The organism is Amycolatopsis mongoliensis, assembly GCF_030285665.1.
Classification (GTDB): Bacteria; Actinomycetota; Actinomycetes; order Mycobacteriales; family Pseudonocardiaceae; genus Amycolatopsis; species Amycolatopsis mongoliensis.
In genome coordinates, this window is sequence record NZ_CP127295.1 from 2,916,640 (window position 1) to 2,972,833 (window position 56,194).

At 70.9% G+C, this 56,194-nt stretch carries 56 protein-coding genes (1 of these 56 cut by a window edge); 30 read left to right on the top strand and 26 right to left on the bottom strand.

Annotated features, from left to right (window positions below; genetic code table 11):
- A protein-coding gene (locus tag QRX60_RS14235; RefSeq protein WP_286001254.1) for a serine/threonine-protein kinase crosses the window boundary here: on the top strand, positions 1-181 show its 3' portion. 1,511 nt of this gene lie to the left of the window's left edge; 181 of the gene's 1,692 nt are visible here — the last part of the coding sequence; the start codon falls outside the window, past its left edge; its stop codon occupies positions 179-181.
- Positions 182-311: 130 nt separating this feature from the next.
- Here QRX60_RS14235 and QRX60_RS14240 read toward each other — a convergent pair whose 3' ends face one another.
- Positions 312-2,486, bottom strand: a complete 2,175-nt coding sequence (locus tag QRX60_RS14240) for a transglycosylase domain-containing protein (RefSeq protein WP_286001255.1) — start codon at positions 2,484-2,486, stop codon at positions 312-314.
- 342 nt (positions 2,487-2,828) lie between these two features.
- On the opposite strand from QRX60_RS14240, the gene QRX60_RS14245 reads away from it, so the two are divergent.
- Positions 2,829-3,125 carry a WhiB family transcriptional regulator gene (locus QRX60_RS14245; protein WP_286001256.1) on the top strand — a complete coding sequence of 99 codons (297 nt, stop codon included), beginning with the start codon at positions 2,829-2,831 and terminating at the stop codon, positions 3,123-3,125.
- Positions 3,126-3,201: 76 nt separating this feature from the next.
- On the opposite strand, the gene QRX60_RS14250 is transcribed toward QRX60_RS14245, so the two are convergent.
- From QRX60_RS14250 to QRX60_RS14260, 3 genes are read right to left on the bottom strand one after another with little or no spacing between them, the layout of a single operon-like run.
- Positions 3,202-4,323, bottom strand: coding sequence for an ArsA family ATPase (locus tag QRX60_RS14250; protein ID WP_286001257.1), 1,122 nt, complete (start codon positions 4,321-4,323; stop codon positions 3,202-3,204).
- Positions 4,320-5,327 carry an ArsA-related P-loop ATPase gene (locus tag QRX60_RS14255; protein WP_286001258.1) on the bottom strand — a complete coding sequence of 336 codons (1,008 nt, stop codon included), beginning with the start codon at positions 5,325-5,327 and terminating at the stop codon, positions 4,320-4,322. The genes QRX60_RS14250 and QRX60_RS14255 overlap by 4 nt, the downstream gene beginning before the upstream one ends.
- A 21-nt stretch (positions 5,328-5,348) precedes the next feature.
- Positions 5,349-5,597 (bottom strand): hypothetical protein, encoded by a 249-nt coding sequence (locus QRX60_RS14260; protein ID WP_286001259.1) that lies wholly within the window; start codon positions 5,595-5,597, stop codon positions 5,349-5,351.
- A gap of 262 nt (positions 5,598-5,859) precedes the next feature.
- Between QRX60_RS14260 and QRX60_RS14265 the strand changes: the two genes are divergently transcribed.
- From QRX60_RS14265 to QRX60_RS14295, 7 genes are all read left to right on the top strand, one after another.
- On the top strand, positions 5,860-6,021 hold the full coding sequence (locus QRX60_RS14265) for a DUF4177 domain-containing protein (RefSeq protein ID WP_086679227.1): 162 nt from the start codon (positions 5,860-5,862) through the stop codon (positions 6,019-6,021).
- A gap of 4 nt (positions 6,022-6,025) precedes the next feature.
- The gene (locus QRX60_RS14270; protein WP_284745151.1) at positions 6,026-6,481 is read left to right on the top strand and encodes a RidA family protein; all 456 of its coding nucleotides are present in this window, start codon (positions 6,026-6,028) and stop codon (positions 6,479-6,481) included.
- Positions 6,481-7,107, top strand: a complete 627-nt coding sequence (locus QRX60_RS14275; RefSeq protein WP_286001260.1) for a hypothetical protein — start codon at positions 6,481-6,483, stop codon at positions 7,105-7,107. Before QRX60_RS14270 ends, QRX60_RS14275 begins: the two co-directional genes overlap by 1 nt.
- A 36-nt stretch (positions 7,108-7,143) precedes the next feature.
- Entirely contained in the window at positions 7,144-8,292 is a 1,149-nt protein-coding gene (locus QRX60_RS14280; RefSeq protein ID WP_286001261.1) for a hypothetical protein, read from the top strand.
- 109 nt (positions 8,293-8,401) lie between these two features.
- On the top strand, positions 8,402-9,220 hold the full coding sequence (locus tag QRX60_RS14285; RefSeq protein ID WP_286001262.1) for an NUDIX hydrolase: 819 nt from the start codon (positions 8,402-8,404) through the stop codon (positions 9,218-9,220).
- Positions 9,217-9,987: an MBL fold metallo-hydrolase gene (locus tag QRX60_RS14290; RefSeq protein ID WP_286001263.1), complete on the top strand. Its 771-nt coding sequence runs from the start codon at positions 9,217-9,219 to the stop codon at positions 9,985-9,987. The genes QRX60_RS14285 and QRX60_RS14290 overlap by 4 nt, the downstream gene beginning before the upstream one ends.
- On the top strand, positions 9,984-10,235 hold the full coding sequence (locus QRX60_RS14295; protein ID WP_286001264.1) for a glutaredoxin family protein: 252 nt from the start codon (positions 9,984-9,986) through the stop codon (positions 10,233-10,235). The genes QRX60_RS14290 and QRX60_RS14295 overlap by 4 nt, the downstream gene beginning before the upstream one ends.
- Here QRX60_RS14295 and QRX60_RS14300 read toward each other — a convergent pair.
- The 5 genes from QRX60_RS14300 to QRX60_RS14320 form a co-directional block, all read right to left on the bottom strand.
- Positions 10,216-11,406 (bottom strand): carboxylesterase family protein, encoded by a 1,191-nt coding sequence (locus QRX60_RS14300; protein WP_286001265.1) that lies wholly within the window; start codon positions 11,404-11,406, stop codon positions 10,216-10,218. The genes QRX60_RS14295 and QRX60_RS14300 overlap by 20 nt on opposite strands.
- Positions 11,407-11,436: 30 nt before the next feature.
- A complete protein-coding gene (gene dnaN, locus QRX60_RS14305; protein ID WP_286001266.1) occupies positions 11,437-12,498 on the bottom strand; it encodes a DNA polymerase III subunit beta in 1,062 nt (353 codons plus the stop codon).
- 118 nt (positions 12,499-12,616) lie between these two features.
- Entirely contained in the window at positions 12,617-13,867 is a 1,251-nt protein-coding gene (locus QRX60_RS14310) for an MFS transporter (RefSeq protein ID WP_286001267.1), read from the bottom strand.
- Between the two features lie 425 nt (positions 13,868-14,292).
- The gene (locus QRX60_RS14315; RefSeq protein ID WP_003081747.1) at positions 14,293-14,967 is read right to left on the bottom strand and encodes a Crp/Fnr family transcriptional regulator; all 675 of its coding nucleotides are present in this window, start codon (positions 14,965-14,967) and stop codon (positions 14,293-14,295) included.
- A gap of 149 nt (positions 14,968-15,116) precedes the next feature.
- A complete protein-coding gene (locus QRX60_RS14320) occupies positions 15,117-15,368 on the bottom strand; it encodes a hypothetical protein (protein WP_013230551.1) in 252 nt (83 codons plus the stop codon).
- 227 nt (positions 15,369-15,595) lie between these two features.
- Here QRX60_RS14320 and nth point away from each other — a divergent pair, with 227 nt between their 5' ends.
- From nth to QRX60_RS14340, 4 genes are read left to right on the top strand one after another with little or no spacing between them, the layout of a single operon-like run.
- A complete protein-coding gene (gene nth, locus QRX60_RS14325) occupies positions 15,596-16,279 on the top strand; it encodes an endonuclease III (protein ID WP_286003589.1) in 684 nt (227 codons plus the stop codon).
- Positions 16,276-16,884 carry a TlpA family protein disulfide reductase gene (locus QRX60_RS14330; protein WP_286001268.1) on the top strand — a complete coding sequence of 203 codons (609 nt, stop codon included), beginning with the start codon at positions 16,276-16,278 and terminating at the stop codon, positions 16,882-16,884. The genes nth and QRX60_RS14330 overlap by 4 nt, the downstream gene beginning before the upstream one ends.
- Complete coding sequence (locus QRX60_RS14335) at positions 16,881-17,579, top strand: NUDIX hydrolase (RefSeq protein WP_286001269.1); 699 nt, start codon at positions 16,881-16,883, stop codon at positions 17,577-17,579. The genes QRX60_RS14330 and QRX60_RS14335 overlap by 4 nt, the downstream gene beginning before the upstream one ends.
- Positions 17,580-17,581: 2 nt before the next feature.
- Positions 17,582-18,766: a MarP family serine protease gene (locus QRX60_RS14340; protein WP_286001270.1), complete on the top strand. Its 1,185-nt coding sequence runs from the start codon at positions 17,582-17,584 to the stop codon at positions 18,764-18,766.
- On the opposite strand, the gene QRX60_RS14345 is transcribed toward QRX60_RS14340, so the two are convergent.
- Positions 18,763-19,647, bottom strand: a complete 885-nt coding sequence (locus QRX60_RS14345) for a GntR family transcriptional regulator (RefSeq protein WP_286001271.1) — start codon at positions 19,645-19,647, stop codon at positions 18,763-18,765. The genes QRX60_RS14340 and QRX60_RS14345 overlap by 4 nt on opposite strands.
- 107 nt (positions 19,648-19,754) lie before the next feature.
- On the opposite strand from QRX60_RS14345, the gene QRX60_RS14350 reads away from it, so the two are divergent.
- Positions 19,755-20,843, top strand: a complete 1,089-nt coding sequence (locus QRX60_RS14350; protein ID WP_286001272.1) for an FAD-dependent monooxygenase — start codon at positions 19,755-19,757, stop codon at positions 20,841-20,843.
- On the opposite strand, the gene QRX60_RS14355 is transcribed toward QRX60_RS14350, so the two are convergent.
- The 3 genes from QRX60_RS14355 to nhaA are packed head-to-tail and all read right to left on the bottom strand — an operon-like array spanning position 20,836 to position 23,499.
- Complete coding sequence (locus tag QRX60_RS14355; RefSeq protein WP_286001273.1) at positions 20,836-21,756, bottom strand: alpha/beta fold hydrolase; 921 nt, start codon at positions 21,754-21,756, stop codon at positions 20,836-20,838. The two genes, QRX60_RS14350 and QRX60_RS14355, sit on opposite strands and share 8 nt — an antisense overlap.
- Positions 21,757-21,760: 4 nt before the next feature.
- Positions 21,761-22,261: a phage holin family protein gene (locus tag QRX60_RS14360; RefSeq protein ID WP_286001274.1), complete on the bottom strand. Its 501-nt coding sequence runs from the start codon at positions 22,259-22,261 to the stop codon at positions 21,761-21,763.
- A gap of 59 nt (positions 22,262-22,320) precedes the next feature.
- A complete protein-coding gene (nhaA, locus tag QRX60_RS14365; RefSeq protein WP_286001275.1) occupies positions 22,321-23,499 on the bottom strand; it encodes a Na+/H+ antiporter NhaA in 1,179 nt (392 codons plus the stop codon).
- Between the two features lie 187 nt (positions 23,500-23,686).
- Here nhaA and QRX60_RS14370 point away from each other — a divergent pair, with 187 nt between their 5' ends.
- Entirely contained in the window at positions 23,687-25,144 is a 1,458-nt protein-coding gene (locus QRX60_RS14370; RefSeq protein ID WP_286001276.1) for a peptide MFS transporter, read from the top strand.
- Positions 25,145-25,274: 130 nt separating this feature from the next.
- Here the strand turns inward: QRX60_RS14370 and QRX60_RS14375 are convergent, their stop codons facing one another.
- Positions 25,275-25,994 carry a VIT1/CCC1 transporter family protein gene (locus tag QRX60_RS14375; RefSeq protein ID WP_286003590.1) on the bottom strand — a complete coding sequence of 240 codons (720 nt, stop codon included), beginning with the start codon at positions 25,992-25,994 and terminating at the stop codon, positions 25,275-25,277.
- A gap of 137 nt (positions 25,995-26,131) precedes the next feature.
- On the opposite strand from QRX60_RS14375, the gene QRX60_RS14380 reads away from it, so the two are divergent.
- The gene (locus QRX60_RS14380; RefSeq protein ID WP_286001277.1) at positions 26,132-26,473 is read left to right on the top strand and encodes a cupin domain-containing protein; all 342 of its coding nucleotides are present in this window, start codon (positions 26,132-26,134) and stop codon (positions 26,471-26,473) included.
- A gap of 73 nt (positions 26,474-26,546) precedes the next feature.
- Here the strand turns inward: QRX60_RS14380 and QRX60_RS14385 are convergent, their stop codons facing one another.
- The 3 genes from QRX60_RS14385 to QRX60_RS14395 form a co-directional block, all read right to left on the bottom strand.
- Positions 26,547-27,035: a DUF6319 family protein gene (locus tag QRX60_RS14385; RefSeq protein WP_286001278.1), complete on the bottom strand. Its 489-nt coding sequence runs from the start codon at positions 27,033-27,035 to the stop codon at positions 26,547-26,549.
- A 146-nt stretch (positions 27,036-27,181) separates the two neighbouring features.
- On the bottom strand, positions 27,182-29,164 hold the full coding sequence (gene acs, locus QRX60_RS14390; RefSeq protein WP_286001279.1) for an acetate--CoA ligase: 1,983 nt from the start codon (positions 29,162-29,164) through the stop codon (positions 27,182-27,184).
- A gap of 100 nt (positions 29,165-29,264) precedes the next feature.
- Positions 29,265-29,867: a GNAT family N-acetyltransferase gene (locus tag QRX60_RS14395; protein ID WP_286001280.1), complete on the bottom strand. Its 603-nt coding sequence runs from the start codon at positions 29,865-29,867 to the stop codon at positions 29,265-29,267.
- A 112-nt stretch (positions 29,868-29,979) separates the two neighbouring features.
- Here QRX60_RS14395 and QRX60_RS14400 point away from each other — a divergent pair, with 112 nt between their 5' ends.
- Positions 29,980-30,477: a phosphoribosyltransferase gene (locus QRX60_RS14400; RefSeq protein ID WP_285477178.1), complete on the top strand. Its 498-nt coding sequence runs from the start codon at positions 29,980-29,982 to the stop codon at positions 30,475-30,477.
- The gene (locus QRX60_RS14405; protein ID WP_286001281.1) at positions 30,470-31,192 is read left to right on the top strand and encodes a Fic family protein; all 723 of its coding nucleotides are present in this window, start codon (positions 30,470-30,472) and stop codon (positions 31,190-31,192) included. Before QRX60_RS14400 ends, QRX60_RS14405 begins: the two co-directional genes overlap by 8 nt.
- Before the next feature lie 11 nt (positions 31,193-31,203).
- Here the strand turns inward: QRX60_RS14405 and nicT are convergent, their stop codons facing one another.
- The 7 genes from nicT to QRX60_RS14440 form a co-directional block, all read right to left on the bottom strand.
- Positions 31,204-32,295, bottom strand: a complete 1,092-nt coding sequence (gene nicT / locus QRX60_RS14410) for a Nickel transporter NicT (RefSeq protein ID WP_286001282.1) — start codon at positions 32,293-32,295, stop codon at positions 31,204-31,206.
- A 61-nt stretch (positions 32,296-32,356) separates the two neighbouring features.
- A complete protein-coding gene (locus QRX60_RS14415) occupies positions 32,357-33,286 on the bottom strand; it encodes an N-acetylmuramic acid 6-phosphate etherase (RefSeq protein ID WP_286001283.1) in 930 nt (309 codons plus the stop codon).
- Positions 33,287-33,306: 20 nt separating this feature from the next.
- A complete protein-coding gene (locus QRX60_RS14420) occupies positions 33,307-34,281 on the bottom strand; it encodes a MurR/RpiR family transcriptional regulator (RefSeq protein ID WP_456298886.1) in 975 nt (324 codons plus the stop codon).
- 238 nt (positions 34,282-34,519) lie between these two features.
- Complete coding sequence (locus QRX60_RS14425) at positions 34,520-36,241, bottom strand: serine hydrolase (RefSeq protein WP_286003592.1); 1,722 nt, start codon at positions 36,239-36,241, stop codon at positions 34,520-34,522.
- A 46-nt stretch (positions 36,242-36,287) separates the two neighbouring features.
- On the bottom strand, positions 36,288-37,559 hold the full coding sequence (locus QRX60_RS14430; protein ID WP_286001284.1) for an exo-beta-N-acetylmuramidase NamZ family protein: 1,272 nt from the start codon (positions 37,557-37,559) through the stop codon (positions 36,288-36,290).
- Positions 37,556-39,313 (bottom strand): glycoside hydrolase family 3 protein, encoded by a 1,758-nt coding sequence (locus tag QRX60_RS14435; protein WP_286003593.1) that lies wholly within the window; start codon positions 39,311-39,313, stop codon positions 37,556-37,558. The genes QRX60_RS14430 and QRX60_RS14435 overlap by 4 nt, the downstream gene beginning before the upstream one ends.
- A gap of 702 nt (positions 39,314-40,015) precedes the next feature.
- Complete coding sequence (locus tag QRX60_RS14440; RefSeq protein WP_286001285.1) at positions 40,016-40,846, bottom strand: HAD family hydrolase; 831 nt, start codon at positions 40,844-40,846, stop codon at positions 40,016-40,018.
- Positions 40,847-41,456: 610 nt separating this feature from the next.
- On the opposite strand from QRX60_RS14440, the gene ssd reads away from it, so the two are divergent.
- The 9 genes from ssd (at position 41,457) to QRX60_RS14485 (ending at position 48,237) form a co-directional block, all read left to right on the top strand.
- Positions 41,457-42,530, top strand: a complete 1,074-nt coding sequence (ssd, locus tag QRX60_RS14445; RefSeq protein ID WP_286001286.1) for a septum site-determining protein Ssd — start codon at positions 41,457-41,459, stop codon at positions 42,528-42,530.
- 35 nt (positions 42,531-42,565) lie between these two features.
- Positions 42,566-42,712, top strand: a complete 147-nt coding sequence (locus tag QRX60_RS14450) for a hypothetical protein (RefSeq protein WP_286001287.1) — start codon at positions 42,566-42,568, stop codon at positions 42,710-42,712.
- Positions 42,709-43,860, top strand: coding sequence for a TadA family conjugal transfer-associated ATPase (locus QRX60_RS14455; RefSeq protein WP_286001288.1), 1,152 nt, complete (start codon positions 42,709-42,711; stop codon positions 43,858-43,860). The genes QRX60_RS14450 and QRX60_RS14455 overlap by 4 nt, the downstream gene beginning before the upstream one ends.
- A gap of 64 nt (positions 43,861-43,924) precedes the next feature.
- Positions 43,925-44,683: a type II secretion system F family protein gene (locus tag QRX60_RS14460; RefSeq protein WP_286001289.1), complete on the top strand. Its 759-nt coding sequence runs from the start codon at positions 43,925-43,927 to the stop codon at positions 44,681-44,683.
- A 100-nt stretch (positions 44,684-44,783) separates the two neighbouring features.
- Positions 44,784-45,506, top strand: a complete 723-nt coding sequence (locus QRX60_RS14465) for a type II secretion system F family protein (protein WP_286001290.1) — start codon at positions 44,784-44,786, stop codon at positions 45,504-45,506.
- A 28-nt stretch (positions 45,507-45,534) separates the two neighbouring features.
- Entirely contained in the window at positions 45,535-45,711 is a 177-nt protein-coding gene (locus QRX60_RS14470; protein WP_286001291.1) for a DUF4244 domain-containing protein, read from the top strand.
- 20 nt (positions 45,712-45,731) lie between these two features.
- Entirely contained in the window at positions 45,732-46,067 is a 336-nt protein-coding gene (locus QRX60_RS14475) for a TadE family type IV pilus minor pilin (protein ID WP_286003594.1), read from the top strand.
- A 34-nt stretch (positions 46,068-46,101) separates the two neighbouring features.
- Positions 46,102-46,434, top strand: a complete 333-nt coding sequence (locus QRX60_RS14480) for an Rv3654c family TadE-like protein (protein WP_286003595.1) — start codon at positions 46,102-46,104, stop codon at positions 46,432-46,434.
- Positions 46,435-47,619: 1,185 nt separating this feature from the next.
- On the top strand, positions 47,620-48,237 hold the full coding sequence (locus QRX60_RS14485; RefSeq protein ID WP_286001292.1) for a bifunctional DNA primase/polymerase: 618 nt from the start codon (positions 47,620-47,622) through the stop codon (positions 48,235-48,237).
- Positions 48,238-48,322: 85 nt separating this feature from the next.
- Here QRX60_RS14485 and QRX60_RS14490 read toward each other — a convergent pair whose 3' ends face one another.
- Positions 48,323-50,893, bottom strand: a complete 2,571-nt coding sequence (locus tag QRX60_RS14490; protein ID WP_286003596.1) for a DEAD/DEAH box helicase — start codon at positions 50,891-50,893, stop codon at positions 48,323-48,325.
- A 349-nt stretch (positions 50,894-51,242) separates the two neighbouring features.
- Here QRX60_RS14490 and QRX60_RS14495 point away from each other — a divergent pair, with 349 nt between their 5' ends.
- From QRX60_RS14495 to QRX60_RS14505, 3 genes are all read left to right on the top strand, one after another.
- Positions 51,243-53,537 (top strand): sodium-translocating pyrophosphatase, encoded by a 2,295-nt coding sequence (locus tag QRX60_RS14495; protein ID WP_286001293.1) that lies wholly within the window; start codon positions 51,243-51,245, stop codon positions 53,535-53,537.
- A gap of 148 nt (positions 53,538-53,685) precedes the next feature.
- Positions 53,686-54,273: a hypothetical protein gene (locus QRX60_RS14500; RefSeq protein ID WP_286001294.1), complete on the top strand. Its 588-nt coding sequence runs from the start codon at positions 53,686-53,688 to the stop codon at positions 54,271-54,273.
- 141 nt (positions 54,274-54,414) lie between these two features.
- A complete protein-coding gene (locus tag QRX60_RS14505) occupies positions 54,415-55,065 on the top strand; it encodes a hypothetical protein (protein ID WP_286001295.1) in 651 nt (216 codons plus the stop codon).
- A gap of 18 nt (positions 55,066-55,083) precedes the next feature.
- On the opposite strand, the gene QRX60_RS14510 is transcribed toward QRX60_RS14505, so the two are convergent.
- Entirely contained in the window at positions 55,084-55,890 is an 807-nt protein-coding gene (locus QRX60_RS14510; RefSeq protein WP_286001296.1) for a S1 family peptidase, read from the bottom strand.
- Positions 55,891-56,194 lie beyond the last annotated feature (304 nt).

The following is a 56,194-nucleotide window of genomic DNA, read 5'->3' on the forward strand; positions in this document are numbered from 1 at the left end:
GCCGGTCGGCGGGGAGTACCTGACGTGCTTCCTCGGCGACCCCGCCCAGCTCGTGTGGACGGACACGAAGAAACTCATGGGCGGGATCCTGCTGTCCACGAAGGTCACGAACAACGACCAGCTGGACCAGCTGTACTACTGGTGGAACATGGAGATCCTGTCCGACATGCCCGGCGGCTGACCGGCTGGGCTTTCCCGCGGACAAGGGTGGTCGGTCCGGCTACCATGGCGGCCAGCAGATCATCACCGGTTGACTGAGCCGGGAAAGCCGAAGGGGCCGGCGGTACCGGCCCCTTCGGCTTTCGTGACGGCTACCGGGCGCCGCCGCCCATGTACTGCGGATCCGGTTGCGGTAGCTCCATTCTCGGCTGGCCGGCGTCCATGATGTTCTTCATCGCGCCGAACCACGTGCGGGCCGGAGCCTTGCCGCCGAAGATGTTCCCGCCGCCGCACACCCGGACGTTGCCCGGGCCCGCGTCGCAGATGCCGCCCTGGCCGCCGCCGAACTTGAACGTCATCGCCGCGCCCGCCAGCTGCGGGGTGCCGCCGACGAACGTCGCCGAGACGTTGCCCTGCGTCGTGCCCGTCTTGCCGATGATCGGGCGGTCCCAGCCGACGGCGCTCGCCGCTGCGGCCGACGTGCCGCCCGGCTGGTCGTCCTTGCTCATGCCGACGGCGAGCGTGTTCGCGAGGGCTTCCGGCACGGCCTGCTCGCACGGGGCTTCCTTGACCGGCACCGGCGCGCCGTTGCGGTCGGTCACCGCGGCGATCGGCGTCGGCGGGCACCAGACGCCGCCCGACAGGAGCGTCGCCGCGACGTTGCCCAGCTCCAGGCCGCTCAGCGGGCTGAAGCCCAGGGTGAACGCGCCGAAGCCCGGGCTGCGGCCGTTCGGGCCGTAGGCCTCCGCCTGGCTCTTGTTCCTACCCGGGTCGTCGGACTTCGGGTCGACCGTGCCACCACCGATGTTGCTCGCCATCGTGTCGCGCATGCCCAGCCGCTTGGCCATGTCGATGCCCGGCGCGGTGCTGCCGAGCCGGTCCTCGAGCTCCACGAACGCGGTGTTCGGCGACGTCGCGAGCGCGGTCTGCAGGGTCGCGCCCTGGGCGATCCGGCTGTAGTCACCGGCGTTGCCCACGCAGTACCACCTGGAGTTCAACGGCGGACCGGTCTTCGGGCAGCTGTTGCCACCACCGGTGAACACGTGCGAGGTGTAGGAGTCCGGCACATCGACCGGCGAATAGATGCCCGCCACGCCCTTGTCGAGCGCCGCGGCCGACGTGAAGATCTTGTACGTCGACCCCGCGCCGCCGGTGTTGTAGACGCCGGTGGGCAGTGCGTACGTCGTCTGGCCTTCGTCCTGGTTCTGGCCGTAGTCGCGGTTCGCGGCCAGCGCGACCACCTCGTGCCGGTCCTTGCCCGGTCTGACCAGGGACAGCGTGTTCGCGACGTAGGGCTGGGTCTTCTTCACCTGCGCCTCGGCCGACACCTTCGCCTCGTGGTTGGCGCGCTCGTCCAGCGTGCTCTTGATCGTGTAGCCGCCGGTGTAGAGCTGGTCCTTGGTCAGACCGGACTTGAGGAGGTAGTCCTCGACGTACTGGCAGAAGAACCCGGACTCCGGGCCCGCGCCGATGCAGTTGGCCGCCGGCTTGGCCGGGAAGTCCGCCACGACGCCCAGCGGCTCGCCCTTGAAGCGGTCGGCGTCGGCCTTGGCCAGCTTCTTGTTCTCCACCATCCGGTCGAGGACCAGGTTGCGGCGCGCGGTGGCCTTGTCGGCGTGCTTCCACGGGTCGTTGTTGATCGGGTTGTTCACCAGGCCGGCCAGCAGTGCGGCCTGCGGGACGGTCAGCTTCTCCGGCGTGGTGTCGAAGTACGCGTGCGCGGCGGCGCCGATCCCGTAGATCTGCCGGGAGAACTCGACGATGTTCAGGTACCCGGCGAGGATCTGCTGCTTGCTCAGCTTCGTCTCGAGCTGGATCGCGATCCGCGCTTCCTTCAGCTTGCGGGCGACCGACTGCTCCTGGGCCTTCTTCTGGCCGACCGGGTCGTTCCGGTAGACGACGTTGATCAGGTAGTTCTTGACGTACTGCTGCGTCAGCGTGGAGGCACCCTGCGTGTCGGCGCCCGTGGAGTTGCTGACGGCCGCACGCAGCGTGCCTTGCCAGTCGACGCCGTGGTGTTCGTAGAACCGCTTGTCCTCGACCGAGACCAGCGCCCACTTCATGGCCTCGTTGATCTGGTTCTCGTTCACCGGCAGCCGGTACTGGTCGTACAGGGTCGCGATCGGCTTCCCGGTGTTGTCGGTGACCGTCGTGACCAGCGGCGGAGGGATGTCCGCGAGGTCGGAGGACGTCTTCTCCACCGTCTCGCTGGCCTGGTTGGACATGACACCGGCGGCCCCCACGACCGGGAAGAGCATGCCGGCGACGAGCACCCCCGCGAGCAGACAGAGGCCGATGAGCTTGAACAAACCATCCGCTTTTCGCACGAGGGCCAGCCTACGCGGAGTGAGTCAGGCGCCGGTGACGCCGTGTCTCCGGAGGTGTGAATTCAGTGACAAAACCGACCCCCTTCAGTGACATCTGGTAACGGAAGGCATTCTAGGTCTCGACGGGGGGAACCGAGGGCCCCTACAGTCCGTCAACGTCTCACGAAGAAAAGCCGACGGATGGATCAACGCGAGTGGGAGCTCGCTTGGTCCGAACGGCGGCACCGGCACCGGGGAGGTGCCCGGAACCGACGTGAGCAGAGGGAGACACGCTCGCGGGGGCAAGGAGCGCAGTGCCTTTCCCCGCTGGTGCGTCGATCACCAGGGTAGGGAGCTGGGGGTATGGAAACCAACCAGTCGAGCTGGCGAATGAACGCGTCCTGCCGGGACGCCGACCCGGACGGCCTGTTCGTCCGGGGCGCGGAGCAGAACCGGGCCAAGGCGGTCTGCATGGGCTGCCCGGTCCGGACGGAATGCCTCGCCGAAGCACTCGACGGCCGGATCAACTTCGGCGTGTGGGGAGGCATGACCGAACGGGAGCGGCGGGCGTTGCTGCGCCGCCGTCCCGACGTGGTGAGCTGGGCGGACCTGCTCGACGCGGCCAAGAGGGACGCGGAAGAGCGGGTCGAGGTCGGCTGAGCGGTCTGCCGCAGCTGGTCGTGAGTGGTCAGGGCGGTTCTAACCGCCCTGACCACTCACGACCAGCCAGGCCACCTCAGCCGGCGAGCTTCACGCCGATGGCGCGCAGGCCTTCCAGGTCGTGCACGTCACCGGCCAGCGCGGGAACCCGGGCCAACGCCACCTCGGGGTGCGCCCGGGTGAACCGCGCCAGCAGCCTTTCCTCGCGCGCCGCCAGGTCGACGCGGTCCGCGTGCAGCCGGAGCACCGCTTCGGCCAGCGGGGCGTTCGTGTCGCCCTCCTGCAGGGACTCGGCCGCCGCGCGTGCCTCGCCGCCCGACAGCTTGGCCAGCACCGGGTGCGTCCGGTTCGCGATCAGCCCGGCCAGCGGCATCGACTCCGACGAGAGCCGCTCCACGAAATAGGACGCCTCGCGCAGCGCGTCCGGCTCCGGCGCGGCCACGACCAGGAACGACGTCCCGGACGAACGCAGCAGCTCCGCCGTCTTGCGGGCGCGCTCGCGGAAGCCGCCGAACATGCTGTCGAACGCCTGCATGAACGCCGACGCGTCGGTCAGCAGCTGGCCGCCGATGATCGTCGACACCGCCTTGGCGAACATCGAGAAGCCCGCGTTGACGACCTTGCGCAGACCCCAGCCGCCGGCCTTCGCCGGGCCGGTCAGCAGCCGGATCATCCGGCCGTCCAAAGCGGACGACAGCCGGGTCGGCGCGTCCAGGAAGTCCAGCGCGGACCGGCTCGGCGGCGTGTCGACGATGATCAGGTCCCAGTCGCCGGAAGCCGCGAGCTGGCCCAGCTTCTCCATCGCCATGTACTCCTGCGTGCCGGAGAACGACGTGGAAATGGTCTGGTAGAAGGGGTTCTGCAGCAGCTGCTCGGCGCGCTCCGGGCCGGCGTGCACGCGCACCATGTCGTCGAACGTGCGGCGCATGTCGAGCATCATCGCCCACAGCTCGCCCTTGGGCTCGAAGCCTTCGACCTGCACCTGCTTCGGGTGGTTGCCCAGCTCGCGCAGGCCGAGCGCCTGCGCCAGGCGCCGCGCGGGGTCGATCGTCAGCACGACGGTCTGGCGGCCGCGCTCGGCCGCGCGCAGGGCCAGCGCCGCGGCCGTGGTGGTCTTGCCGACGCCGCCGGAGCCGCAGCAGACGATCACGCGGCTCTCCGGGTCGTCGAGCAGCGCGTCGATGTCGATGGTGGTCACAACCGCACCCCCTGGTCGGTCAGGGCCTCGGCCAGGTCGTAGAGGGCCGCGACGTCGACACCGTCGGTCATGTCCGGCAGTTCCAGGGTCGGCAGGTCGGCCTCGGCGAGCTGTTCGCGCGCCCGCTGTTCGGCCGCGACCCGCACGGCGTGCTCGACAGTCTCCTCTACGAGTGCGTCCAAAGTGTCGTCCGGCAGCTTCAGACCGGCCGACGCGAGCCCGGTGCGGACGCGCGAGGCGTCGACGCGGCCGTCCGCGGCGGCGGTCACCGACCGGGCGGGCAGCCGCGGCGGCCGGACCCGGTTGACCAGTACCGCGCCCGGGCGCAGGTCGGCGCCGTCCAGCTCGGCGACGGCCTCGACGGTCTCGCGGACCGGCATCTCCTCCAGCAGCGTGGCCAGGTGGATGACGGTCTCGCCGGAGTGCAGCAGCCGCACGACGCCCTCGGCCTGGCCGCGGATCGGGCCGGTCTTCGCGAGGTCGGTCAGGGCCTTGGTGACGTCGAGGAACTTGACGACCCGGCCGGTCGGCGGCGAGTCGACGACGACGGCGTCGTAGGTGTGCCGCCCGTCGGACTCGGTGCGGCCGACGCACTCCTTGATCTTCCCGGTGAGCAGGACGTCCCGCAGGCCCGGCGCGAGCGTGGTCGCGAACTCGATCGCGCCCATCCGCCGCAGCGTCCGGCCGGCGAAGCCGAGGTTGTAGAACATCTCGAAGTACTCGAGCAGCGCGGCTTCGACGTCGACGTGCAGCGCGCGCAGCTCGCCCCCGCCGGGCACGGCGGCGATGCGCTGCTCGGCGTAGGGCAGTGGCTCGGTGTCGAAGAGCTGGGCGATGCCCTGGCGGCCCTCCACCTCGATGAGCAGCACACGACGGCCTTCGCGGGCGAGCGCGAGCCCGAGCGCCGCCGCGAGCGTCGTCTTTCCGGTTCCGCCCTTGCCGGTGACGAAGTGCAGCCGGGCGCGGGCAAGCTCGTCGGTCCAGCCGGCATGGGAAGTGGTCACTTCTTCACCCTAAATCAGCGCTCAGCTGGCCAGCAGCATGACGCTGACCGCAGCCGCGACCGCCGCGACGAGCACCCAGGCCACGAGCCCGGGCAGCACGGTGAGCATGAGCACACCGAGGACGACCAGCAGCGTGAAGGTGATCACCCCGCCGACGGCGACCTGGCCGGAGCTCTGCGTCCGGTCGCGCACTTTCGCCATCACGACGAGCACCAGCGGCAGCCCGGCCGCCGCGAGCAGCGCCGTCGCGATCACGCGCCACGTTTCCACGGACCCACGCTAGCGGGCCGGAAGCGCCCCAATGTGGCGTTGGGTGCTCCTCCCATGCCCCCGCCGCCACCCTCAACGGAGACGCTTCGCGCCGCAGTGCTGATCCAACGCACCGAACGCCGCATTGGGTGCGCTGGACGCACCGAACGCCACATTGGGACGCTCGGGGCTGGCGTGAGATGGACCACACCACGGCGCGTCGTCCGCGGATTTCCGGCGGGGGCCCCCGGCGGTCTTGCCCGCTTGGCTACGCTCCCGAGCTATGAGCGCCACCAAGTGGGAGTACGCGACCGTCCCTCTGCTGATCCACGCCACGAAGCAGATCCTCGACCAGTGGGGCGAGGACGGCTGGGAGCTGGTGACCGTGCTGCCGAACCCGACGGGCGAGCAGCACGTCGCGTACCTCAAGCGTCCGAAGGGCTGATCTCGTGAGCTGGAGCGAACGGCTGAAGGAGCTCGGCATCGAGCTGCCCGGCGTGGCCGCCCCGCTGGCCGCCTACGTGCCCGCCGTGCAGAGCGGCAAGCACGTCTACACCTCCGGCCAGCTGCCCTTCGTCGACGGCGTCCTCGCCGCGACCGGCAAGGTCGGCGCGGAGATCAGTCCCGAAGAGGCGAAGGGGCACGCCCGCACGTCGGCGCTCAACGCGCTCGCGGCCGTGCACGCGCTGGTGGGCATTGACAACGTCGCGCGGATCGTCAAGGTTGTCGGCTTCGTGGCTTCCGCGGAGGGCTTCACCGGCCAGCCCGCGGTCGTCAACGGCGCGTCCGAGCTCCTCGGCGAGGTCTTCGGCGACGCGGGTGTCCACGCCCGCTCGGCCGTCGGCGTCGCGGAGCTGCCCATCGGCTCGCCGGTGGAGGTCGAACTGATCGTGGAGGTGCAGTGATGGATCCGGACATCGAGCAGTCCACCCACGAGCTGCTGCTCCGGCTGGCCGGGCGGCTGCCCGACCAGCTGCTGTGGCGCTTCCGGGACTGGCTCGGCGAGGGTGCGATGGGCACGCTCGCCCGGACCCTGCCGAGGTCTTTGCTTAAGCACAGGATTGACCTCGACCAGACGGAGTACCGCCTGCTCGTGGCCGGGCTCATCCCGCACGGCGCCGACTGGCACCAGGTCAGTTCGACGCTGGGGGTAGACGACGTCACCGAGAACCGGTACACATTCACGTCGAGTGCGCCCGAATGGGTTAACTCGGTCGACTCCGTGTCCGTTTTGATCCACGCAACGTTGCGGGGTCGACCGGATGTGGGGGAAGTGCGGCAGAGCTGGCGGCACGTCGGTGTGGTCGGGCAGGGCACGGCCAAGCGCGTGCTGCTGATCACCGCACTGAACGGTCTGCCGAGGTTGACCGGCGAACTGCAGCGGGTGCTGCGCGTTCTGGGCGACGAAGAGCCCAGCGTCGAGGTCATCCCGTCGCGCTTCGACCTGCCGGGATACCACCGGGCCGCGCTGGCCGACTCAGAGCTGGTCTGCGTGGGCGCGGTGACGGGGAACCGGCTAGTAGCCGCATAACGCTCGCCCGCCAGCGAGCTGGGAGGGAGCAAGGCAATGGTGGAGGTCCACGACGGCCCGCCCATGGACGGGTTCTCGGTGCCCCTGCGCCTGCACAACCTGTTACTGGCCCTGGCGGGCCGGATCGACGACAGCGCGCTCACCGAGGCGCGTGAGCTGATCGCCCGGGCGCACATCGACGAGGCGGTCGAGCTGACCACCGGCACGCTCATCGCGGGCCGGATCCCGGTCAGCTCCGCCGAGCAGCGCGAACTGGCGCTCGTGCTCGAGATGAGCCGGTCGGACGCGACGCTGGCGAACGACCTGCTGGTCGACGAGGCCGAGCCGGTCAACACGCACCGGTTCAGCGGCGAGAACTCCCCGGAGTTCGGCATCGCCGAGGCGCTCGACCGGACCCTGCAGGTGCTGCCGGACGTCCGCTCGGTGCACGCGGTGTGGCGCAACACCCCGGCCGGCAGCGTGCCGGGCGCGCTGCCGCAGCGCGTGGTGCTCGTGGAGCTGGGGCCGGAGGGCAATCCGCCGGCCGTCGCGTTCCGCGTCGACACGGCATTGCGCCGGGCCGGGATCCACTCCGTCGTCGAGGTCAGCGGCCCCGGTGTCGCGCACTCCGAGTACCACCAGGCCGCTTCGGCGGCCGCGTCGCCGGCCTGGGTGACCGGGAGCACGACGTCGTCCGCGTCGGCGTACCGGCCCGAGCCGGTCAAGGCGCCGGCCGCGGTGGCGCCGGAACCGGTCGCGGAGTCCTCGGGCAGCCGGCACAGCATGCGGTCGAGCACCGCGACGACGACCCCGCCGGAGCCCGTCGCCCCGGTGGTGCCGATCGTGTCGCCCCCGCCGGCCCCGGAGCCGCCCCGCCAGTCGCGGTCGGAGCGGTCCGAGCGGTCCGAGACGCGGGCGGAGCGCACCGCCGACCTGACGCCGGCGGAGGTCGCGCAGCTGCGGCAGGCGCTGGCCGAAGACCCGGAGAAGGGCCGCGAGATCGCCGCGGGCAAGCCGTCGATGCACGAGGTCGTCGAGCTGCCGGCGCTGGACCTCGACGACCCGAGCCTGAGCGAGCGCGACCGGGCACTGCTGCGTGAGCTGCACGCCGAGCTGGCCGAGCGCGAGCGCGCCGAGGCGGCGAAGATGCGGCTCAACGGCGCTTCCCGCTCCGGCGGCGACCAGCGCGGCTGGACCGCCCCCTGAGGTTTGCGGTACAAAGCCGCACTTTCGCTAGGAAAGATGCGTTTTTTCCAGTGTCTGGGAAGCCACAACCAGAGCGTGGGACGGCGGGGAACGGCGGTATGTTGCCCGGGTGGAGCAGCCAAAGGAGTTTGTCTTCGACATCCCCGTCGGTGCCGGGGTAGCCACTCGCGCCAACGCCGACGGGCCGCCCTCGGTCCCCAAGGACGCGGCCACCGTGATCCTGGCCAGGGACGGCGCCGACGGTGTCGAGATCTTCCTGCAGCACCGGGTCAAGGGCATGCCGTTCGCGGGCGGGATGACCGTCTTCCCGGGCGGCGGGGTCGACAAGCGCGACGCCGACGCGTCGGTCGCGTGGGCCGGCCCGGGGCCGTCCTGGTGGGCGGCGCGCTTCGGCTGTGACGACGCTCGCGCGCGGGCACTGACCTGCGCGGCGGTGCGCGAGACGTTCGAGGAGTCCGGCGTGCTGCTCGCGGGCAGCGCGGACGCGGTCCTCACCGACGTCGGGCCGTACGCGGCCGCCCGCCAGGCCCTGGAGACGCGCGAGATGTCGCTCGCCGGGTTCCTCGCCGACGCGGGCCTGACACTGCGGGCCGACCTGCTGCGTCCGTGGGCGCACTGGATCACGCCCGAGGCCGAGCCGCGCCGCTACGACACCCGGTTCTACGTCGCGAAACTGCCCGAGGGCCAGCAGGCCGACGGCGCGACGTCGGAGGCGTCGAGCTCCGGCTGGCAGCGTCCCGAGGACGCGATCGCCGACGCGCGCGAAGGTCGTCGCATGCTCATGCCCCCGACCTGGCTGACGCTGAGCGAGCTCGCCGAGTTCGCCACCGCCGACGACATCCTGAACGCGCCGCGGGAGATCGTCCGGATCGCGCCGACGCTCATCCTCGAGGACGACCACGTCCGTGTCGTGCTGGAGAAGCGATGACCGCCCCCGCGTACGGCGTGCTGCGCCAGGTGTCCGAGACGGCGTCGGTGCTGCTGGAGAACAACCCGTCGTCGATGACGCTCGAAGGCACCAACAGCTGGGTGCTGCGGGCGACGCCGTCGACCCCGGCCGTCGTCGTCGATCCCGGCTACCACGACCTCGACCACCTCGAGCTGCTGGCCGCGGCCGGCGAGGTCGAGCTGGTCCTGCTGACGCACTTCCACCCCGACCACGCCGAGGGCGCGCCGTGGTTCGCCGAGCGCGTCGGCGCGCCGGTGCGGGCCTTCGACCCTTCGCTGTGCCGCGCCGCATCGTCCTTTGCGGACGGAGAAGTCATCTCGGCCGGCGGCCTTTCGATCCGCGTGCTGCACACGCCGGGACACACCGGCGACTCGGTGTCGCTGGTGCTCGACGGCCACGTGCTGACCGGCGACACCATCCTCGGGCGCGGCACCACGGTGTTGCACGACCTCGGCGACTACCTGCGTTCGCTGCGGAAGCTGATCGAGCTGCCGGCGGGCACCGTCGGGCTGCCCGGCCACGGTCCGGAGCTCCTCGATCTGCCCGCGACCGCCCGTGAGTACCTTGCCCACCGGGAACAGCGGCTCGACCAGGTGCGTTCAGCTCTGGAGGTGCTCGGTGCGGACGCCACCCCGCGCCAGGTCGTCGAGGTGGTGTACGCCGACGTCGACCGGGCACTGTGGGCGCCGGCCGAACTGAGCGTGCAGGCGCAGCTGGACTACTTGCGGTCGGAGGAACAGGGATGAGCAACGTCGAGGTCGAGTTCTACTGGCGCCCGGGGTGCGGGTTCTGCGCCGCGCTCGACCGGCCGATGTCGAGGAGCGGCTTCAACGTCCGGAAGATCAACATCTGGGAGGACCCGGACGCGGCCGCGCGCGTGCGCGAGGTCGCGAACGGGAACGAGACGGTCCCGACCGTGATCGTCGGGTCGACCGCCATGGTCAATCCCTCCTTCGCCGAAGTCGAGGCCGCCGTCAAGGCTGCATCGGCCTGATCGCTTCCCACGTCGGGCTGGGCCGCTTTCCGTGCAGGAAGGCGGCCCAGACTTCGCGCAGCCCGGTTTCCGCTTCGAGGCCCTTCGGCGCGCCTTCGAGCATCGGCGCGTCCCAGACGTCGTGAGTTCCGAAGAGGAACGGGATGTCGATGCAGTGGCACGCCTGGAACCGGTTGCCGGGCGCTTGCCAGTCGAAGCGGTGGACGAAGGCGTCGAGCCTCCCGGCGAGCCGGGGGATGTCCCCGGCGAAGAAGGTGTTCGTCGCTTTGTCGACGACGTCTTGTGGCGCGCCGGGGACGAAGGCGCGGAGCTCGTCGCGCGTCCAGCTGATCAGCGCCGGGCCCTCCGGTGCGGCCTCGATGAGGTCCTCCGCGACGAGATCGCCGTCGGCGACCAGCTGGAACGGCGGTTCCAGTGAACCGGGCTTCGCGGTCTTGGCTGCGACCGCGAGCTGAGCTCGGAGCAGCTTCTCCGTGGGTGCCGTGCGGATGTCTTCGCCGAGTTCTTCCTGCAGCAGGCGGCCGTTCTCCGCAGCTTCGTCCCCTGTGGACGGTCGCATGCCGAGGGGTGCGCTCTGCAGGGCGATCCGCTTGACGAGCCCGCTGGCGCGCGGCGACGACCACAGGGTGAGCGCCGACTGCGCGCCGGCCGACTGCCCGCCGAGGGTGACGTCGGCGGGATTCCCGCCGAACGCGGCGATGTTGTCCCGAACCCACTCGAGGGCGACGAGCTGATCGGCGACGCCGAGGTTGGGCGGCACGCCGTCCAGGGCGAGGAAGCCGAGGGCGCCGAGACGGTAGTTGAGCGTCACGACGACGGCGTCGGCCTCACGGGCGAGGCGCGTGCCGGTGTACCAGACCTGGCCGCCCGAGCCGCTGGAGAACCCACCGCCGTGGATCCACACCAGCACCGGACGGCTCCCGCTGGCCGACGGGGTGAAGACGTTGAGCGACAGGCAGTCCTCGCTCTGCGGCAGCGGCATCGGCCCGAGGGCATGCTCCAGCCGTGACGGCGGCTGCGGCGCGGCGGGTCCGGGCTCCAGCGCGTCCCGGACTTCCTTCCACGGCTTGGGCGGTGCCGGCGCTTCGAAGCGTTTCGCCGTGGCGTAAGGGATTCCTTTGAACGCGCCCTGCGCACCGCGAACCCGACCGGCGGTGGTCTCGACGATCATCAAGCCTCCTCGAAGTACCCGTCTGGCGCCTCAGCGGGCCAGCATCGGCATCGGGTAGTACGTCAGCCGCACCTCGCCGGGTTCCTCGGGTCGCAGGATGCACGCCCGCATCCCCGGCTGGATCGACAGCACCACCCGCTCGCCGGTGAACGCCTGCAATGCGTCGAGCAGGTACCTCGCCTGGAACGACGGGGACGTCCGGCCGCCGCTGACGTCCGCCTTCAGTGTCTCCTCCGCCTCGCCCGTGTCCTGGCGGGCGCTCGCCAAGCGGACCTGGGAGCCGCCGACCTCCAAGGTCAGGACGCGCCTGTCCTCCGCGTACACCCCGACGCGGCGGACCGCTGCCGCCAGGGCGTCCGCGTTCAGGGTCACCGTCGTGTCGACCGCCGCCGAGGGGATCGAGTCCTCGGACAGGAAGCCCGCGTCGAGGACCGCCGTGCCGACCAGGCCGCCGTCCCAGCTCAGGCCGAAACGGCCCCGGCCCGCGTGCAGGCCGACGTTGCCCTTCGCCTGGCGCGCGGCCTCCGTGAGCAGGGTCGCCGGCACCAGGACGTCCAACGAGCCCGGTGCACGCAGGGGCAGCCGGGCCACCGCCATCCGGTAGCGGTCGGACGCGGTCAGGGTCAGGTGGTCGGCCGCCTGTACGCGGACGCCGGTGAACAAGGGCAGCGGGTCGTCCTTCGACGCCGTTCCCGCGACGATCCGCAGCGCCGAGGCGAACATCGCGCCGTCCACTTCGGACACTTGCGGTGGCTCGGGCGTCGGCAGACCGGCTTCGCTGGACAGGAGAGGGAGCGCGAACCGGGCGTTGTCGAGCCGCAGGGCCAGGCGGCTTCCTTCGACGACCAGGCGCACCAGGTCGGTGTCGAGCATCCGCAGCGTCTCGGCGAACGGCGCCGCGGGGACGGCGACCGAACCGTCGGTGTGGGTGGTCGCCGGGCAGGCGAACCGGACGGCGAGATCCGGGTCGCTCCCGGCGACCGTCAGCCCGGCCGCGTCCGCCCGCAGCCGCAGCCCGGCGCGGGCGGGCAGCAGCCGGGAAGCAGCGGAGACGGCCGCCGAGAGGCGGTGGGCAGGCGCGGTGACGTCCATGCCCCGCAAGCTAGCGGGAGGCACCGACAAAATCGGCGCGAGCGACCGCTGGCCAGGGGTCGTGAGTGAGAAACAGTGTTAGAACACTGTTTCTCACTCACGACGAGCCGCGGCGGACCTACCGGCCGGCGCCGACCAGCTCCGAAACCGCCGGGGCCTGCTGAGGCTCGCGGACCGTTCCCCGCAGCAACCACACCGCCCCCGCGAGCACCATCCCGGCCACGCTCGCGGCCAGGAACGCCGCCGAAGGCCCGGCGTGCTCCACGACGTACCCGCTGACCGACTGCCCGGCAGCCAGCCCCAGCGTCACCGCCGTCAGGACCCAGCCGAACGCCTCGGCGGCGGTCCCGGACGGCGCCACCAGCTCGATCGCCGACGAATGCGCGGTCGACTGCGGCGTGATCAACGCCCCCGCCAGCAGCATCATCAGCGCCAGGCCCCACAGCGACGACGGCCACGCGAGCAGCGCCACCAGCGCCCCGAAGGCGCCGAGCAGGGCCGGCAACCGCAGGCCCATGCGCCGCGGCCACGGGCGCAGGCTGTACGCCACGCCGAACGCCACCGAGCTCAGGGACCACGCCGAAAGCAGCAACCCGCCGAACGAGGGAGCCCCCGCCTCCGTCGCCGACGCCGGGACCGCCACCTCGACGAACCCGATCACCACGCCGAAGCCGAGCGCGGCCAGCGCCAACGTCCGCATACCCGGGCTCGCCAGCGCGCCGAGCAGCGAACCGCCGGAAGCCGGAGCCGCCCGCCAGGCCCGCACCGCCGGGCTCAACGCGAACAGCACCGCGCCGGCGAACTGCAGCGCGACGCCCAGCACCAGGCCGGTCCCCGCCCACGGGGCCAGCACCAGCAGTCCGGCCAGGCCGGGGCCGAGGATGAAGAACACCTCCATGCTGATCGCCTCGTACGAGAACGCCGCGTTGCGCGCGCCGCCCGGGGGGAGCAGGCGGGTCCACAGGGCGCGGGACGCCGAGCCGACCATCGGTTCCGACAGGCCGGTCAAGGCACCGAACGCCACCAGCACGGCCGTCGACGCGTGCGCCTCGATCGCCGTGACCAGCGCGGTCATCGACAGCGCCAGGAGCAGGGCGACGACGAGCAGCGGCCGCGTCGGGCCGAACCGGTCGATCAGCCTGCCCTGGATCACCGCGCCCACCGAGACGCCGACGAGCGAGCCGGCCGAGACCAGCCCGGCGGCGGCGAAGGACCCGGTCTCGCGCTGGACGTAGAGCAGCGCGGAGATGCCGATCATGGCGATCGGCAGGCGGGCGAGCACGGACGCGACGGCGGGCCACCGGGCAGCGCGGGTCGTCAGCGCGCTGCGGTAGTCGGCCAGAGACGTACGACCTGCAGAGTGGGACACGCGTACCAGTATGCCGCAGAGTGGTACGTCGGTACCAGTTATTTGACGGTCAGGTGCGTCACCGGCAGACTGGAAGTGGATCACGTGAGGTCTCGATCGGGTAACACTCACGATATTCTCCGTGAACTCGTGCAACAAAACGGCGTGCACGGCGTCCTTGAGAGTGAATGGCCTTGAATTCGTGGGTATGGGCCGTGATGGTTGAACAACAGCACACAACCCAACTCCCTCCGGCATATGGGTCGGGGCCTGGTCCGGAGGGCGGGGAGCGCGGATCGTCGGGGGATGGTCCGCGCGACGAACAAAGAGCCGGTGCGCCACGTCGGGGGTGGCGCCCGGCTCTTTGTTGATTGACGACCGTGTTCGTCGCAGAGTGTGAAGAAGGCCTCCTCACCAGGGTGAGGAGGCCTTCTCAGTACAAGAACTCAGCGGGCCCGGCGGGCGAGCCGCTCCGGGTCCAGGATCAGCACGCTCTTGCCCTCGAGCCGCAGCCAGCCGCGGTGGGCGAAGTCGGCGAGCGCCTTGTTGACGGTCTCGCGCGAGGCGCCGACGTACTGGGCGATCTCTTCCTGCGTCAGGTCGTGCGTGACCCGCAGCAGGCCCGCCTCCTGGCTGCCGAACCGCTGGGCGAGCTGCAGCAGCGCCCGCGCCACGCGACCGGGGACGTCGGTGAAGATCAGCTCCGCGACCATGTTGTTCGTCCGGCGCAGGCGGCGCGCGACCACGCGCAGCAGCTGCTCGGCGATCTCCGGGCGGGTCGAGATCCACTGCCGCAGGGCCGGGCGGTCCATCGTGACCGCGCGGACCTCGGTGACCGTGGTCGCGCTCGACGTCCGGGGGCCGGGGTCGAAGATGGACAGCTCGCCGAACATGTCCGACGGGCCGAAGATGCCCAGCAGGTTCTCCCGGCCGTCTGGCGACTTGCGGCCGATCTTCACCTTGCCGGACTGGATGATGTACAGCTTGTCGCCGGGTTCACCCTCGTTGAAGATGACATGGCCGCGGGGGAACTCCACGGATTCCAAGGTCTGGGCCAGCGCCTCCGCCGCTGCCGGCTCCACACCCTGGAAAATGCCCGCACGGGCCAGGGTTTCATCCACCTCGGGTGCCTCCTCGTCGAGAAACGTTCACGCCCTCCTCATGAGCTGGAAGAGCGTGACGCCGATCACTTGCGCGTCAGTCTAGGGCGTACTCGCGAGATCGCCTGTCGGACGCGCGCCCGCCAGATGATCTCGTTCGAACGTGGAGCCTAACTCCGCACGCGCCGCGCGCGTAGCCTGGCCGCCCGTCCGCCCAGCCTACGCAGCCGGAACAGCTCCAGTGCGCGGCCGATGCCGTGCCCGTAGAGCGCCCTGACCTCGTTGGGCTGCGCCTGCTCGAGGAACTCTTCGACCTCGTTCTCCTGCACCGCGACGTGCTTGAGCCGGCTTTCCACGCGCTCCATGAACAGCGCGAAGAACATGATCACCAGGGGGACCAGGATGACGAACCAGACAGTCATGACCGGACCCCGAAACACTCAATGGGAAGCATCTACTCCAGATCCTCGCTCATGGCGGCCGGAAAACTGCGCCGAGGTGGTGCTCTGGCGTGTCGGTCGTCCACCGGTGCACTGACCGGCTCGTCCGACGGCGCCCGTAGGCTATCGGGGTGCCACCTGCCACCACGAACGCCCCCCGTGAGGGCGCTGGTGAAAGCCGGTTAGCTCTGGTGAGACGCGCCAGGCGGATGAAGCGTTGCCTCGACGACGTGTATCCGGACGCCCACTGTGAGCTCGACTTCACCACTCCGCTGGAACTGCTGGTCGCGGTCGTGCTGTCCGCGCAGACCACCGACGTCCGGGTGAACCTCGTCACGCCCGCGCTGTTCAAGCGGTACCGGACCGCCGCCGACTACGCGGGCGCCGACCGCACCGAGCTGGAGGAGTACCTCCGGAGCACCGGCTTCTACCGGGCCAAGGCGAACTCCGTGATGGGCCTCGGCGCGGCGCTCGTCGAGCGCTTCGGCGGCGAGGTCCCGGGCAAGCTCGACGACCTCGTCACGCTGCCCGGCGTCGGCCGCAAGACCGCCAACGTCGTGCTCGGCAACGCCTTCGACGTCCCGGGCATCACCGTCGACACCCACTTCGGCCGGCTGGTCCGGCGCTGGGGCTGGACGGCCGAGGACGACCCGGTCAAGGTCGAGCACGCGGTCGGCGAGCTGATCCCCCGCAAGGAGTGGACGATGCTCTCGCACCGGGTGATCTTCCACGGCCGGCGCGTCTGCCACGCCAAGAAGCCCGCCTGCGGCGCCTGCCCGCTGGCCAGGGACTGCCCGTCCTACGGTGCCGGCCCGACCGGGTTCGAAGAAGCCGCGAAGCTCGTCAAGGGTGTCGAAAAGGACCACATCCTGGCGTTGGCGGCGCCCCGGTGACGACCGTCACCAAATGGGCGCTGGCCGCCGCCGTGCTGGCGGTGGCGCTCATCGTCGCGCTGCTGCCCCGCGGGGGCGGCGACAGCGCCGCGAAGCCGTCCGATGACGCCGCGGCCTTGGCCCCGGCCCGGTCCGCGGCGGCGCTCCAACCGTGCCCCGCGGCCGGTCCCGTGCAGCCGGTGAAGCAGCTTGAAGGCGTCAAGGCGGACTGCCTCGGCGACGGCGCGAGCGTCGACGTCGGCAAGGCTCTCGCCGGCGCTCCGGTGCTGGTCAACGTGTGGGCGTCGTGGTGCGAGCCGTGCCGGACCGAGCTGCCGGTGCTCCAGGAGTACGCGAAGCAGCCGGGAGCCGTGCGCGTGCTCGGCGTCCAGGTCCAGAGCCCGGCGAAGGACGGCTTGAACCTGCTGGCCCAGCTGGGCGTGCACCTACCGTCGGTGTTCGACGGCGACGGGCCGAGCGGGCCCGTCCGGACGGCGCTGAAGGTGCCGTCGTCGCTGCCGGCGTCCTACCTGGTCACCGCCGCGGGTGAGGTGCGGTTCATCGCGAATCCACGCACGTTCGGCAACACTGACCAGGTGCGCGCAGCAGTCGAGGGGGCATCGTGATCGGACCGCTGGTCGAACCGGAGTCGGTTCCCGAGTGGCTCCGGCCGCTGGTCAAGGTGAGTGCCGAGGTCGACTCGAAGACGTTCACCCGGTTCAGCCCACCCGAAGCCGCCTACACGCGCGCGGCGGCGGTGCTCATCCTCTTCGGCGAGCGCGAGGCCGACGGCGAGCCCGACGTCCTGCTGCAACGCCGGGCCGACACGCTGGGCTCGCATGCCGGCCAGGTCGCGTTCCCGGGCGGCGGCGCCGAGGACGGCGACGGCGGCCCGGTCGGCACCGCGCTGCGCGAGGCCGAGGAAGAGACCGGAGTCGTCCCGTCCGGCGTCCGGCCGGTCGCCGTGCTGCCCGAGCTTTTCGTCCCGGTCTCCGGCTTCGCCGTGACGCCGGTGCTGGCGCACTGGGCCGAGCCGTCCCCGGTGCACGCGGTCGATCCGGCCGAGACGGCGTCCGTCGCCCGCGTCGCGATCGCGGACCTGGTCGACCCGGCCAACCGGTTCATGATCCAGAAGGCCGGCATGCCGTGGAAGGGCCCGGCCTTCGAGGTCGGCGGCCTGTTCGTGTGGGGGTTCACCGCCGGGTTGCTGTCCGTCCTCCTCGGCCTGGGAGGCTGGGAGCGCGAATGGGACTCGGACGACGTCCGGGACCTCGACGAGGCGCTGGCGGCGTTCCAGGAGCGATTGCAGGGCGAGGAGTGACGGTGAACTGGGTCGATGTGCTGGTCTTGCTGCTGGCCGTGCTGGCGGCGGTGTCCGGCGCATACCAGGGCGTGATCGTCGCGCTGCCGTCGCTCGTCGGCGTCGTGCTCGGCGCGCTCGCCGGGATCAAGCTCGCGCCGGTCGTCGTCTCGTTCTTCGACGACCCGGTCTGGAAGGTCGCCTTCGCGGTCGCCACCGTGGTGTTCCTGGTCGCCTTCGGCGAGGCGATCGGCGTCTACACCGGGCGGCGGCTCCGCCAGAAGATCAACCCGGACAAGCTGTCCGGTGTCGACAAGACGCTCGGCGCGGTCGTGCAGGCCCTCGTCGTCTTCGTCGTGGCGTGGCTGATCGCGACGCCGCTGACGACCGTGTCCGGCCTGCCCGGGCTGGCCAAGGCGATCAACGGCTCGGTGGTGCTCGGCAAGGTCAACGACGCCATGCCGGAAGCCGCGCAGGGCTTCCCGAGCCAGCTGCGCAAGCTGCTCGACGCGTCCGGCTTCCCGTCCATCGTCGACCCCTTCCAGAAGGCCCCGACGGCGGACACCTCGCCGCCGGACCCGGCGTTGCAGAGCAGCGGGATCGTCCAGCAGCTGCACGGCAGCGTCGTCAAGATCCGCGGCAGCGCCAGCTCGTGCTCGCGGTCGCTGGAAGGCAGCGGCTTCGTGATCGCACCGCAGCGGGTGATGACGAACGCGCACGTCGTGGCCGGCACCGACACCGTCGGCATCGAGACGACCCAGGGCGACTACCCGGCGCGCGTCGTGTACTTCGACCCGGAGGTCGACATCGCGGTGCTCGCCGTGCCGCGGCTGCGCGCCCCGGCCCTGCAGTTCGCGGCGGAGACCGCGCGGGCGGGCGACAGCGCGATCGTGCTCGGCTACCCGCTCGACGGCCCGTACCGGGCGACGCCGGCGCGCGTGCGCGGCCGCATCAACCTGCGCGGCCCGGACATCTACGACGCCAACACCGTCCAGCGGGACGTCTTCACGGTCCGCGCGGAGATCCGCAGCGGCAACTCGGGCGGCCCGATGGTGACCCCGGACGGTCAGGTCATCGGCGTCGTGTTCGGCGCGGCGGTCGAGGACCCGGAGACGGGCTTCACGCTCACGGCCGAGCAGGTGCGGGCCGAGGTCGACGCGGCGCCGTCGCAGTCGGCGAACGTGTCCACCGGCTCCTGCGCCGCTTAACGCCCGTAGCGCAGCGCGAGGCCGTCCAGCAGCGCCCGCATGCCCGACTCGAAGATGTCGTCCAGGACGAGGTCGTAGCCGGTCTCCTCGAGCTCCCGGAGCATCTTCGTGAACACCGGCCTGCCGCTGGTCATCGGCGCCATCAAGGGCGTCTGGCGGTCCATCCACTGCTCCTCGGAGAGCCCGGACGCGGCGAGCGCGTGCTGCTCGCGTTCGAGGTGGATCGCGATGCCCTGGACGTAGCTGAAGAACAGCACGTGCAGGTCGCACAGCGTCGCCGCGTCGACGCCCAGCTCGGAAAGCGCCGACAGCGCCCACTCGGCGTGGATGCCGAGGTTGCGCAGCGGCAACGGGCGGGTGATCGGCGCGAGCTGGGCCAGCCACGGGTGCCGGCGGTAGAGCGACCAGAGCGTCCGGCCGCCGAGCGTCAGCCGCTCGCGCCAGCCGGGCGGCGGAGTCCCGGGATAGCCGCGCTCGCCGTACGCCGCGTCGGCCATCAGCAGCACCAGCTCGTCCTTGCCGGTGACGTACCGGTACGGCGCCATGGCCGCGGCGCCGAGGCGGGCCGCGACCCCACGCATCGAGAGCGCGGCCAGCCCTTCCGCGTCGGCGATGTCGATCGCCGTGCGCACGATCCGTTCGCGGGACAGCGCCTGCTGGCTGCCGCCGCGGCGCTCACGGGCGGCGACGACCGTGCCGGACCGCGGCTCCGCCCGCACCAGTCCTTCCTGGCTCAGCAGGGCGAGTGCCTTGGCCGCGGTCGCCATCGCCACGCCGTGGTCGGCCGCGAGCCGCCGGGTCGAGGGCACCCGCGCACCCGGCGGAAGGTCGCCGCGCACGATCCGGCCGCGCAGCTCTTCGGCGATGACCACGTACTTCACGACCACTCCTGACCTAGTGCAGTTGGTCATCTGTACTAGCACAGATTTGGCCATGAACTGCTGAAACTCCACTGTGGTGTGCACAAGCGTACGACTCTGGAGGGAACATGCGAAACGTCCTGATCTCGGGTGCCGGTGTCGCCGGCGGCACCCTGGCCTGGTTCCTGGCCCGGGCGGGCTGGGCCGTGACCGTGGTGGAGCGCGCGCCCGGCCCGCGCACCGGTGGCCAGGCGATCGACGTGCGCGGTGTCGCGCTCGACGTCGTCGACCGGATGGGCCTGGGTGAGCGGATGCGCGCGGTGCGGACCCGCATGCGCGGGATGTCCATGGTGGACGGTGCCGGGCAGGAGCTGTTCCGGTCCGAGGAGTTCACCTACAGCAGCGGCCGGCTGGACAGCGACGACTTCGAGATCCTGCGCGACGACGTCGTCGCGATCCTGCACGAGGCGACCGACGCCGAGTACGTCTTCGGCGACTCGGTCACGGCGGTGACGGAGGAGGCGCACGGCGTGCGCGTCGAGTTCGAGCGCGGCGGCTTCCGGACGTTCGACCTGGTCGTCGGCGCGGACGGCCTGCACTCGGCGGTCCGGCGGCTGGCCTTCGGGCCGGAAGAGGAGTTCACCCGCCACCTCGGCCAGTACCTGGCGATCTTCCCGGCGCCGAACTTCCTGGGCCTCGAGGACTGGCAGGTCTGGTTCCGGCACGAGGAGACCGGCGGGGCGATCTACCCGGTCCGGGACAACACCGAGCTGCGCGTCACCCTCGGCTTCGGCTCGGACCCGCTGCCCCGCCACGACCTCAAAGGCCAGAAACGGCTGATCGCCGAGCGGCTGGCCGGGGTCGGCTGGGAGGTGCCGAAGCTCTTGGAGGCGATGGCCGCCGCGGACGTCTTCTACTTCGACGCGATGGCGCAGATCCACCTGGACCGATGGTCGGCGGGCCGGGTCGTGCTGCTCGGCGACGCGGGCTACTGCGCTTCGGCGTTGTCCGGACAGGGAACGAGCCTCGCCCTGGTCGGTGCGTACGTCCTCGCCCAGGAGCTGGGCCGCGCGGAGTACGAAGCGGCCTTCGCGGCTTACGAGCGCCGGATGCGGCCGTTCGTCGCGCTCAACCAGGCGCTGGCCACGGAGAACCCGACGGGCGGCCCGGCGGAGGAGTCGATCGAGCGGGCGAAGAACGCCATCGATCTCAGCTGAGGAAGTCGGCGAGGGCCGCCGAGGTGCGCTCCGGCGCCTCGAGGTGGGGGAAGTGCCCGACGCCCGGCCAGAGCTCCGGCTCGGCGTGCGGGCCCGCCCAGCGCACCGACGACGTCGCCGTCTCGGGCAGGATGCAGGTGTCGTCGGCGCCGTGCAACTGCAGTGTCGGCGCCGTGATCCGGGCGCCGACGGCGTCGGTGAACCGGCGGCCTTCGCCCCGGAACTGAGCGCGGAACGCCCAGCGGTAGTACTCGAGCGCGCTGTGCGCGACCCCGGGCACGAGCATCGCCTGCCGGAAGGTCCCGACGCTGTCGGTGAAGTCCGATGTGGACTGCCAGCGGCTCCCGGCCCAGCCGGCGAACAGGTCCTGCACGGCCTGGGCGTCGTTCTTCACGAGCCACTTCTCCGGCGCCATCGGCAACTGGAAGCGGAACAGGTGCCCGGCCGCGCGGCCCTGTCCGTGCCACGGGCGGGCCGCCGACGATCGCAGGGCCAGGGGGTGGGCGGCACCGATCGCCGTCACCGACGACACGAGCCGGGGGTGCAGGGACGCGACCGTCCAGGCGAGCATGCCGCCCCACGCGTGCCCGACGAGGTGCGCCCGGCGCGCGCCGAGCGACTTGATCAGGCCACCGACGTCCCCGGCGAGCGTCCAAGCGTCGTAGCCGCGCGGCGGCTTGTCCGAGTCGCCGTAGCCGCGCAGGTCGACGGCGACGGCACGGAACCCGGCATCGGCCAGTGCCCGCAGCTGGTGGTGCCAGGTCCACCAGAACTCGGCGAACCCGTGCAGCAGCACCACGACGGGCCCCTCGCCGAGCTCGGCGACGTGCAGCCGGATGCCGTTCGCGGACACGTCGCGATGAGCCCACGGGCCGTCGAGCCGGACGCTCGACGGGTCGGGGGACGCGGGCACCGCCTCAGTCGCGCGTGGTGGTCAGGTCGGCGTCGGGCGCCTTCTGCGGCTTCAGCGCGGCGGCGGTCTCCTTGACGCTGGCGATCGTCCGCTCCGGTGCCTTGAACTTCTTCACCTTGCGGTAGCCGAGGAACCCGGCCGCGACCGCGACCAGCAGCATCACGACGAAGACGATGCCGAACGCGCCCCAGCGGTGGAGGGACCGGAACCAGTCAGCGAAGCCTTCGGCCAGAAAGAAAAAGAAGAAGAACGAGCTGTACAGGAGGACGGTCAGCGCGATCAGGAAGTAGACGGCCCCCTTGAGGCCCTTCTTCACCTCCCCGACGAGCTCGGACTTCGCCAGCTCCATCTCGGCCCTGACCAGGGTCGAGATGTGCTGGGTCGCGTCGCCGACGAGCCTGCCGATCGACTGGTCGCCGGGGACGTCGGTGTCGGAGGACAGCGGGAGGTAAGGCACGGCCCCCACGCCGTCGGGGCCGGTGCGTTCGTGCTTGGGGCTGCTCACCGGGTCATCGTGCCATGACGCCTCGGAGCGGGCGCGGCGGACTAGCCGAGTGTCGGCGATCAATCCGCTTCCGCGTGCACCTTGCTTCGACGCAGGAGCAGCACGGCGGCGAGCAGGGACGCCAGCCCGGACGCGATCAGCACCGCCGCCTTCGCCAGTTCGCTCGTTTCCGCCGGCAGCGCGAGGTCCGCGATCAGCAGGCTCACCGTGAACCCGACCCCGCCGAGCAGCGACAACGCGCCGAGGTCGCGCCAGCCCATGCCCCGGGGCTTGTCCGCCACCTTGAGCTTCACCGCGAGCAAGCTCGCGCCGAAGATCCCCACGACCTTGCCACCGAGCAGCCCGGCGAGCACCGCGAGCGGCAACGCCGTCGTGAAGACCGCGCCCAGCGAATCGCCGGTGACCGAGATCCCGGCCGCGAACAGCGCGAACACGGGTACGGCCACCGCCGCCGACCACGGCTGGAGCCGGTGCTCGAGCCGCAGGGCCGGGGCTTCGCCCTCACCTTCGTCGGCGCGGACGCGGGTGAGCAGGCCCAGCGCGACGCCGGCGATCGTCGCGTGGACGCCCGCCGAGTGCACCGCGACCCAGGTGATCAGCGCGAGCGGCACGTACAGCCACGGCGTCCGAACCCGGCGGTGCTGCAGGAAGGCGTACAGCGCGAGCGCGGCGACGGCGACGCCGACCGCGACCAGGTCGAAGCCGGTGGTGAACAGCACCGCGATGACGATGATCGCGCCGAGGTCGTCCACCACGGCCAGCGACAGCAGGAACACCCGGGCGCTCGAGGGCAGGTTCGACGCGGTCAGCGCCAGCACGCCGAGCGCGAACGCGATGTCCGTCGCGACCGGGATCGCCCAGGCACGGTCGATGCCCGGCGTCCCCCAGCCGACGGCCAGCGCGACGACCGCGGGCACGACCATGCCGCCGATCGCGGCCACGACCGGCAGCACCGCCTGCTTGAACCGGGACAGCTCGCCGATGACGAGCTCACGCTTGAGCTCCAGTCCGGCGACGAAGAAGAACAGTGCGAGCAAGCCGTCCTTCGCCCAGTCACCGAGGGTGAGGTTCAGGTGCAGGAATTCGGGACCGAGCCGGAAGTCCCGCAGCGCGTGGTAGGAATCCCGCAGCGGCGAGTTGGCCCAGATCAAGGCGACGGCGGTCGCTGCCAGCAGGATGATCCCACCGGTGGTTTCGGTGCGCAGGTAGCGCGCGAACTCGGTCAACGGGCGGGGCACGGCAGCTCCTGGGGTCGATGGTCACTCTTGCCGACCAGACTTCCCGGCGCACCTTGACGGTATTTTAATCCCTCTTCGTCACGGATCGTTATGGCGGTCACCACAGGTGGTACCGGTGGTGAAGTAACTCGTTGTGCTCATAGCATGCGAAGCGACAACGAAGTCCGAGACAAAGGAAGACAGAGTTGTGAGCACCTCTACCGAGGTCCAGCAGGACACGAGGTTCTTCGGGCACCCACGAGGGCTGGCGAACCTCTTCGGCGTGGAGATGTGGGAGCGCTTCTCCTACTACGGGATGCTCGGCATCCTGCCGATCTACCTCTACTACAAGGTCGAACAGGGCGGCCTGGGACTGGCGCAGGAGTCCGCGCTCGGCATCGTCGGCGCGTACGGCGGGCTGGTGTACCTCTCGGCCGTCATCGGCGCCTGGGTCGCCGACCGGCTGCTCGGTTCCGAACGCACCCTGTTCTACAGCGCCGTGCTGATCATGATCGGCCACGTCAGCCTGGCGCTCCTGCCGGGTCTGGCCGGCATCGGGGTCGGCCTCGTGTGCGTCGCGGTCGGCAGTGGCGGGCTGAAGTCGAACGCGACGGCGATCGTCGGCACGCTCTACGCCGACGGGGACGAGCGGCGCGACGCCGGCTTCACGATCTTCTACATGGGCGTCAACCTGGGTGGCTTCGTCGGGCCGCTGCTGACCGGGCTCGCGCAGACCGAGGTCGGCTTCCACCTCGGCTTCGGCCTGGCCGCGATCGGCATGGCGTTGGGGCTGATCCAGTACACGGTGGGCCGCAAGAACCTCGGCGAGAAGGCCAAGGAGGTGCCGAACCCGCTGCCGTCGTCGCAGCGCCTGCTGGCCGTCGGCGCCGCCGTCCTGCTGGTCGCCGCGGTCCTGGTGCTGGTGCTGACCGGCGTCGTCAACCCGGGCAACCTCGCCGACGTCGTCGTCTGGGTGGTCGGGGTGATCTCGGTGATCTACTTCCTCGTCATCCTGACCAGCCGCAAGATCACCGGCGACGAGCGCAGCCGGGTCTTCTCGTTCATCCCGATGTTCATCGCCAGCGCGGTGTTCTTCTCGCTGTACCAGCAGCAGTTCACGGTCGTCGCGGCCTACACCGACCAGCGGCTGAACCGGACCCTGTTCGGCTGGGAGATGCCGGTGTCGTGGGTCAACTCGATCAACCCGGTGTTCATCATCGTGTTCGCCCCGGTGCTGGCGGCGCTGTGGACGAAGCTCGGCCCACGCCAGCCGTCGACGCCGATGAAGTTCGTCCTCGGCACGGTGCTGATGGGCGCGGCGTTCCTGCTGTTCCTGCCGATGGTGGGCAGCGGCAAGAACGCCAGCCCGATGCTCGCGATGGTCGGCATCCTGTTCGTCTTCACGATCGCGGAGCTGTGCCTCTCACCGGTCGGGCTGTCGCTGTCGACGAAGCTCGCGCCGGAGGCGTTCCGGACGCAGATGGTCGCGCTGAACTTCCTGTCGATCTCGTTCGGCACGGCGATGTCCGGCAAGCTCGCCGAGTACTACTCCGTCGACGACGAAGCGCCGTACTTCAGCACGGTCGGCGGGGTCGCCATCGGCGTCGGCATCCTGCTGTTCCTGGGCATCCCCTTCATCCGCAAGCTGATGAAGGGCGTCCACTAGTGTCGCGCGTGGCAAGTTGTCGACGTTCGGTGCGGCCGCGATGCAGTGAATGACTCATTCACCTCGTCCGACGACGTGAATGACTCATTCATGTCGTCGGACCAGCCGCCGCGACCTCAGTCGCGCGACACTAGCCGAGGGTGACTCCGAAGATCACCCCGACGAAGTAGGTCACCACCATGGTGAGGGCGCCGACGCCGACGTTGCGGAGGATCGCGCGCCCCACCTTCGCGTCGCCGAGCCTCGCGCTGATCAGCCCGGTCAGCGTGAGGCCGACGACGACCGCGGCGGCGCACGCCCAGACCCGCAGCGAGACACTGGCCCAGGCGATGGAGAGGATCGGCAGCAGCGCGCCGACCGAGAACGCGACCAGCGACGCCCACGCCGCCTGCCACGGGCTGGTCAGGTTGCCCGGGTCGATGCCGAGCTCGGCCTCCGCGTGCGCCTGCAGCGCGTCCTTTTCGGTCAGTTCGCGCGCGACCTGGGCGGCCAGCTCGGGCGAAAGCCCTTTCTCCTCGTAGATCCCGGCGAGCTCGCGCTCCTCGGCCTCCGGCATCGTCTTGAGCTCGTGCTTTTCCAGCCGGATCAGCGCCTGCTCGGTGTCGCGCTGGGTGCTCACGGAGACGTATTCACCGCCGGCCATGGAAAAGGCGCCGGCGACGAGCCCGGCGATTCCGGCGGTGAGGATCGTGGTGCTTTCGGTGGTCGCGCCGGCCACGCCGACGACGATGCCGGCGACCGACACGATCCCGTCGTTCGCCCCGAGAACCCCGGCCCGCAGCCAGTTCAGCTTCCCGCCCACACCCTCGTGCGGTTCGTGGGCGTGCTGCACGGCATCACCGTCAATCATTTCCGTCACGAGACCAGTGAAACACGAACCGAGAATCGTGGCGAGACCTCCCGTTTGGATCAGGTTCGCCTAATTAACACATGCCTTACCTAAGCGGTCCTGTGTGGACTCGGCGGTTCTGGGTCATCATGGGCGGCATGGACGAGCAAGTGTGGCAGCCGCTGAAGACGGTGGAGGGCCTGCCGCTCCGGGGCGGTGAGGGCCGGTTCCGGCAGCTGGAGACGGCGGAGAGCGGCCTGGCGTATTTGATCCACTACCCGGCGGGGGTGTCTTCACCCACGCACTCGCACGACCACGACAGCATCGTGTACGTCCTGTCGGGCAAGCTGCGGGGCGCGGTGGACGGCGTCGAGGCGGTGCTGGAACCGGGGAATTCGGTGCTGCACGCGCGCGGGGTGGCCCACCACGTCGAGGCGCTGACGGACGCCATGTGGGTGGAGTTCAAGTCACCCCTGCCGAGGCGGCCGCCGATCGCCTGAAAAGCGGAAACGCCCGGCCCCGCCAACGCGGAACCGGGCGCCTCCCGGAAACAGGCTCAGCCTGGAGTGGTGCTCAGGCGTCCAGCTCGGCGAGGGCCTGCTTGGCCTTCTCGAGCTCGGCCTCCAGCGCGGCGACCTTCGCGGCCTGCGCTTCGCGGGCCTGGTTGATCACCTCGTCGATCGGGCCGGACAGGTCGGAGTGCAGCTCCTTCGCCGCGCGCGACACCGCGGCGGCGGGGATCTCCAGGCCCTTCGCGACCCACTTGGAGCCGTTCTTCAGCTCGGCCTGCCACTCGCCGTCGGCCGTGCCGGTGACGGTGAGGATCAGCTCGACCGTGCGGGTCTTCTTCGCCGTCGACGCCGTCGCCGCACCCTTCGGGCGGCCGCGCTTCGGCTTGGGGGCCTCCTCGGCGACCGGCTCAGCCGGGCTTTCCGAAGCGGCCGGGGACGCGGACTCGGTGACGGTCGTCGCCTCGGCGGCGGGAACGTCGGTGGCCGGCGCCTCGGTGCTCGCCGGGGCCTCGGCCGTTTCCTCGTCGTGCGTCAGGACATCCACGGTCATCGTCGTGTCGTCTCCTTGCCCGGGAAGGGGGTGTGGTTCGCGGCACAGCGTAGAACATGCGTTCGAGCCGCGCCACTCGGGGTGTCATGACAGAGCCCTCCCGGACCGAAAGCTTCCGGAAGGGCCCTGACGCAGGAGACGCTAGCTCACTCCTCGGACTTGCCCGACTTCAGGCCCGACGAGATCAGGTCCATCACCGACGAGTCGGCCAGCGTGGTGACGTCGCCGACCTGCCGGTTCTCCGCGACGTCGCGCAGCAGGCGGCGCATGATCTTGCCCGAGCGCGTCTTCGGCAGCTCCGGCACGACCATGATCTGGCGCGGCTTCGCGATCGGCCCGATCTCCTTCGCGACGTGGTTGCGCAGCGCCTGGATGGCCTCCTCGCCGCCGTCGACCGCGTTGCCGCGCAGGATGACGAACGCGACGATGCCCTGCCCGGTCGTCGGGTCGGTCGCGCCGACGACCGCGGCCTCGGCCACCGTCGGGTGCGAGACCAGCGCCGACTCGACCTCGGTCGTCGAGATGCGGTGGCCGGACACGTTCATCACGTCGTCGACGCGGCCCAGCAGCCAGACGTCGCCGTCGTTGTCGTACTTCGCGCCGTCGCCGGCGAAGTAGAAGCCCTGGTCCTTGAAGCGCGACCAATAGGTGTCCTTGAAACGCTCTTCGTCGCCCCAGACGCCTCGCAGCATCGACGGCCACGGCTTGTCGAGCACCAGGTACCCGCCACCGCCGGGCCCGACCTCGACGCCTTGGTCGTCGACGACCTTCGCGGAGATCCCCGGCAGTGCCTTCTGCGCGGAGCCCGGCTTGGTCGAGGTGACGCCCGGCAGCGGCGAGATCATGATCGCGCCGGTCTCGGTCTGCCACCACGTGTCGACGATCGGGGTCTTGCCCGCGCCGATGTTCTCGCGGTACCAGATCCACGCCTCGGGGTTGATCGGCTCGCCGACCGAGCCCAGCACCCGCAGCGACGACAGGTCGTACTTCTCCGGGATTTCCGCGCCCCACTTCATGAAGGTGCGGATCAGCGTCGGCGCGGTGTAGTAGAGGGAGACCTTGTACTTCTGGACGATCTCCCAGTGGCGGCCCTCGTGCGGGGTGTTCGGCGTGCCTTCGTAGACGACCTGCGTCACGCGGTTGGCGAGCGGGCCGTAGACGATGTAGCTGTGGCCGGTGATCCAGCCGATGTCGGCGGTGCACCAGTAGACGTCCTCGCCGGCCTTGTGGTCGAAGACGTTGTGGTGCGTGTACGCCGTCTGCGTCAGGTAGCCGCCGGAGGTGTGCAGGATGCCCTTGGGCTTCCCGGTCGTCCCGGACGTGTAGAGGATGAACAGCGGGTGCTCGCTGTCGAACGCCTCGGGAGTGTGCTCTTCGGACTGTCCGTCGACGAGCTCGTGCCACCAGAGGTCGCGCTCGGCGGTCCACGGGACGTCGCCTTCGAGCTTGTCGCCCGTGCGCTTGACGACGATGACCTTCTCGACGGTCCTGGCGCCTTCGAGCGCTTCGTCGACGTTGGCCTTCATCGGCGCGGCCTTGCCACGGCGGAACTGGCCGTCGGAGGTGATCACGACCTTCGCGGCGGCGTCGTCGACGCGGGCCCGCAGTGCCGTCGGCGAGAAGCCGCCGAAGACGACGTTGTGCAGCGCGCCGATCCGCGCGCACGCGAGCATCGCGAAGATGGCCTCGGGGACCATCTGCAGCTGGATCGCGACGACGTCACCGGCGGTGACGCCGAGGGACGCGAGTGCGTTGGCGGCCTTGGAAACCTCGGTCTTCAGCTCGGCGTAGGTGATGTCCCGCGTGTCACCCGGCTCGCCGACCCAGTGGATCGCGACCTGGTCGCCGTGCCCGGACTCGACGTGCCGGTCGACGCAGTTGTACGCGACGTTCAGCTTGCCGCCGACGAACCACTTCGCGAACGGCGCATTGGTCCAGTCCAGTACCGTGGTCCACTTCGTGTCCCACGTCAGCCGCTCCGCCTGCTTCGCCCAGAACGCTTCGCGATCGGCGTCCGCCTCGGCGTAGAGATCGGCCTTCGCGTTGGCCTGGCCAGCGAATTCGTCGCCGGGCGGGAACGTGCGGCTCTCGGTGAGCAGGTTGTCCAGGGCTGGGGACTGCTCGGTCATGGTTGCAAGGCCTCCTGTAGTGCGCCGACATGACGGCTAGCGGCACGCTAGCGACGTTAGTCCGCCTTGTAAAAGGTTGCACCCACGTTGCCCTGTGGTTTCACCGTGGCAGGCGAGCCCCGGTGACTAAGCGTTCGTTCAGCCGCGCCTTCGCCGCGGGCCACTCCGGCGCCAGCATCGAATAGGTGACCGTGTCGCGCGACGACCCGTCCGGCCGGATCCGGTGCGCCCGCAGCACACCTTCGCGAAGCGCGCCAAGCCGTTCGATGGCGCGTTGCGAGCGCAGGTTGCGGATGTCCGTCTCCCAGCAGACCCGTTGCGCGTCAAGGGTTTCGAACGCGTGGGTGAGCAGGAGCAGCTTCGACTCGGTGTTCAGCCCGGTGCGCTGCCAGTCCGCGCCGATCCACGTGTGCCCGATCGAGAGGATCCGGTGCTGCTCGACGACCTGGTAGTACGACGTCGTCCCGGCGACACGCCCGGAAGTGACGTCGATCTGCGCGAACGGCCTGCGGCCGGGGTCGGCGAGCGCCTGCTCGACCATCCGCTCGGCGGCGGGAAGATCCCCCGGCTGCCGGATGCTGAGCCACGCCCAGATGCCCGGGTCGCTGCCGGCCTCGAAGAGCCCTTTGGCGTGCTCGGGCGTCAGCGGCTCCAGGCGGACGTGCTCGCCGGACAGGGTCGGTCGGGTGCTCCAGTCGCTCACGTGATCACCGTAAGCCGGGAAATGGCTTTCCATTATAGCCAATTTCCGAGCATTTCCGCAGGCCACTTCGGCGTTGCCTATGCTCGGCGGACCACGACGAAGGGCGAGATCGATGGCCGAAGAGCGGGAAGAGCTGAGCTGGGAGCTGTTCGGCACCGCGAGCCGTGAACTGGCTCACACCATCGCCGACGACGGCTTCGCGCCGGACCTCATCCTGTCCATCGCGCGCGGCGGGCTGTTCGTCGCCGGCGCGCTCGGCTACGCGCTCGACGTGAAGAACCTGCACGTCATGAACGTCGAGTTCTACACCGGCGTCGACCAGCGCCTCGACCTCCCGGTGATGCTGCCGCCGGTGCCCAACGTCGTCGACCTGACGAGCAAGAAGGTGCTGATCGCCGACGACGTCGCCGACACCGGCGCCACGCTCAAGCTGGTGCGCGACTTCTGCGTCGAGCACGTCGCCGAGGTGCGCTCGGCCGTCGTCTACGAGAAGCCGCACTCGACGGTCAAATGCGAATACGTCTGGCGGCACACCGACCGCTGGATCAACTTCCCGTGGTCGGTGCTGCCGCCCGTGGTCTCCCGCGAAGGCCAGGTGCTCGATGCCTGATCCGCTCAAGCCCCTCCTCGACCTCGAAGGCGTCGCGGCGGCCGCGAAGTCCGCGCAGGACGCCGTGTTCGCGGTGCACCGCCTGCCCGCGAACCTGCGCGGCGGGGCGGCGACCGCGGCCGAAGCGTCGGTGCGGGCCGCCCGCGCGTCCGCCGGGATCGAGGGCGCCAACCCGGAGCTGCCCGCCGACGGCGCGGTCGCGGACCCGATCCTCGCCGGCGCGCTGCGCGTCGCGGAGACGTTGGAAACGCTGCTCCCGACGTGGCGCCGAGCGCCGATGCAGGCGTTGGCCCGCATGCACGTATTGGCGGCGGCGGACCTGGTGGAAGACCCGGATGCGTTGGGGCGCCCGCATTCCGGCGGCGGCCGCCTCGAACTGCTCGCCCAGCTCGTGACGGGCGCGTCGTCCGTTCCGGGACCCGTCCTGACGGCGGTCGTGCACGGAGAACTGTTGGCGCTCAAGCCTTTCGGCAGCGCGGACGGCGTCGTCGCCCGGGCCGCAGCGAGGTTGACGATGGTCGCCACGGGCCTGGACCCGAAAGCCTTGAGCATTCCCGAAGTCGCGTTCTTCCGCCGGGTGCCTCGTTATCTCGAAGCGGCTGAAGGATTCGCGAGCGGGACGCCCGAAGGCGTACGTGCGTGGCTGCTCTTCTGTTGCGAGGCGTTCGAAGCGGGTGCGCGCGAAGCGAAGAGTATTTCCGACGCGGCTTCTTGACCGAGCAGGGGCTAACCGGACAGCTTCGCCGACCACTTCTCTTCGATCCGCCCGAACCGCCACACCGCGAGCGCGACGACCCACGTCAGCACGAACAGCCCGACGATCCCGAAGCCGACGTAGTCCAGGTTCACCGACGCGATCACCGCCAGCGGACCCGAGGTGATGTCCAGCTTCTCGGTCAGGATCGACACGAGCTCGATCGTGCCGATGACGAACGCGACCGCGACGGACAGCGTCGTCACCGTGATGTTGTAGAAGATCTTGCGCACCGGCTTTGCGAACGCCCAGCCGTAGGCGAAGTTCATGAAGCAGCCGTCCACGGTGTCGAATAGGCTCATCCCGGCGGCGAACAGGATCGGCAGCACGAGGATCGCGTACCAGGGCAGGGCGAACGTGGCGGCGCCCGCGGCGAGCACCAGCAGGCCGATTTCGGTCGCGGTGTCGAAGCCCAGCCCGAACAGCACGCCGACGGGGTAGATGTGCCACGGCTTGCGCACGGCCTTCGTCGTGCCGCGCAGCAGCCGGTTCAGCACGCCGCGGTTGTCGAGCTGACGTTCGAGCGCGGCCTCGTCGAACTCGCCGTGACGCATCCGCCGGAACACCCGCAGGATGCCGACCAGCACGACGAAGTTGAGGATCGCGATCACGTACAGGAACACGCCGGACACCGACGTGCCGATGAGGCCGGTGGCCTCGTGCAACGCCGAGGAGCCGTCCTCGACCTGGCCGGCCAGCGCACGGACGCCGAGGGACAGCAGGAGGCACAGCGCGAAGACGATCGTCGAGTGCCCGAGCGAAAACCAGAACCCGACCGACAGCGGGCGCTGGCCGTCGGCCATCAGCTTGCGGGTGGTGTTGTCGATCGCGGCGATGTGGTCGGCGTCGAACGCGTGCCGCATGCCGAGCGTGAACGCCGTGACGCCCAGCCCGATGCCGAACACGCCCGTCGTGCCCAGGGCGTAGTGGTGAGGAGCGACGAAGGCCGCCAGCACCACCCAGCCCACGACGTTGAGGAGCAGGATGAACCCCGCCATCCCGCCGATGGACACCCACTCGCGGCGCGAAAGGCCGCGCCGCGAGTCCTCTTCCGTGCCCGCCATCGCCACCCGCCTTCTCTCATCTGAGAGATTAGACAGGTGAACAGATGAACGGCAATCAGCTTTAGCTGGCGCGCACGCGCACCAGATCCAACGCCTTCCGCACGTGCCCGCCGGACGCGTGCAGCGCCTTTGCCGCGCTCTTGACGTCCTCCCCGGAGAGCAGGTGCACCAGCGCCACCTTGAGGTCGCCCCCGGCCTCGGTGAGCGCGTCCGAGCAGTCCGCCATCGTCATGCCGGTGGCTTCCTGCAGGATCCGGATAGTCCGGCCGCGCAGCTTCGCGTTGGTGGCCCGCATGCTGACCATCAGGTTGGAGTAGGTCCGGCCCAGCTTGATCATCGTCGCCGTGGAGAACGACGTGAGGATCATCTTCTGCGCCGTGCCCGCCTTCATCCGGGTCGACCCGGCGATCGCCTCCGGGCCGGTGTCGACGGCGATCAGCACGTCGACGCCCGCCGGCTTGGCGGCCTTCGGGTTGCCCGACACCAGTCCGGTGCGGGCGCCCTGGCGCGACGCGGCCAGCAGCGCGCCCAAGACGTACGGCGTCCTGCCCGACGCCGTCAGCCCCAGCACGAAGTCGCCCGGCTGGACCATGGCGGCCATCTCGGCCGCACCGGCCCCGTCGTCGTCCTCCGCGTTTTCGACGGCCTGGCGCAGCGCGCGCTCGCCGCCGGCGTGGTGCGCGATGAACCAGTCCGCCGGCACGTTGAACGTCGGCACCAGTTCGGCCGCGTCCAGCGTGGCCAGGCGCCCGGACGTCCCCGCGCCGACGTAGTGCACCCGGCCACCGGCCCGCAGGGCGTCCACCGCGTAGTCCACCGCGCGTGCCACCTGGGGCAGCACCGCGGCGACGGCGCCGGGGACTGTGCGGTCCTCGGCGTTGATCGCGCCCAGGATCCCCGCCGTGGACATCAGGTCGATGTCCGTGGTGCGGGGATTGCGGGTTTCGGTCGGCGAATCGACGTGCACCGCCTGCGTGGGGACGGTCATCATGCGCCTCACTTTTTCCGTCATTACTTGCCGGTTTCCCGCGGACGACGCCGTCCGTCAGGCCTGACCCCCAAGCGGTGCGAGCCGACCGCGTCCCGGGTGGCGTCCAGAGCGTTGACCGAAGCGTCCATGTGCCGCTGCGCGACGCCGATGAACAGGCAGTCGATCACGGTGAGCTGGGCGATGCGGCTCGCCGTCGCCCCCGAACGGAACGTGGTTTCCCGGGCGGCCGTGGTCAAGACGTAGTCGGCGACCTCGGTGATCGGGGACCGCGGGAAGTTCGTCACGGCGATGGTGATCGCGCCGTGCTCGCGGGCCACCCGCAGCGCCTCGACGGTGTCGGTGGTCGCACCGGTGTGCGAGACGCCGATCGCGACGTCACCGGGGCTCAGCACCGCGGCCGAGGTCAGCATGATGTGCGTGTCCGACCACGAGAAGCACACGCGGCCGATGCGGTGCAGCTTCTGCTGCAGGTCCGCGGCGACGAACGCGCTGGCGCCCACGCCGTAGACGTCCACGCGGCCGGCGTTCGCGACGACCTCGATCACGCGCTCCAGCGTGGCGACGTCGAGCTGGTCGGCCGTCTCTTCGACGGCGCGCGCGTCGGCGAAGCTGACCTTGCCGATCACGGCGGCCAGGTCGTCCTCCGGGCCGATCTCGCCGCCGAGGTTGCGCGTGGTGCGCGCCTCGGTGCGAGCGGTGTCCGCGGCCAGCGCGATGCGCAGCTGCGGGTACCCGCCGACGCCGACCGCCTTGCAGAAGCGCGTCACCGTCGTTTCACTCGTGTTCGCCGCCAAAGCGACTTCGGTGATGCTGCGTCTCGCGACCTGCGCGGGATCTTCCAGCACCACCTTCGCCACGCGCTGCTCGGCGCGGGCCAGACCGGGGAGCAGAGACCGGATCCGCACCAGCGGGCTGGCGTCGGCGTCTCGCACGGTCGTCTGGACCGATACGGGCTCGGACGGTGCCGTGCCGACTACGGATTCGGTATCACTCACCGTCGGAAAGTTACTAACCGTTGGCATCTGCGACAAGGCTACCCACACCCTTCGGTCGGATCGCAACCCGTCCGTGTCTGCGGATCTGGATTTGCGATTAATCACTGACCAGAAAGTCGCCAACCAGGTCGCTCTTGTTAACGAGGTCAAGCTAACGACTTGGCAACTTAGTGTCGCGACGCAAACGGCAAGGGGACGGTTAATTCGGCCGAAAGTTCGACGATGAGCGACAGCACGGTCACCTTGCGCTCAACTGCCAACCCTCTGCGACGAAAGCGGCCGGGTTCCGTTCACCGTCGAGGAGTGATCGGCCGCTCTCGGTGACTTTCACACCGTCGACCGAAACACCGCGGCCCGTGTAGTTCGGGTCGGTGCTGTAACGCCATCGGAGGCTCACCGAAGCGCCCTGGGGCAGCGTGCCGCTCGCCTTCCACCAGGCACGGTGTCCGTGCCCGGAGAGCGACGTCACATCTCCGGAGGGTGCGCCCGGCCCGGAAACCGATAGCGCGATCGGTTGCCAGTTCACCCCGTCGGTGGAGGCCTGCAGCTGTAATGGATCAGTGCTTCCCTCGGTGTCCACGAAGGCGTAGAAGGACGCCCGTGCTTGATCACTTTGTGTAGTAAATGGGCGAGTACTCAGCGTGGCCGCGCTCGCGTTACCCAGCGTGCTCGTCCACGCGTCCTTCCCGACCTCGGGTTTCACGGCCATGGCCCGGGCCAGCGACGTCGCCCACACCTGGCGCGCGGTGTTGATCGAGCCCCAGCTCCGGCTCGGGTGCACGCGGTTGGTCAGCAGGATGGCGAAGGAGCGTGACTCGGGGTCGATGACCAGCGTCGTCCCGGTGAAGCCGGTGTGCCCGGCGGAGACCGGCGAGGCCAGCGCGCCCATGTACCAGGGCTGGTCGAGTTCGAAGCCCAGGCCGTGCGCGTCGTCCGGGAACTGCTGGTTGTAGTTCGTCAGCATCATCTGGCGCACGGTGTCCTCGCCGAGGATCCGGTGCCCGCGGTAGCTGCCGCCGTTGAGCATCGTCTGGGCGAGGACCGCCATGTCGTTCGCGGTGCTGAACACCCCGGCGTGCCCGGCGACGCCGCCGAGCGACCACGCGTTCTCGTCGTGCACGCTGCCGCGCACCATCCCGCGCGGCGGGTTGGCCTCGTACTCGGTCGCGGCGACGCGGTTCAGCTTCGACGCGGGCGGGTTGTACCCGGTGTCGACCATGCCCAGCGGCGCGGTGATCCGGTCGTGGACGACCTTGTCCAGCGACTGCCCGGTCAGCTTCTCGACGATGAAGCCGAGGGTGAGCAGGTTGATGTCGGAGTAGAGGTAGGTCGTGCCCGGCTTGTTCTTCAGCGGGCTGTCGAGCACGGCCTGCCGGCGCGAAGGGATGTCCGGGTAGCCGGCCCACAGCGACGGGATCGGGTCGGCGTCGAACCCGGACACGTGCGTGAGCAGCATCTTGACGGTGATGGCGGCCTTGTCGCCGGTGGCGAACTCCGGGAAGAACCGGCTCACCGGGGTGTCGATGGTGAGCTGGCCGCGTTCGACGAGCTGCAGCACGGCGATCGAGGTGAACAGCTTCGAGATCGACGCCATGTCGAAGATGGTGTCGTTGCGCATCGGGACCTGCTGGCCGGCGGGCAGCTCGGTGCCCGCGGCGTCGGCGTACCGCACCGCGCCGCCGACGGAGTACCGGTCGACGACCACGCCGTCGTGGGCCAGCAGGCCGACCGCGCCGGAGAAGTGCGGGTGCCCGGTGGCGTCCGGCTTCGTCCAGCTCGCGAGGAAGTCCTCGGCGGCCTTGATCGGCGCCGGGTCGAGGTTGACCTCCTGCGGCCGTCCGTCGCGCAGGGTCGTCCACGGCGCGGCGAAGCCCTGTTGCGGCCGGTCGAAGCGGCCCGCGTCGTCGTGGCGTCCGATGGCGCTGGCTCCCGAGGTCAACGTGGTCAGCGCGACCAGCACTCCGGTGGCCGCGGCGATGACCTTCCTAGCACGCACGAGTTCTCCCTCAGCGGTAAAGCAGGTGGCGACGACGTTTCCGGTCGAACTCGGCCAGCTCAGTCCGCCAGGCGCCGGTGACCTCGTCGACGCCCGCGCCGGCGTCGACCATGGCCCGCAGCCGGCTGGACCCGGAGAGCTTGTCGACGTAGTTGTCGGGGCGCCAGGCGAACACGTCCGGGTGCAGCGCCTTCGCCGTGACGAGCATGGCGACCGCGGTCCGGATCGCGTCGAAGGCCCGCGGGTCCTCGACGCTGACCTGCACGCCCCCGCAGGTCTGGTTGACGAACTTGCTGAACGTGGGCACGAAGTAGATCTCGCGGAACCGGGCGCCGGGCAGCGCGAGGTCCTCGAGCTTCTCGCGCCAGCGCCAGTCGAGCCCGGGCGCGCCGATGATCTCGAACGGCCGGGTCGTGCCGCGGCCTTCGGAGAACACCGTGCCTTCGAACATGCCGGTGCCCGGGTAGACGAGCGCCGTGTCCGGCGTCGGCATGTTCGGGCTCGGCAGCACCCAGTTCAGCCCGGTCTGCGCGAAGAGCGTGTCGCGCTGCCAGCCGCGTACCTGGACGACTTCGAGACGCTCCAGCTTCACGCCTTCGCCGGGCAGGAACTCTTCGGCGAAGAAACGCGCCAGCTCGCCGACGGTCATGCCGTGCTGCTGGACGATCGGCTTCTTCCCGATCCCCGAGGAGAACTTCGGGTCGAGCAGCGGGCCGGCCGCCCGGCCGCCGATCGGGTTGGGCCGGTCGAGCACGACGAAGGCGGCTTTGACCTGCGCCGCGGCCACCATCGCCGTGTAGAGCGACCAGATGTAGGTGTAGAAGCGCGCGCCGACGTCGGCGATGTCGAAGACGACCGTGTCGACGCCCGCTTTGGTGAACAGTGATGCCAGCTTCGTCGCGTCGGCGCCGTACGCGTCGTACACGGGCACGCCGGTGCGCGGGTCCGTGTAGTCGCCTTCGGAGCCGCCGGCCTGCGCGCTGCCGCGGAAGCCGTGCTCGGGCCCGAAGGCCGCGACCGGCCGCACGCCGGCCGCGACCATCGAGTCGACGATGTGGTCGCCGTTCAGCAGGACCCCGGTCGGGTTCGACAGGACGCCGAGCTTGCGGCCCGTGAAGGACCGCCAGCCCTGCGCGGCCAGCTGTTCGGCGCCGGTGAGGACGCGACCCGGGTGGGCCTGGGCTTGGGGCTCGGGCTGGGCTCCGGCGACGGCGGAGCCGCCCGCCAGGACCGGGACCGCGAGCGCGCCTGCGCCGAGGAAGTGGCGCCGGTTCAGGTTCACCAGGTCAGCCCGTGGCCGAAGGGGTACTTCACGGTGTGCACGTCGGCCCCCGCCGGGATGTCGACCGGCAGCTTCCCGACCGGCTTCGTCTCGCCGAGGACGACCTTGGCCAGCGCCTCCAGGGTCGGCGTGATGTAGCCGTAGGTGGCGAGCCAGGTCTTGACCGTGGTCGGGTAACCGGCGTCGTACGGGATCTGCGCGGCGACCGCGACGACCGGCTTGCCGGTGGCTTGCAGGGCGTCGAGGAGCTTCGTCTGCAGGGGGAAGCCGCCGATGTTGTTGGTCAGCACGACGACGAGGTCGACGTTCTTGGCGTTCGCGACGGCCTGCGCGATCTGGGCGTCCGTCGGCGCCTGACCGGTCGGGTACGCCGTCGCGGCCGTGCCGTGCGCGGTCAGCTTCTGCGCGAGCGTCGCCGTCGTGGAGACGCCCCAGCCGGTGACGAGCGCCGTGGCGGGCTTCTGCTTCAGCGGCAGGAGGCCGGCGTCGTTCGCGATGGCCGTGATGCCGCGGTCGGCGATGTCCTGCGCCGTCTTGAGGTTCGCCGGCGTGCCGACGGTCTTCATCACCCGGTTCGGGTCGACGAACGGCGAGAAGAGGATGCCGCGCTCGAACTTCAGCTTCAGCACGCGCAGCACGCTCTGGTCGATCCGCTGCATCGGGATGTCGCCGGACTTCACCGCGTTCAGCACCGAGTTGATGGCGACGTCGAGGTGCACCGGCATGAGCAGCTGGTCGACGCCGGCCTTGAGCGCGAGGACCGGGATCTCGGCGTCGCTGTGCATCTGGCGCACGCCCTGCATTTCGAGGGAGTCGGTGATGACGACGCCGTTGTAGCCCAGCTCGTTGCGCAGCTTGCCGGTGACGATCGGCTTCGACAGCGTCGCCGGCTCCAGTGACGGGTCGAGGCTGGGGAACTGGATGTGCGCGGTCATGATCGAGTCGATGCCGGCCTTGATGGCGGCCTTGAACGGCGGCACGTCGGTGGCCCGCCACTGGTCTTCGGTGCTGTCGATCCGCGGCAGCCCGGTGTGGCTGTCGGTCGGCGCGGCGCCGTGGCCGGGGAAGTGCTTCGCGGTGGCGGCGACGGTCTTCGTCGGGAAGTCGGAGTCCTGGTAGCCCTTGACCTCGGCGGTGACGAAGTCGCTGGCCAGGCCGGGCTGCCCGGCGAAGGACCGGACGCCGATGACCGGGTTGACGGGGTTGGAGTTGACGTCCGAATCGGGCGCGAAGTCCTGGTTGATGCCGACGGCGCGCAGCTCGTGGCCGAGGATCGTCGCGGCCTTCGTCGCCCTCGCCGTGTCCCGGCCGGCCGAGATTGCCATCGCGTTGGGGAACTCGGTCGCCGGCGCGCCCATCCGGGTCACCGTGCCGCCCTCCTGGTCGGCGCCGATCTGCAGCGGGATGTGCGCCCCGCTGCCGATGGCGGCCTTCTGGAGGCCGTTGGACAGCTTGGCGACCTGCACGGGGTCGTCGAAGTTGTCGCGCGAGTCGTTGTTGAAGTAGATGACGCCGCCCAGGTGGTACTTCTGGATCACCTGAGCTGGGGTGTCGACCCCGAAGTCCGCCTGGTTCTTCGGGTTCACTTCGTCGGCCGTCTTGCCGTTCACCCAGGTGACGAACAGCTGCCCGACCTTCTGCTCGAGCGTCAGCCCGCGCAGCGTCTGTGCCGCCGCGGCCTCCGCCTGCGCGCCCGCGCTCACCCGCGGTGCACTCGCCGCGGCCGCGACACCCACACCGGTGAGGGCGAGCACCCCCGCGACGGGCAGGGCGAGCGCATGGAACCTCCGATTTCGGGTCGTCACGACCAGCCTCCCAGAAAGTTGCGGGCGCTCGGCGGACGTCAGAAGTCCACTCGGAAGCGCCAGTATCGGGAAGCTACTCACCGAATCCGTTGATGTCCATCGACCGACGGCACCAACGGACCGTTCGTACCCGGATCGGTAAGAAAGTCGCCGTTCGTAAGGAGCGAGGGGGCCGAACGGGTGGTGGGGCAGGGGATGTCCGGCGGGTACTTCACGCCGGCGCTGTCCCCGTCCTTCCGGTTAAACGAGGCGGCGCCCGTGGCCTAGGGCCGACGGGCGCCGCCTGCAAAGCGCGAACTTCTCGGGCGACCAAGCGTGCAACTCTGGTCGTACCTACATGGACTCGGCGTGTGGCGTCCCACTACGCAGTCCCTAGACGACGAGCCTCCCGCGGCGCGCTGCGCGTGGGTACCCGGAGTCCGCGCACGGAGGTTTGCCGGGGTGGAACAGGCTTCTCTTCTACCTGCTCCCTGGCCGACCGAACGTCCGCACCTACTTTCTACGCCGTGAGCCCGGTCACTTCAAGTGCGCGGACGGGTGCACCGGTACAGAGGCTGGATCGGGTGACACGGGCACCCTGCGCGACGGACAATTCGGGGCTGGGCCAAGCAAAGTGGAGACCGTACGGCCGTGTGGGTGGCGGCTCGGCGGCTATCGGGACCGACGGCGACGATTGAGGCCGTACCAGGTCGCTCCGGCAGCCACCGCGCCGACGCCGAGGGCCACCATTCCCGCCGATCGGGTCGGGATCCGGCTGCGCAGGGACATGGGCCGGTCGAAGGCCAGGATCGGCCAGCCGCGGTCGAGGGCCTCGCGCCGCAGGAGCTTGTCCGGGTTGACCGCGTGCGGGTGCCCGACGACCTCGAGCAGCGGGATGTCGGTGCTCGAATCGGTGTAGGCGAAGCACTCGGCGAGGTCGTAGCCGTGGGTCGCGGCGAGCTGCTTCGCGGCGACGGCCTTGTTGGCGCCGTAGCAGTAGAAGTCGACTTCGCCGGAGTAGCGGCCGTCGACGATCTGCATCCGCGTGGCGACGCTCCGGGTCGCGCCGAGCATCTCCGCCACCGGCGCGACGACCTCCTCGCCGGTCGCCGACAGCACGATGACGTCGTGCCCGTCCTCGCGGTGCCGCGCGATCAGCTCCGCCGCCTCCGCGTACACGAGCGGGTCGACGACGTCGTGCAGGGTCTCGCGGACGATCGCCGAAACCTGCGCGACGTCCCAGCCGGCGCACAGCGCGGAAACTTCGGCCCGCAGCCGCTCGGTCTTGTTCTCGTCGGCGCCGGCGAGTGAGAACACCAGCTGCGCGTAGGCACTGCGCAACGCGGCGCGACGGTTGATCAATCCTTCTTTGAGCAATGGTTTGCTGAACGCCAGCGCGCTCGACGAGGCGATGATCGTCTTGTCCAGGTCGAAGAACGCGGCCACCGCGTACTCCGGGCCCGGCTTCCGGATGCGCGACGGCGCGCTGCTCGGTTCGGCCACGTGCCCAGGATAAGAGCTTGATCGCGGCGCGTCCCGTTGGTCCGCCACCCGCGTGCCGCGCCAGACGGAAAATCCATGACAGGAAGGCACTTCCGGGGCGCCGTGCCGTTACCGAACTGTATGCCTCGCCCGGCGCGCGAACCGGCCGTCGGCGGAGTTACAGTGAGGGAGTCCGGTGTCCAACCGGGCCGGTTCAGTCCGACCCCCCGGGGCTGAACCCACGGCGGCCCCCGTCCCTCCCCCTGGCGGGGGCCGCCCTCTTAACCTTCTGCTCACCTTTCGACTCGCGCCCCCCGGTGCGAGTCTTCTTGCCTTCCGCTTACCTTTCTCGATTCCGTTTTCCGGGCCGTATTGTCATTTCTCCGGCACGGTCGAGAGCGTCGAATGCGGTATTCGCCGGGCTGGCCGCCGCACGTGCGCCGCGGGCGGGCGCGATCCTGCCACAGCCCGCCGACGGAACCGGCCCGCGAGCCGTTCGCCGGAGGGCAGTTGTCCACAACACCCCGGTTGTCCACAGCTGCCCGTCCGCCCCGTTGCGCCCCCCGGCCACCCACCGCGACGGTGGAACCCGGGCCACCCACGGCCCGCACCGACGACGGGGGAGGAACGCATGACGGGGGAACGACCGATCGTGGTCGCCGCGGACGAAACCGTGCTCGACGAGATCCTGCGCGTGGCCGCGGTCGCGGGCTGCGAGCTCGACCGGGCACCGGACCTGACGGCGGCCCGCGGGCACTGGGCCCGGGCCCCACTGGTGGTCCTCGACGAAGAAGCCGCGCGGCTGGCGCCGGTCCTGCCCCGGCGGAGCGGGATCCTCCTGGTCTGCAAGGGCAGTCCGGGACAGCGGACGTGGGAGCACGCGTTCCGCGTCGGCGTCGAGCGCGTGATCTCGTTGCCCGAGGAGGAGAGCGAGCTCGCGGGCGCCTTCGCCGACGTCGTCGAGACCCCGGCGGAGGAAGCCGGCCTGGTGCTCGGCGTGGTCGGCGGCCGGGGCGGCGCCGGCGCGTCCGTCTTCGCCGCGACGCTGGCGCTGGCGGCCGACCGGGATCCGGGCGGCGCCCTGCTGGTGGACTGCGATCCCCTCGGTGGCGGACTGGATCTGTTGCTGGGCCTGGAAAAGACGCCCGGTCCGCGCTGGTCGGAGGTCCGGCTGAGCGGCCGCGTCTCGGTACCGGCGCTGGCGGCGGCGCTCCCGCAACGAAAGCATCGCGGCGGCAGCCTGCCGGTACTGGCGTGCGGCCGGGAGGGCGAGGGCCCGGCGGTCGAGTCCCTGTCGGCCGTCCTCGCGGCCGGCCGCCGTTCGGGGCGCACGGTGGTCTGCGACCTCCCGCGCACGCTGGGCGACGCGGCGGCGGAAGCGGTCGCGGTGGCCGATCTCGTGGTGCTGGTGGTGCCGGTGGAGTTCCGCGCCTGCATGGCGGCGAAGCAGGTGCTGCGGCCACTTTCGGAACTGACGGCCCGGCTCGGGGTGGTCGCGTGTGGACGGTCCCGGGCCGGCGTCTCGCCCGTCCGGACGGCCGGCCTCCTCGGCCCGCCCCTGCTGGCGTCGATGGCCCCGGAGCGGGGCTTGCCGGTGGCGGTCGAACGCGGCGAGTTCCCGGCCAAGCCGTCGGGCCCCTTGGCGACGGCGGCGGCGGACGTCTTGGCGGTAGCGCGCCGCGAGGCCCGGGCGGCGGCTCGATGAGCACCCGGCTCCGCCCGCCGGGGCAGCCGATCAGGGTGTCCGAGCTCCTGTTGCCCACGGTCCTGACCCTCGCCGGCCGCGGCGCGGTGAGCGCAGGGAACTTCCTGACCGTGCTGGCCGGCACCCGCGTGACAGCACGCCGCAGCTTTGAGCACACCCGGACCGAGGTGGCGAACCCATGAGCACCGACTTCGTGGACCGCGTCCGCAACCGCCTGGCGGGCGACCGCCGCCAAGCCGATCCGGTCGCCGTCGCGACGGCGGTCCGAGCCGAAGCCGGCGGCGCCCTCGGCCACGACGCGGTGCTCGACGCGGCCCGCCAAGCCCGCGACGAGTTCGTCGGCGCCGGTCCGCTGGCCCCGCTCCTCGAGAACCCCGCGACGACCGACGTGCTGGTGACCGGCCCCGAGGAGGTCTGGACGGACGGTCCGGAGGGCCTCACCCGCACCGGTATCCGGTTCACCGGCGAAGAGGCCGTCCGCCGCCTGGCCCAGCGCCTCGCGCTCGCGGCCGGCCGCCGGCTCGACGACGCACAGCCCTATGTGGACGGCTGGCTGCCCGGCACCGGCCCGCACGGCCGCATCCGCGTGCACGCCGTCCTCCCGCCGGTCGCGGCCGGCGGGACGTGCCTGTCCCTCCGCGTCCTCCGCCCGGCAACGCACGACCTCACGACGTTGCAGGAGCTCGGCGCGTTCGACGCGAACGGCGCGAAACTGCTGGAGACGGTGGTTTCGCGGCGGATGGCGTTCCTCGTCACCGGCGGGACCGGTGCGGGCAAGACGACGCTGCTGGCCGCGTTGCTCGGCGCGGTCGACCCGGCCGAGCGGATCGTCTGCGTCGAGGACGCCGGCGAGCTGCAGCCCGCGCACCCGCAGTTCGTCAGTCTCGTCGGCCGTCCGGCCAATGTGGAGGGTGCGGGTGCGGTGGGCTTGGCGGAGCTCGTCCGCCAAGCGCTGCGCATGCGTCCCGACCGGCTGGTGGTCGGCGAGGTCCGCGGCGCCGAGGTCGGCGCCCTGCTCGCGGCGTTGAACACAGGCCACGATGGCGGCGCGTGCACCGTCCACGCGAACTCGCCGGCCGAGGTACCGGCCCGCATCGAGGCTTTGGCGGCGCTCGGCGGCCTGAGCCGCGAAGCGGTGCACAGCCAGCTCGTCGCGGCGATCCGGGTGGTCCTCCACATGCGACGCGAGCCCGGCGGCCGTCGACGTCTCGCGGAGGTCGGCGTGCTCCGCGCGGACCACGGCCGGGCGCGAGTCGTGCCGGTGTGGCGCGCGGGCCGCTGGACGGTCGACCGCCACCTCTTCGTCACGACGGGAGCGCTGGCGTGCTGACCCTGCTGCTGGTGCGCCTCTCCTTGCTGGTGAACATCTTCCCGCGCCGTAGAAGGAGGCCGCGATGATCACGCCGTGGTTCCCGCTCTGTGTCGGCGCGGCCCTGGCGTGCTGGCCCACGGCACCGACCCGGCTCCAGGCCGCGGTCGAGCAACCCAAGGCAGTTCACCTCCCCGACGTTTGGGCCGTGCTCCGCTGGCTGCTCCCGGCCGCCCTCGCGAGCTTGCTCGCGGGAGCCGGAGGCGCGATCGGCGCAGCCGTGCTGACGCTGGCGTGGCGCCAGGAGCGGCAGGCTCACCGCCGAGCGACCGCGGACCTCGCGATGGCGGCCCACACGGCGACGGCGCTGCGCACGATGGTGTCGGAGCTGCGCTCCGGCGCCCACCCGGTCACGGCGGCGGAAGCAGCGGCAGAGGTGGTCCCCGCGGTGTCGGGCGACCTCCGCGCGCTGGCGACGTCGGCCCGCCTCGACGGCGAGCTGCGGGCTTCGGCTCGCCCGGAGCTGGCCGCGGCCTGGACACTGGGCAAGCGCCACGGAGTGCCGATGGCCGACGTCCTGAACGCAGCTCGCTGCGATGCCGAAGCACGCCTGGCATTCGCCCGCCGAACCCGCGCGAAGCTGGCCGGCCCCCGAGCGAGCGCGGCGGTACTCACCGGCCTCCCGGCCCTGTGCGTGCTGCTCGGCCAGGCGATGGGCGCCTCGCCGTTGCCGGTCCTGACCGGGAGCACACCGGGCCAGGTGCTGCTGGTCGTCGGCAGCATCCTGCTCTGGGCCGGAACGGCCTGGTGCCGCGCACTGACGGGCCGGGTGCAGATCCGATGATCCAGCTCTCTTGTCGCGCGCCGAGCTGGCGGGAGCGGCCGACGAACGCAACCGCGCCGCAGCTACTTGGTCGCGCGCCCGGCAGACGGGAGCGAATCCGATGAACGCAACCGCGCTCCTTGTCTTTGCCGCGGCTCTCTTCATCTGGCCGAGCGACTCCGCCGCAGCCCGGCGCTTCACCTGGCTGGCGGGCAGCGCGAACCCCGAGCCGCGCAAGTGGCCCCGAGCGGTCCCGCACATCGCGACCACCCTGGGCGGCCTATCGACGGCAGTGCTCATCGGCGGACTGCCCGGAGTGATCGCGGGCGCACTGGTGACCGCCACCGGGTGGTGGGCGATCCGCCGCACCCGGCGGCCGCGAGCACCCACCACCGACCTGGCGGCCAGGCTCCGGCTCGCCGGAACGCTCGACCTCCTCGCGGCGTGCCTCCGGGCCGGGCTCCCGGTCCCCACGGCGCTCGACGCGGTGGCCGGCACCGCACCGGCCGAGACGGGCGCGGCACTGCGCTCGACCGCGGGCCTCCTCGCCCTCGGCTCCGGTTCGAACGAGGCCTGGGCACCGGTTCAGGCCATCCCAGGCCTCGGCGAACTGGCGGCCACGGCGATCCGGACGTCCCGCTCGGGCGCGGCCTTCGCCGCGGCGGCCGCCGACCTCGCCGGACGGTTCCGCGAGGAGCTGGCCACCGAGGCGGAGGAGCGTGCGGAACGAGCCGGGGTGGCGCTGGCGCTGCCGGTCGGCCTCTGTTTCCTGCCGGCCTTCTTCTGCCTGGGCGTGCTGCCGGTCGTCCTGGGCCTGGCCGGGCGCCTCGGCCCGCTCTTCTGACCATCGACAAGTACTGAAGGGAAACCCCATGCGCGCGTCCCACCGCCGGCCCGCCTCCGACGACGGCTCTACAACGGTCGAGTACGCGATCGTCACGGTCGCCGTCGCGGCCTTCGCGGCTGTCCTCTACACCCTCCTCACCGGCGACTCGGTGGTCTCGTGGCTGACGAGCCTGGTCATGAAGGCCCTGACGGTGCCGTCGTGAGCCGCAGGGACGAAGGCGCGGTGACGGTCGAAGCGGCACTCGGCCTGGCCGGCCTGACGGTGGTGGCGGTCCTGCTGGTTGCGGGTCTCACGCTGCTGACGAGCCAGCTGCGCTGCACCGACGCAGCCCGCGAGGCCGCGCGCCTCCTGGCCAGAGGCCAGCCCCACGAGGCCGCGGCCGCGGTCCACCGGATAGCCCCACCGGGAGCAAGCCTCGACATCCAGCAGTCAGGCGACGCGATAACGGTCAAGGTGAGCGCCCACCCGGCAAGCGGCCTCCTCCCGGCGATCGACCTGAACGCAACGGCGTACGCGGTGGCCGAGCCGGGAACGGAGGCAGCCGGTGCAGCAGGGTGACCCCCGCGACGGCGCCGAGCACCCGGACGGCGGCGTGGCCACCATCTGGACAGCAATGGCAGTGGCCGCACTGACCGGAGTGGCGGTCCTCGCCATCTGGCTCGCAACGGCGGTCCTCGCCCGCCACCGAGCGGAGAGCGCCGCCGACCTGGGCGCGCTGGCAGCGGCCTCGCACGCAGCGGAAGGCCCAGCCCAAGCCTGCGAGCGCGCCAGGTGGATCGCCGACCGGATGGCGGTGAGCCTCGTGACCTGCCGATGGCAGCGACTGGACGCCTTCGTGGAGGTCCAGGCACCAAGCCTGGGCATCGCCGGCCTACCGGGCCCCTCAGCGAGGGCCCGCGCGGGACCCACCGGCCAGCCCCCGTGAGCCTGCAGAGAACAGAGCCGTACCGGCCCCGGAGCAACCAGCGCGCCTCCTGGGGCGGGGGGCCTCACCCTGGCCTGGCCTGGGCTGGCCGCGGCCAGGCTCTGGGCCCCGGCCCGGCCTGCTCCGACTCTGGCCCGCGCTGTCCCGTCCCGCCCCGGCCCTGCTCGCCCAACCCGGCCACGCTCTCGCCCAGCGCGGGCTCGTCCCGCCTCGGCCTGGCCCGGCTCCGAGTCCCGGACCTCGTCCTCGTCCTCACCCCAGCCCAGCCCGCCCAGCCCGACCGACCCAGCCCGGCCCGACCCGGCGAGCCCGACCAGCCCGGCCCGACCGACCCAGCCCGGCCCGACCCGGCGAGCCCGACCAGCCCGGCCCGACCGACCCAGCCCGGCCCCGCCGACCCAGCCCAGCCCGGCCGACTCGATCCGACCCAGCTCGGCGTGGCGTGGTCTGACCCGGCCCTGACCTGGCCCCGCCCAGCCCCCGGCTCTGAGCCTCGGCTTCTATCTCTCGAGCCCAGCCAGGCTCGGCTCGGCCCAGCGGCCAGGCTCGGCTCGGCCCAGCGGCCAGGCTCGGCTCGGCCCAGCGGCCGGGCTCGGCCCGGCTCAGCCAGGCTCGGCCCGGCCCTGCCTTGGTCTGGCCCTGCCCCGGCGCCGAGCCCCGATCCGCCTCGGTCCTAAGCCCCGTCCCTCCTAAACCCAGCCGCGACCGACCGCCCACGACAACCGGCAACCACCCCCGCCGCCCGCTCACCGGGACGCCTCTCCCCGCCGCCGCTCGGCGGACGCCGACCGGTCGGTATGCCACGGTGACCGGCTGATCCGTCCGGCCGGACGATGAGCGGCCGGTGGTCACGGGCAGCGGTCGGTGATGCACGGCGAGCGGTCAAAACCGCCGTTCACCTGGGCCGATAGGACGCGCCTCGGCGTCCGTGCGCACCGTCGGCGGGCTGTCGGTCCTGGGGTTTCGCACGACGAACGGTCCGTGGGCGGCTGCCGTTCACCGTCGATACGCGCCGCCGGGTTCGGTCGGGCGGTACGGACTACCGGGCGTTCATCGCCGCGTAACCACCGGTTGTCGCGCGGGGGTTCCGGGCAATGTGCAACTTGCCGTTAAGTGAGATGTGCGACACCACGACAGCGTTTAGCTCCGGGGTCGCGGAGAACCGGAACCTAAGGCAGGAAGACAATGTTGGACGCGAATTGGCCGGAAAGCTGGCGGAGCGCCTTCCGCATCGAACTGCGCGCGGAGGCGATCGGTCTCGCCTGGCGTGGCTGGCCGGTGCTCCCGGGCGTCAACCCCGCTCCGCTCACCGGCGGCGACGACCTCACCTGGCGCCGCCCGGTCCCGGCCAGTGACAACTGGCGCGAGCAGATCGGCACCCACGCTCACGAGGTCGCCACCTGGTTCTCCGACCGCACCCACAGCCTGCTCGTCGCCACCGGCACCGTTCTCGACGCCATCGAGGTCGACGACGAACTCGGCAAGCGCGCCTGCCGCCTGCTTCGCACCCTCGGTCACCCGGCGCCGATCATCGCGCTGCCGAATGGCCGCTGGCTCTTCCTCACCACCGTCGCCGACCAGATCCCGGCCGAGCTGGCCAACCGCGCCTCGATCCAGTGGCACGGCAAGGACAGCTACATCCCGCTGCCCCCGTCGCCGTTCCAGCACGGTGTCGTGCACTGGCGCGTCAAGCCCGAGGTCTGCGGCTGGCAGCTGCCGGACGCCGCCGAGGTGCACGACGTCCTCGTCCGCGCCCTGGCCGGCGCCGACGCCGCGCAGCTGGTCCAGACCACCGCGGCCTGACCTGCCCGAACCACCGCCGCCGGCCGGTCCCAACCCGGCCGAGGCGGAGCAGGACACAACTCCATGAACCACCGAAGTGGCCGTTCTAGGCGCCGTGTTGACGCAACGCCCCGAGCACGGTGCCCAGGACAGCCACTGCACCCGCCTTGTCCAGCGGATCGTTGCCGTTCCCGCACTTCGGCGACTGGACGCAGGACGGGCATCCCGTCGGGCACTCGCAGGAGACGATCGCCTCCCGCGTTGCGACCAGCCACGGGACAATCGCGGCATAACCGCGTTCGGCAAATCCCGCACCCCCGGGATGGCCGTCATGCACGAACACCGTTGCCTCCCCGGTGTCTTCGTGCCACGCGGTACTCACCCCGCCGATGTCCCATCGGTCGCACGTAGCGAACAGCGGTAGCAGGCCGATCGCCGCGTGCTCGGCGGCATGCAGGGCACCGGGGACCCGTGCCGGAACCAATCCGGCACCCCCCGGTGTCCTGCCACCCTCGTGAGCGGACCCCCGACCGCTCACGCGGGTCTCCTCCCCGGTCCCCACCGGCCCCGCAGATTCGGTCCCCACCCGATGGCCCCCGGTCCCCGCCTCGCCATCGGCCGAACTGCCCGACCCACCCGCACTCGCGGAGCCGGCCGAAGCGTCCGAGCCACCCGAAGGCGCCGAGCCGACCGAAGCACCCGAGTCACCCGAAGGTGCCGAGCTGGCCGAAGCGCCCGAGGTGCTCGAACCCGCAGCCCGCGAAGCACCCGAAACTCCATCAGTTCCGAGCAGCTCCGACGAGATCGTGTACCAGACCGCCCGCGTGCGCAGGCTCTGCTCCGGCAGGTCGAGCGGAGTGTGGTCCAGCACCTCACCCGACGGGCGTCGCCGCAGGTAGCCGACCACCTGTGACGTCACCGCCACCTCGCCGAGGCACACGCTCACCCCGCCGAAATCCTGCTTCTCCTCCGTGCTCAGCACCGCGATGTCCACGATCTCGCGCGGGGTCGTCGTCCAGTCCGGGTTCTCCGCGTGCACCATCGCGAGCCCCGTCTCCAGGTCCAGCTCGTCGACGACGTACGACGACCCCTGGTGCAGGTAGACCGCGCCGGGATGCACCGCGAAGCACGCCGACCCCGGGTCGACCGTTCCCAGCATCCGCCCGGAGTCCGACTCGACCACCGCGATCTGCTCGCCGCCCGTTCCGCGGATCCCGACCTCGGCGTGCGGCCGGTCCCGGGACGTCCAGTACCAGCCGCTCGACCGGCGCCGCAGCAGCTTCTGCTCCGCCAATTCGGCCAACACTTCCTGCGCCGCCGCGCCGCCGAAGACCTCGAGCTCGGAGAGCGTCAGCGGCAGCTCGGCCACCGCGCACGCGAGCTGCGGCGCCAGCACGTACGGGTTCGCCGGGTCGAGCACCGCCGTCTCGACCGGACGGTCGAGCAGTGCCGCCGGGTGGTGCACCAGGTACGTGTCGAGCGGATCGTCCCGCGCCACGAACACCACCAGCGCCGAGTCGCCCGAGCGGCCGGCTCGCCCGGCCTGCTGCCAGAACGACGCGAGCGTGCCGGGGTAGCCGGCCAGCACCACCGCGTCCAGCCCCGCGATGTCGACGCCGAGCTCCAGCGCGTTGGTCGTTGCGACCCCCAGCAGGCGGCCCGACAGCAACGCGGCTTCGAGCGCCCGCCGCTCCTCCGGAAGATAGCCGGACCTATACGCCGCAACGGTTTCCGACAACGCGGAGTCCACTTCGGACAATATGCGACGCGCGCCCAGCGCGGCCAGCTCCGCGCCTCGCCGCGACCGGATGAACGCCAGCGACCGCGCGCCTTCGAGGACCAGGTCGGCCAGGATCCGCGACGTCTCCGCGCCCGCCGAACGCCGGACCGGCGCGCCGTTCTCTCCGGTCAGTTCCTCCAGCAGCGGCGGCTCCCACAGCGCGACCGTCCGGGCGCCGCGCGGCGACGCGTCCTCCGTGACCGCCTCACACGAAACCCCGGTGAGCCGCGAAGCGAACGAAGCAGGCGAAGCCGTCGTCGCCGAAGCGAGCACGAACACCGGCGAAGCGCCGTAGTGCTCGGCAACGCGCCGAAGCCGGCGAAGCAGCAGGGCGACGTGCGAGCCGAAGACGCCGCGGTAGCTGTGGCACTCGTCGACCACCACGCAGCTGAGCCGCCGGAAGAACCGCGCCCACCGCCCGTGCTGCGAAAGGATCCCGCGGTGCAGCATGTCCGGGTTGGTGAACACCCAGTTGGCGTGCGCGCGCACCCAGTCGCGCTCGACCATCGGCGTGTCCCCGTCGAACGACGCCGCCCGGACGCCCGGGACGTCCAAAGAGGACACGGACCGCAGCTGGTCCGCCCCCAGCGCCTTGGTCGGCGACAGGTACAGCGCGTTCGCCTTCTCGCCCGCGGCCAGCCGGGACAGCACCGGCAGCTGGTAGGCCAGCGACTTGCCCGACGCCGTGCCCGTCGAGATCACGACATGACGGCCCTCGTACGCGTGCGAAGCCGCCTCCGCCTGGTGAGCCCAGGGAGCCGAGACGCCGCAGTCACGCAGCGCATCGATAACCGCCGGATCGGCCCACGACGGCCACGGTGCGTAGCGCGCGGCGCGACCCGGCAGGTCAGCGACGTGCGTGACCGGGTCCTCGCGCGGCGGGATGCCGGCGGTCACCCGCCCCAGCAGCCGCCGCCCCCGTGAGTCGTCCACCCGCCGAGCTTGGCACAGGGGTACGACAGTTCCGGAGAACCCTGCGACCCCAACGGAACCCGGTCAAAGGGATCGATCAAGTGAGGAGGCTCACAAGGTAACGGAATGTACTGTCCCCGGGACGGCTTGAAGACGCTGGTTGCGATACCAATACACTCCCGCAATCCACACCCTCTGTGGTGAGCGTCATGCGAGATGTGCATCGCCGCACGGCTAGCGTGTCGCTCGGTACAGGGTCCATGCCAGCGCCGGCCGTGTCGAACCCTCGGCTTGCCGTCGACGCTGGCGATCGGCGACGTCTCCTGGAGGACGAATGTCACGGCAGTTCCTCGCGGAGGGCGGGTCCATCACGCTCTCCGGAGGTGGCTACACGATTGTCGGTGTAGTCGCCGTGGTCGCGCTTGCCGCACTCGTCATCGGCTACGTCCTGCTCAAGGAGGTGCTGGCCGCAGGCCAGGGCACCGCCAAGATGCAGGACATCGCCAAGGCGGTGCAGGAAGGCGCGGCCGCTTACCTCAAGCGGCAGCGGAACACCCTCGCCATTTTCGGCGTGATCGTGTTCCTCCTGCTCTTCGCACTTCCCGCCGACGACTGGAACGAGAAGATCGGCCGTTCGATCTTCTTCCTGGTCGGTGCGGCGTTCTCGTTCTCGATCGGCTACCTCGGCATGTGGCTGGCGACGCAGGCGAACCTGCGCGTCGCGGCCGCGTCGCGTGAGGAAGGCGGCCGCGAAGTCGCCATGCGCGTGGCGTTCCGCACCGGTGGTGTGGTCGGCATGATCACCGTCGGCCTGGGCCTCTTCGGCGCCGCGGTCGTCGTGCTGGTCTACACCGGCCAGGCGCCCAAGGTGCTCGAGGGCTTCGGCTTCGGTGCCGCCCTGATCGCGATGTTCATGCGTGTCGGCGGCGGTATCTTCACCAAGGCCGCCGACGTCGGCGCGGACCTGGTCGGCAAGGTCGAGCAGGGCATCCCGGAGGACGACCCGCGCAACGCCGCGACCATCGCGGACAACGTGGGTGACAACGTCGGCGACTGCGCCGGCATGGCCGCGGACCTCTTCGAGTCCTACGCCGTCATGCTGGTCGCCGCGCTGATCCTGGGCAGCACCGCCTTCGGCGTGCACGGCCTGATCTTCCCGCTGATCGTGCCGGCCATCGGCGTGATCACCGCCGTGATCGGTGTCTACATCACGAAGGCGCGCCCCGGCGAAGGCGGCCTGGTCACGATCAACCGCTCCTTCTACATCTCCGCGGTCATCTCCGCCGTGCTGTCGGCGATCGCGGCGTTCGTGTACCTGCCGAGCAGCTTCTCCGACTTCGGCGCGGGCTACGAGAACTCGGGCAACCCGGCGGTCATCGCGACCATCGCGGTGATCATCGGCATCGTGCTCGCCGCGGTCATCCTGAAGCTGACCGGCTACTACACCGGCACCGAGTACAAGCCGGTCAAGGACGTCGCGCAGACGTCGGAGACCGGCGGCGCCACCGTCATCCTCTCCGGCATCTCGGTCGGTTTCGAGTCCGCCGTCTACACCGCCCTGGTGATCGGCGCGGCCGTGTTCGGCGCCTACCTGCTGGGCGGCGGCGTCGCGCTGTTCGCCGTGGCGCTGGCCGGTACCGGCCTGCTGACCACCGTCGGCGTCATCGTCGCGATGGACACCTTCGGCCCGGTTTCGGACAACGCGCAGGGCATCGCCGAGATGTCGGGCGACGTCGACGAGAAGGCCGCGCAGATCCTCACGGAGCTGGACGCGGTGGGCAACACCACCAAGGCCATCACCAAGGGCATCGCGATCGCCACGGCGGTCCTCGCGGCGACGGCGCTGTTCGGGTCCTACTCCGACGCGATCACGAAGACGCTGTCGGGTATGGGCAACGGCGTGGTCACCGGTCTCGACGCGGCCAAGTCGTTCGTCAACACGATCGTCAGCCCGAACACGCTGGTCGGCGTCATCATCGGTGCGGCCGTGGTGTTCATGTTCTCGGGGCTCGCCGTCAACGCGGTCTCCCGCGCGGCCGGCGCGGTCGTGTACGAGGTCCGTCGCCAGTTCCGCGACATCCCGGGGATCATGGAGGGCACCACTCGCCCCGAGTACGGCAAGGTCGTCGACATCGTCACGCGCGACTCGCTGCGTGAGCTGACGACGCCGGGTCTGCTGGCGGTCTTCGCCCCCATCGCGGTCGGCTTCGGCCTGGGCACCGGCGCGCTCGCCGGCTACCTGGCCGGCGCGATCGCCTGCGGCACCCTGATGGCGATCTTCCTCGCCAACTCCGGTGGCGCGTGGGACAACGCGAAGAAGCTGGTCGAGGACGGCAACCACGGCGGCAAGGGTTCGGCCGCGCACGAGGCCACCATCATCGGTGACACCGTGGGCGACCCGTTCAAGGACACCGCCGGCCCGGCGATCAACCCGCTGATCAAGGTCATGAACCTGGTCTCGGTGCTGATCGCGCCCGCCGTCGTCCAGTTCTCGATCGGCCCCGACGAGAACGCCGCGGTCCGCATCATCATCTCGCTGGTCGCCCTCGCCGTGATCGTGGCGGCGATCGTGGTCTCGAAGCGCCGGGGGACCGTCCTCACGGACACCCCGACCGAGATCAAGGCCTGACGCGGCAACCGTTCCCGGGCCCGGCACGCGGCGTCGCGTGCCGGGCCCGGGCGTGTCGGGTGATCCCACACAGGCTCGGCGACTTGCGAAGCGGCACCGAGTCGGTACCGTCGGGCGTTCCGGACGTCGTCGAGCAGGAGGTGTTCAGGTGCGGCCGCGGTCAACCGTCTTCGCCGCCCTAACCACGACGATCACGATCGGCCTCGCCGGCTGCGGGCAAGCTCCCGCGCAGTCGCCGGCGCGGGACCAGGGTCTGTCGGTGACGACCGTGGTGCCGCAAGCCGATCCCGCGGCGAGATGGGCGGACGCCTACTGCGGCGCGGTGACGCACCTGGTCCGCACCCTGGCGGCGCTGCCCGCCGTCGATCCGAGCACGCCGCAGCAGGCGTCCCGGACCTCCAGTGACCTGCTCTCGTCGGTGGTCGGCGGGCTCGACCAGAGCCTCGCCGGGCTGAGCGCGCTCGGTGCGCCGCCGGTGCCGTCGGCGGACGGCGGCCGCGAGGACGTCATCGGGCAGTTCACCGACATCCGCGAGAAGGCCGAGAAGGCGCGTCAGCGCATCGACGCCGTCCGCGGCGACGCGACGGCGACCAAGGAGGCCCTCGGCGAGGCCAGGGCCACGCTCGACCGCATCGACGCGCTCGACTACCTCAAGGGCCTCAAGGCCGCCCCGGCCCTGGAGGCGGCGGAGCAGCGCGCGCCCGCGTGCCGTCAGCTGGATCAACCGCCCCGGTGAAGATCGGCGTGACAGTGAAGCTTGTTCAGCCGTCGCCCGGCGCAAGGTAACTGTCCGTCGGCGAACTCGCGTTCGTCGCGCCGGTCTAACCAGAATAAACTTCAATCGCCACGAATCGAACTTGTGTTCTAGTATGGCGCGGTGGATCGGACGATCTCGCTCTTCTCCGCCGAGGCCAGCGGGCCGGGTCTGGGTGACCTGGCCGGTCTCTTGTGCTGCCACGGCCAGATCACCGGCTTCGGGCGCACGGCCGCCCGGCTGTCGGTGGTCGTCGAGGAACCGTGGCGAGCACACATCCTGGCGCGTGAGTTCCGCTGCCGCGGCGCGGACGCCCAGGTCTCGAAGGCCGACTGCGGCAATCCTCAGGTCCGGACATCGTTCCGGGTCGACCTGCTCCCGCTCGCCCTGCGGTGGCTGCGTGAGGGCCGTGCGGGCCCGGTCGAGGACGACTCGGGCAAGGCGGTGCCGGACGACTTCCGGCTGAGCGGGGCGATGCTGCGGATGTGGGCGCTGGCCGGTGGCCGCCCGGGCACGCAGGGCTACCTGCTCGGCGTCGACCCGCTCGCGCCCGGCATGCACGAGCGGCTGGTCGAGGCCCTGACGCCGCTGGGCGTCGCGGCGAAGCTGACCGGCCCGAAGGTCGAGGTCCCGGCCGTCAAGGTCACCGGGAAACGCCGGCTGGAGGCGCTGCTGGAGCTGATCGGGGAACCGCCGCCGGGCGCCGAAGCGGCGTGGCCCGGCGCGGCGCCGCGGCCGGTCCCGCACCCGGAGGCCGTGACGAGCACGGCCTGACCGGGCGCGGGCGGCGCGTCAGGGCCGGGGCAGGGTGCAGCCGGCCTGGGTGAGGGCGATTTCGTTGGCCGGGGTGAGGCACGCGGGAATGCCGTAGGTCTCCTGGCCGTAGTTCGTCTTGTAGCGGACGGTGACATTCCCGGCCTGGTCGACCTCGCACGGGTTGTTCTCCGTGCAGCGCTGGCCGTCCTCGTTGCCGGTGTTGTTCACGCCGACGACCTTGCCGCCGGAGACGATCGGCGAGCCCGACGTGCCGCCGATGGTCTGGCAGGCGGACGTGTAGCGGATCGAGTCCTTCCAGGTCCAGCTGCCCTCCTTCAGCCGGTAGACGAAGCCGTCGACGTTGCAGGAGTAGATCCGCTTCCAGTAGCCCGAGACGACGTCGATCGCGATGCCGGCGGACGGGTGGGCGTTGGACAGCTCCAGCGGCGAGATCCCGTAGGTCGACTTGATCTGCGCGTACGTCGTGGTGAGCTGGTAGAGCGACACGTCGGTGTCGGTCATCGTCCCGTAGACGATCTTCTTGGCCCGCAGCGTGCCCGCGTTGCCGCCGCTCGCGTTGAGCAGCGTGAACGTCCGGCTGGACGTCCGGTTGGTGATGACCTCGCCGGGGCCGGGGAAGCCGGTCTCGAGGCAGTGCCCGTTGGACATGACGAGCGCAGGGGCGGTGTCGGGTGTCGCGGCGGGCTTGACCACCGACCCCGAGCAGTTGGACAGGGCTACCGTGCCGGCGAAGTTCGCCGTGGCCGCGCTCGCCGGAGCGGTCCCCAGTAATACTGTGGCGGTCGCGGCGGTGAGCAGGGCGCCGAGGAGGCGTCGGGTCATGGCGGATCCTTTCGGCTGGACGGGGAAACCAGTGAAGCGGTGACGTCCCCGCGCCCACCACCGTCGAACGGAGGGTATCCGGGTGGTCACGCGCTAGGCTGCGCGGGACGTGGCCGAAATCACGTGGCAGGTACGTTGGGGAAACATCGCCGAGGTCAGCGGCGATGCGCTGGGCACAGGACCGGCGGCGTGTTGGGCCACCTCCGCGCCGTCCGGGCCGGAACAGCGTGCACACTGACAGGTCGAGACCCGGGCCCGGACCCTCAGGGGGACGGGGCGTGGTGCAGTCCCGCGGCGGTGGGAC

Excerpts from the sequence above, each read along its gene's own strand:
- QRX60_RS14245 (WP_286001256.1), top strand. The coding sequence starts at position 2,829 with ATGGAAACCAACCAGTCGAGCTGGCGAATGAACGCGTCCTGCCGGGAC.
- QRX60_RS14265 (WP_086679227.1), top strand. The coding sequence starts at position 5,860 with ATGAGCGCCACCAAGTGGGAGTACGCGACCGTCCCTCTGCTGATCCAC.
- QRX60_RS14275 (WP_286001260.1), top strand. The coding sequence starts at position 6,481 with ATGGATCCGGACATCGAGCAGTCCACCCACGAGCTGCTGCTCCGGCTG.
- QRX60_RS14280 (WP_286001261.1), top strand. The coding sequence starts at position 7,144 with ATGGTGGAGGTCCACGACGGCCCGCCCATGGACGGGTTCTCGGTGCCC.
- QRX60_RS14290 (WP_286001263.1), top strand. The coding sequence starts at position 9,217 with ATGACCGCCCCCGCGTACGGCGTGCTGCGCCAGGTGTCCGAGACGGCG.
- QRX60_RS14295 (WP_286001264.1), top strand. The coding sequence starts at position 9,984 with ATGAGCAACGTCGAGGTCGAGTTCTACTGGCGCCCGGGGTGCGGGTTC.
- QRX60_RS14300 (WP_286001265.1), bottom strand. The coding sequence starts at position 11,406 with ATGATCGTCGAGACCACCGCCGGTCGGGTTCGCGGTGCGCAGGGCGCG.
- dnaN (WP_286001266.1), bottom strand. The coding sequence starts at position 12,498 with ATGGACGTCACCGCGCCTGCCCACCGCCTCTCGGCGGCCGTCTCCGCT.
- QRX60_RS14320 (WP_013230551.1), bottom strand. The coding sequence starts at position 15,368 with ATGACTGTCTGGTTCGTCATCCTGGTCCCCCTGGTGATCATGTTCTTC.
- nth (WP_286003589.1), top strand. The coding sequence starts at position 15,596 with ATGAAGCGTTGCCTCGACGACGTGTATCCGGACGCCCACTGTGAGCTC.
- QRX60_RS14350 (WP_286001272.1), top strand. The coding sequence starts at position 19,755 with ATGCGAAACGTCCTGATCTCGGGTGCCGGTGTCGCCGGCGGCACCCTG.
- QRX60_RS14375 (WP_286003590.1), bottom strand. The coding sequence starts at position 25,994 with ATGATTGACGGTGATGCCGTGCAGCACGCCCACGAACCGCACGAGGGT.
- QRX60_RS14380 (WP_286001277.1), top strand. The coding sequence starts at position 26,132 with ATGGACGAGCAAGTGTGGCAGCCGCTGAAGACGGTGGAGGGCCTGCCG.
- QRX60_RS14385 (WP_286001278.1), bottom strand. The coding sequence starts at position 27,035 with ATGACCGTGGATGTCCTGACGCACGACGAGGAAACGGCCGAGGCCCCG.
- acs (WP_286001279.1), bottom strand. The coding sequence starts at position 29,164 with ATGACCGAGCAGTCCCCAGCCCTGGACAACCTGCTCACCGAGAGCCGC.
- QRX60_RS14400 (WP_285477178.1), top strand. The coding sequence starts at position 29,980 with ATGGCCGAAGAGCGGGAAGAGCTGAGCTGGGAGCTGTTCGGCACCGCG.
- QRX60_RS14405 (WP_286001281.1), top strand. The coding sequence starts at position 30,470 with ATGCCTGATCCGCTCAAGCCCCTCCTCGACCTCGAAGGCGTCGCGGCG.
- nicT (WP_286001282.1), bottom strand. The coding sequence starts at position 32,295 with ATGGCGGGCACGGAAGAGGACTCGCGGCGCGGCCTTTCGCGCCGCGAG.
- QRX60_RS14415 (WP_286001283.1), bottom strand. The coding sequence starts at position 33,286 with ATGATGACCGTCCCCACGCAGGCGGTGCACGTCGATTCGCCGACCGAA.
- ssd (WP_286001286.1), top strand. The coding sequence starts at position 41,457 with ATGACGGGGGAACGACCGATCGTGGTCGCCGCGGACGAAACCGTGCTC.
- QRX60_RS14455 (WP_286001288.1), top strand. The coding sequence starts at position 42,709 with ATGAGCACCGACTTCGTGGACCGCGTCCGCAACCGCCTGGCGGGCGAC.
- QRX60_RS14460 (WP_286001289.1), top strand. The coding sequence starts at position 43,925 with ATGATCACGCCGTGGTTCCCGCTCTGTGTCGGCGCGGCCCTGGCGTGC.
- QRX60_RS14465 (WP_286001290.1), top strand. The coding sequence starts at position 44,784 with ATGAACGCAACCGCGCTCCTTGTCTTTGCCGCGGCTCTCTTCATCTGG.
- QRX60_RS14470 (WP_286001291.1), top strand. The coding sequence starts at position 45,535 with ATGCGCGCGTCCCACCGCCGGCCCGCCTCCGACGACGGCTCTACAACG.
- QRX60_RS14485 (WP_286001292.1), top strand. The coding sequence starts at position 47,620 with ATGTTGGACGCGAATTGGCCGGAAAGCTGGCGGAGCGCCTTCCGCATC.
- QRX60_RS14495 (WP_286001293.1), top strand. The coding sequence starts at position 51,243 with ATGTCACGGCAGTTCCTCGCGGAGGGCGGGTCCATCACGCTCTCCGGA.
- QRX60_RS14510 (WP_286001296.1), bottom strand. The coding sequence starts at position 55,890 with ATGACCCGACGCCTCCTCGGCGCCCTGCTCACCGCCGCGACCGCCACA.